At 46.3% G+C, this 57,671-nt stretch carries 21 protein-coding genes (1 of these 21 running past the window's edge); 7 read left to right on the top strand and 14 right to left on the bottom strand.

Annotated features, from left to right (window positions below; translation table 11 throughout):
• Both kdpD and kdpE read left to right on the top strand, forming a co-directional pair.
• Positions 1–2,649: the 3' portion of a two-component system sensor histidine kinase KdpD gene (kdpD, locus tag ACGF7G_RS08305; protein WP_387464694.1), read on the top strand. 78 nt of this gene lie to the left of the window's left edge; the window shows 2,649 of its 2,727 coding nt (coding positions 79–2,727); its start codon lies off the left edge, out of view; it ends in the stop codon at positions 2,647–2,649.
• Positions 2,619–3,311 (top strand): two-component system response regulator KdpE, encoded by a 693-nt coding sequence (gene kdpE, locus ACGF7G_RS08300; protein ID WP_133815146.1) that lies wholly within the window; start codon positions 2,619–2,621, stop codon positions 3,309–3,311. Before kdpD ends, kdpE begins: the two co-directional genes overlap by 31 nt.
• Positions 3,312–3,371: 60 nt before the next feature.
• Here kdpE and ACGF7G_RS08295 read toward each other — a convergent pair whose 3' ends face one another.
• The 9 genes from ACGF7G_RS08295 to ACGF7G_RS08255 form a co-directional block, all read right to left on the bottom strand.
• Positions 3,372–4,193, bottom strand: coding sequence for a Cof-type HAD-IIB family hydrolase (locus ACGF7G_RS08295; protein WP_387464692.1), 822 nt, complete (start codon positions 4,191–4,193; stop codon positions 3,372–3,374).
• A gap of 35 nt (positions 4,194–4,228) precedes the next feature.
• Positions 4,229–4,903, bottom strand: a complete 675-nt coding sequence (locus tag ACGF7G_RS08290) for a formyltransferase family protein (RefSeq protein ID WP_133815148.1) — start codon at positions 4,901–4,903, stop codon at positions 4,229–4,231.
• The gene (locus ACGF7G_RS08285) at positions 4,900–6,756 is read right to left on the bottom strand and encodes an aminotransferase class I/II-fold pyridoxal phosphate-dependent enzyme (protein WP_387464690.1); all 1,857 of its coding nucleotides are present in this window, start codon (positions 6,754–6,756) and stop codon (positions 4,900–4,902) included. Before ACGF7G_RS08285 ends, ACGF7G_RS08290 begins: the two co-directional genes overlap by 4 nt.
• Positions 6,757–6,863: 107 nt before the next feature.
• Positions 6,864–8,060: a hypothetical protein gene (locus ACGF7G_RS08280; protein WP_387464689.1), complete on the bottom strand. Its 1,197-nt coding sequence runs from the start codon at positions 8,058–8,060 to the stop codon at positions 6,864–6,866.
• Positions 8,053–8,448, bottom strand: a complete 396-nt coding sequence (locus ACGF7G_RS08275; protein ID WP_133815151.1) for a ParB N-terminal domain-containing protein — start codon at positions 8,446–8,448, stop codon at positions 8,053–8,055. Before ACGF7G_RS08275 ends, ACGF7G_RS08280 begins: the two co-directional genes overlap by 8 nt.
• The gene (locus ACGF7G_RS08270) at positions 8,414–9,646 is read right to left on the bottom strand and encodes an MFS transporter (RefSeq protein ID WP_133815152.1); all 1,233 of its coding nucleotides are present in this window, start codon (positions 9,644–9,646) and stop codon (positions 8,414–8,416) included. Before ACGF7G_RS08270 ends, ACGF7G_RS08275 begins: the two co-directional genes overlap by 35 nt.
• Before the next feature lie 845 nt (positions 9,647–10,491).
• Positions 10,492–12,132: a phosphoglucomutase (alpha-D-glucose-1,6-bisphosphate-dependent) gene (gene pgm / locus ACGF7G_RS08265; RefSeq protein WP_387464685.1), complete on the bottom strand. Its 1,641-nt coding sequence runs from the start codon at positions 12,130–12,132 to the stop codon at positions 10,492–10,494.
• Positions 12,133–12,188: 56 nt separating this feature from the next.
• Positions 12,189–12,713, bottom strand: coding sequence for a replication initiation negative regulator SeqA (gene seqA / locus ACGF7G_RS08260; RefSeq protein WP_133815154.1), 525 nt, complete (start codon positions 12,711–12,713; stop codon positions 12,189–12,191).
• A gap of 652 nt (positions 12,714–13,365) precedes the next feature.
• Positions 13,366–13,518, bottom strand: coding sequence for a hypothetical protein (locus ACGF7G_RS08255; protein ID WP_387464726.1), 153 nt, complete (start codon positions 13,516–13,518; stop codon positions 13,366–13,368).
• Between ACGF7G_RS08255 and ACGF7G_RS08250 the strand changes: the two genes are divergently transcribed.
• Positions 13,476–13,967, top strand: coding sequence for a GNAT family N-acetyltransferase (locus ACGF7G_RS08250; protein ID WP_387464725.1), 492 nt, complete (start codon positions 13,476–13,478; stop codon positions 13,965–13,967). The genes ACGF7G_RS08255 and ACGF7G_RS08250 overlap by 43 nt on opposite strands.
• 295 nt (positions 13,968–14,262) lie before the next feature.
• On the opposite strand, the gene ACGF7G_RS08245 is transcribed toward ACGF7G_RS08250, so the two are convergent.
• The gene (locus ACGF7G_RS08245) at positions 14,263–15,516 is read right to left on the bottom strand and encodes a dicarboxylate/amino acid:cation symporter (protein ID WP_387464683.1); all 1,254 of its coding nucleotides are present in this window, start codon (positions 15,514–15,516) and stop codon (positions 14,263–14,265) included.
• A 453-nt stretch (positions 15,517–15,969) separates the two neighbouring features.
• Here ACGF7G_RS08245 and ybfF point away from each other — a divergent pair, with 453 nt between their 5' ends.
• Complete coding sequence (gene ybfF, locus ACGF7G_RS08240) at positions 15,970–16,755, top strand: esterase (protein ID WP_387464681.1); 786 nt, start codon at positions 15,970–15,972, stop codon at positions 16,753–16,755.
• A gap of 88 nt (positions 16,756–16,843) precedes the next feature.
• Here ybfF and rtxA (ACGF7G_RS08235) read toward each other — a convergent pair whose 3' ends face one another.
• Both rtxA (ACGF7G_RS08235) and ACGF7G_RS08230 read right to left on the bottom strand, forming a co-directional pair.
• Positions 16,844–27,106: an MARTX multifunctional-autoprocessing repeats-in-toxin holotoxin RtxA gene (gene rtxA, locus ACGF7G_RS08235; RefSeq protein WP_387464679.1), complete on the bottom strand. Its 10,263-nt coding sequence runs from the start codon at positions 27,104–27,106 to the stop codon at positions 16,844–16,846.
• Between the two features lie 679 nt (positions 27,107–27,785).
• The gene (locus tag ACGF7G_RS08230) at positions 27,786–27,983 is read right to left on the bottom strand and encodes a hypothetical protein (protein WP_387464677.1); all 198 of its coding nucleotides are present in this window, start codon (positions 27,981–27,983) and stop codon (positions 27,786–27,788) included.
• A 191-nt stretch (positions 27,984–28,174) separates the two neighbouring features.
• On the opposite strand from ACGF7G_RS08230, the gene ACGF7G_RS08225 reads away from it, so the two are divergent.
• Both ACGF7G_RS08225 and ACGF7G_RS08220 read left to right on the top strand, forming a co-directional pair.
• Entirely contained in the window at positions 28,175–28,585 is a 411-nt protein-coding gene (locus ACGF7G_RS08225; RefSeq protein ID WP_387464676.1) for an ESPR-type extended signal peptide-containing protein, read from the top strand.
• Complete coding sequence (locus tag ACGF7G_RS08220) at positions 28,545–28,682, top strand: DUF2569 family protein (protein ID WP_387464675.1); 138 nt, start codon at positions 28,545–28,547, stop codon at positions 28,680–28,682. Before ACGF7G_RS08225 ends, ACGF7G_RS08220 begins: the two co-directional genes overlap by 41 nt.
• Positions 28,683–29,274: 592 nt before the next feature.
• On the opposite strand, the gene rtxA (ACGF7G_RS08215) is transcribed toward ACGF7G_RS08220, so the two are convergent.
• Positions 29,275–39,528, bottom strand: coding sequence for an MARTX multifunctional-autoprocessing repeats-in-toxin holotoxin RtxA (gene rtxA / locus ACGF7G_RS08215; protein ID WP_387464673.1), 10,254 nt, complete (start codon positions 39,526–39,528; stop codon positions 29,275–29,277).
• Positions 39,529–40,873: 1,345 nt separating this feature from the next.
• On the opposite strand from rtxA (ACGF7G_RS08215), the gene ACGF7G_RS08210 reads away from it, so the two are divergent.
• Positions 40,874–41,095, top strand: coding sequence for a DUF5397 family protein (locus ACGF7G_RS08210; RefSeq protein WP_387464672.1), 222 nt, complete (start codon positions 40,874–40,876; stop codon positions 41,093–41,095).
• A gap of 23 nt (positions 41,096–41,118) precedes the next feature.
• On the opposite strand, the gene ACGF7G_RS08205 is transcribed toward ACGF7G_RS08210, so the two are convergent.
• On the bottom strand, positions 41,119–57,671 hold a 16,553-nt coding region (locus ACGF7G_RS08205; protein ID WP_387464671.1), incomplete at its 5' end, for an amino acid adenylation domain-containing protein.

The raw sequence follows: 57,671 nt of genomic DNA, 5'->3' as shown, positions 1-57,671 counted from the left end.
AAAATATTTTTCGGTGCCTGCGCTGGCGTGGGAAAAACCTATGCCATGTTGCAGGAAGCACAAAGATTGCGTGCCCAAGGGCTGGATGTGATTATCGGTGTAGTAGAAACCCATGAGCGGCAGGGAACAGCCGCTCTGGTTGATGGCCTGCCACAACTGCCACTTAAACCGATCCACTACCGCAAGCGCAGAACCACCGTCTTTGATCTCGATGCCGCCATTGCCCGCCACCCGGCGATGATTCTGATGGATGAACTGGCATTCAGCAATCCTCACGGCAGCCGTCATCCCAAGCGCTGGCAGGATGTTGAAGAATTACTGGAAGCAGGAATCGATGTCCTGACGACCATTAATGTTCAGCATCTGGAAAGTCTCAATGATGTGGTTGGTGATATTACCGGTATCCAGGTCAGGGAGACCATCCCTGACCATATCTTTGATCAGGCGACTGAAATTGTCCTGGTTGATCTGCCGCCGGATGATCTGCGCCAACGGCTCAATGAAGGGAAGGTCTATATTTCCAGCCAGGCGGAACGCGCCATTGAACATTTCTTCCGCAAAGGCAATCTGATCGCCCTGCGGGAACTGGCTTTGCGCCGTACCGCTGATCGCGTTGATGATCAAATGCGCGCGTTCCGCGACACCCAAGGGCATGAACCGGTCTGGCACACCCGTGATAACCTTCTGCTGTGCATCGGTAACAGCTCAGGCAATGAAAAACTGGTTCGTACCGCAGCCCGCCTTGCCGCCCGGTTAGGTTGCATCTGGCATGCAATCTACGTTGAAACCCCGAAACTACACCAATTGCCGGAAGGTAAACGGCGCACGATTTTAACCGCGCTCAGATTAGCCCATGAATTGGGAGCGGAAACAGCAACACTTTCCGATCCAAACAAAGAAAAAGCGGTATTACGTTATGCCAGAGAACATAACCTCGGCAAAATTTTGATAGGCCGTCGCTGTGAATCCAAGCATAAGCTGCTTAACTGGAAATGGCGCCTTGGTTTTGCTGATCGGTTAGGAAAACTGGGGCCGGATTTGGATTTAGTGATTGTCGCGCTGGAAGATCGCAGCCAATGGGATAAAGAACAGGACAGCCGTTCTGTCAGTGAAAAATGGCGGATACAGATTCAAGGTTGCCTGATCGCAATCGCCCTCTGCACGCTGATCACCCTGTTCTCCCGGACATTCTTACTGACTCTCGATAAAGCTAACCTGGTTACGCTTTATCTGCTTGGCGTCGTCATCATTGCGCTGTTTTATGGACGCCGGCCATCAATATTTGCGGCTTTTATCAATGTCATCAGTTTCGATATCTTCTTTGTACAGCCCCACTGGTCGCTTGCCGTCACGGATATGCAGTATCTGCTGACTTTCACGGTCATGTTGATCGTCGGGGTCGTAGTCGGAAACCTGACAGCGGGAATGAGATATCAGGCACGAATTGCCCGTTACCGCGAACAACGCACCCGCCATCTCTATGAAATGACCCGTGAACTCAGCCGGGCATTGAATGAAGAAGATATTGCCCGTACCAGCTACCATTTCCTTGCCAATGGTTTTCAGGCGAAAACCGGCCTGTTTTTACCGAGCGATAATGGCAATTTACATCAACTTACAACCAACAATGGCGGTCATATGCTGATTGACGATGCCATTGCCAAATGGAGTTTTGATAAAAATCTGCCGGCAGGCGCAGGAACCGATACCTTGCCCAGCGTACCTTACCAATTACTGCCTATCGCAACACCTTCACAAACATTTGCTGTGCTGGCGATTGAGCCATCCTATTTGCGCCAGCTGCTTATCCCGGAGCAACAGCGATTATTGCAAACATTTACCGGCCTGATTGCCAATGCGTTGGAAAGATTGCACCTATCCCGCCGGGCAGAATCGGCGAAACTGGACGCCGAGCGGGAACAGTTACGTAACTCACTGTTGGCGGCACTCTCTCACGATTTACGCACCCCTCTGACGGTTCTTTTCGGGCAAGCAGAAATCCTGATGCTGGATTTATCTGCCGAAGGTTCCCCGCATACCAAGCAGGTGAATCAAATCCGTCAGCAAATTCTCAGCACTTCCCGTCTGGTCAATAACTTGTTGGATATGGCGCGTATCCAATCGGGGGGAATTCAGCTCAATCTGGAATGGCAATCACTGGAAGAGATCGTCGGCAGTACCTTGCGTTCACTGGAATATGCGCTTAATCGCCATCTGGTCACCGTTGCTCTGCCATCTGATCTACTATTACATTGTGATGCCAGCCTGCTGGAACGAGTATTTATCAATTTATTGGAAAACGCGATTAAATACACCGATGAACAAACACCCTTGGGCATTAAGGCGACAACAGAAAAAAATCAGGTTCATATTGAAGTCTGGGATGCAGGTAAAGGTATTCCACCGGAGCAGGAACAGTTAATTTTCGATAAATTTTCCCGCGCCCGCAAAGAATCCGCCATTCCGGGAGTGGGCCTTGGGCTGGCAATCTGTCGCGCCATTATTGAAATTCACAATGGAAAAATTTGGGCGGCCAATAACGAAAAAGGTGGAGCAAGTTTTCACTTTGTTCTACCGTTAGAAAAACCGCCTGAAATTGAAGAAATAACTGAGGAGGTATCACTATTACCAGCAATAACACCATTTTAATTATCGAAGATGAAAAAGAGATCCGACGCTTTGTCCGGCTGGCGCTGGAAGGGGAAGGTTGTCGCGTATTTGAAAGTGAGACGCTGAAACGGGGCTTAATTGAAGCGGGAACCCGTAAACCTGACTTGATTATTCTTGATTTGGGGCTGCCCGATGGTGACGGCATTAATTTGATCCGTGATTTGCGCCAATGGAGCACCATCCCCATTATTGTTCTTTCTGCCCGTGACGCAGAAGCGGATAAAGTTGCCGCACTGGATGCCGGCGCTGATGATTATCTGAGTAAACCGTTTGGCATCAGTGAATTGTTAGCAAGAGTACGGGTTGCCCTGCGCCACTTTGCCAGAACCCATCAGGAAGAATCTATCGTCTATTTTTCTGATGTGATTGTCGATCTGGTTAACCGCCGGATAACTAAAAGCGATGAAGAGTTGCACCTGACGCCGATTGAATTTCGTTTATTGGGTGAATTATTGGCAAATAGTGGCAAAGTGCTAACACAACGCCAGTTACTCAATCAGGTTTGGGGGCCTAATTATGTTGAACATAACCATTACTTGCGGATTTATATGGGGCATCTGCGACAAAAATTGGAAACTGACCCCACCAGGCCAAAACATTTACTCACTGAAACCGGCATTGGCTATCGGTTTATGCCTTAATACCTGAGACACGAATCGAATCTCTTCATGTCTCAGGCAATTAACTGCTCTCAGCAAAGTTTAGGGCAGATTATTCACTTGACATACATGTTCAAATAAATAATAAGCGACAGACTCTTCGCGGCAGGAACCAATAACATCCGCATCAGGCAGCGCTTGTTTAACTCTATCCTGTGCCGTTCCCATTATCACCCCTTTAGCGGCGGTTGAAAGCATTTCCACATCATTCATACCATCGCCAAACGCGATAGTTTGATCAATTGGAATACCAAGAAACCCGGCGAGCTGAATTAAAGCCTGCCCCTTAGAAACACCGCTGTCCATCACTTCCAAACACCAGGGGAATGAGAAAGCAATACTGACATTATCAGAAAACAGCGCAATTAAATGGCGTTCCAATTTAACCAACGCGTCGTGATCTCGGCGCTTATGAATGAAAAAAACTTTTTCAACAGCATCACAAGGCATTTCATCTGCCGGCCTGATCGTGGGATTAAAATGATCATTCTGATTAAAATCACTGAAACTATGATGTAATTCACTGGTTACCCATTGAGAACCACAATACATATTAATCACTAAATCCTGATCTGCCTGCGTTTGCTCAATTAATCTTTTTACTACATCCCCCGGCAGATATTGCCTGATATCCAACTTGTTACAGGCACTTGTTAATCTGGCGCCATTAGACGTAATCAGATGTACAGGTATATCAAAATCACCAATAATGGCGTTAACATCAGCATGATGCCTGCCGGTAGCAAATACGATCTGCTTTCCGGTATTTGACAAATCAGTCAGCACTTGACGGGTAAATTGACCTACCGTATCCCCCCGAAGTAACAGAGTTCCATCAAGATCGGTAGCAATAAGATTATACATGAGCACTTCCCCGGTACATTAAAAGCAATAATTATCTACGCTTTATTCAGCAATTCAAGCGATGCTTTCTTGGTAAATGTCATCCTTTCTGCCAGATTATGATTATCTTTCTCATAATAAATACTGGCTTCTGAATCCATTTGAGGTCTTGGACTTATTTTTTCCACCATTGGCATGGTATCAAGGAACAATTGTCTGGCATAGTTAACAGCCCGGGTATAAGTATCAATAACCTCTTCAAATTCAGGATAAATAGAAAACAAAACCTGATTCACAATTGGACCTGCATCAATACCTTCATTAATTTCATGGATCGTCACACCATGTGATGATTCACCATTTTTCAAAGCCCAGTTTACTGGCCTGACGCCGCGATATTTAGGCAAATAGGACAAATGGATATTCAATATTCTTTTACAAGAATTAATGAATTTTAACGGCAATATCCGCTTATGAAATACGACAAAGCACAAATCGCAATTGAAATTACCACTTTCATAACCGGGTAAATTCTCAACTTTATTATCTTCAATAATAGAAATATTATTTTCATGACAGAAATCTATTAATGTCTGCTCAGTACTGACAGGTTCGAATTTATCTGCCACAACATGCAATATTTGATAATCTTTATGATTCAAGAAATATTGACAAATGAAAATTGCCAATTCTCCTTTACCGCAAATCACAACTGTTTTTGGATGACTCATTCGCAGACCTCGTTAACTTCCTTAATCGTGCTAATATCACTAATATTAATCAGCCCCTGCATCACCATGCGCAATGAGCGTATTAAAATTTCATTATCGCTTTGTGTCCGGCACGATACTCGGCAATATAGATCAGAATCGGCATTTCCTTTCCCGGAGCACTCTTTTATATACACGCCATGAATATCTAAAAGTAACCGTGATATCATTTTTGCATCGGAAACATGAAATTTACAGTAAACAAAATTAGAATCCGTCTCATAGGCAGTAATACCTTCGATTGAATTCAATGCTTGCTGTAATTTTAACGTATCAATCATCACCTGTTCACAGCTTAATTTATAGTTCTCTCTATATTGCGGCAACCGCAATAAAAACTCTTCTGCAAAACCATTAATATTCCAAATAGGCAATACTGATCTCACTTTAGCCAGTAATGCTTGATTCTCGGTTGCCATATATCCTATCCGAATACCACCAATGCCAAAGGTTTTACTCATGCTGCGAATAACAGATAAATTTTTATAGTGATCTAAATGCATTAACATTGTATCGTCACGCATTTTAGAAAAATCCAAGAAAGATTCATCAACAATCAGGTCTATATTTAATGTCAATAATTCGCCTGCCAGATATAACAAACTATTAATTGGCGTTAGTTTACCTGTCGGGTTATTCGGTGACTCAATCACCACCACACTTGGCTTTTCCTCTTTCGCCAACATTAATAATTCATCAACATCTATCTCAAAATCCCTGCTCTCTTTACTATAACTAAATATTGTTCTATCTTTACCAAAGCAATTAGCATATTCATTAAATGATGGCACAGTAACTAATACTTTACCGGTATAAATCTCAGGCAGCCGTTTTATTATTTCAGCAGCACCATTTGAAATACATAATTTCGTTTTTTCTACACCAAGAAATTCAGATAAAGCATATTCAACTAAACGATTTCCACCGGGGTAATTAAGTAATATCTTATCAAAATTATTCTTCATTTCATCTTTCAATTTTTTAGGTGGAAAGTTGAAATTATAAATTAATGCAAAATCAATAATAGGATAACGCCAATATCCACCATGCCTATTCTGCACAAGATCCAGTTTATTATTACTTGAAATGAAGTCACAAATAGCAAGATCATAAGTATTATCAACTTCATACCATTGAGAATGATCAACAATACTTGCTTTAAATTCAGCTACATTATCCAATAAGGATTTTTTAAATATATCTTCATAATATAGCCCGGTTAATCCATTATTAACGTAATTTTCTAACTCTTTATTCACATATTCCGCAAAATTAGCACTGCAAATATGATAAATATTGACTGTCTTATATTGCCCATCTTCAACCTGATAATCAATATCCTTGGTAGAATTTAATGCAATAATATTATCTTTATCCATTTTTGCATAAGTCCCTTCCATATTCCCACTAAGAGGAGAAACCAAGACATTGAGATCGCCTGCTCTTAGCATCACCGTCTCCAGGCATTTCTTGGTGAAGAATATATCGCCTTCCAGGATCAGCGTATCTTGTTTAATCCAATTTCTGGCAAGATATAAAGAATAGAGATTGTTAGTTGATTCCCATTTTTCACTATTAACAAATTCAATATCCAGGTTATATGTCTTTTGTTCAATATGAGACATCAAAACATCATTTTTATAACCCACCACAATAATCACTTTCTTAATACCGATAGATTCGATATTTTTCAGCGCATTATCGATAAATGATATTTGATTCGTTTCTACCAAGGGTTTTGGTTTATTTGATGTTCTGGTAGATAACCGGCTGCCTCTTCCTGCACAAAGCAGTATTACTGTTTTTTCATTCATAGTTTTGATAATTTATTTTAAATAGATGTTAGTAAGCCATCGGTATTCTTAAATAAGAATTAACCTAAAATATAGCCCATTAATAATATAAAATTGATATTTATCTATCAATTAAATACAGCGTCATATATAACATGCTGATATACCCAAACCCCGTCAATTCTTCCGTGGAAATTTGTCTCGCCACCAATTTCACCACCGGTCTTTACACCAGACCCCAGACCAAATGTATGAAAATTATTGAGTGTTTCATCCGACGTTGATATAGGATTTAATTTTTCATTAGTCAGCAAACCATATTTATCACTTTTAAGCTCAATAGGAATATTATTTTTATCAATGATTTCAACAAGTTTAGTGTGATAGCCTGTACAGTGAATTAACAAATCATCACAATTAATACGTTGAATAACCTCATCACCAGATATTTCTGAGATATTTAATATAGAAATATTTTTATGTTTTCTTGCTTTAATTTCTTGCGCAAAGACAAAAGAATCATATCTCAAACCTGAATATCGATTAACCCGGCCACTTAAAGGGCAGATATCTTTCTGGATGAAATCATAGCCGTAAGACTCTGCACTTGCAGGTGAATCAAAAAACAGCTTGAAATCTTTATTAACCAGAACATTTATCTTGCCGGTAAACTTTAATTGTTCTGTCAGCCGAATCAAACAGGAAACAGAACTGTGTGATGAGCCTAATATTGAGATACTTTTTATATTACCTTTATTGATAACCTCATCATAAACACCTTTAATGAAATCACCTGAGGTAATATTATTACTATTATGTAATAATCTGGACTCATTTGGGATCCCGCCTATATTAAATAGGACTTTTCGTGTTGATACAATATAGTCTTCATTATTTTTATGATAAGTTATATCATAGTCACCATTTTCATTCTGTTTAATCTTTTTTACTTCCGCACCGGTCAATACGCCAAACCGATCACCATATTTATTTTCCTGAATAAAGCCTGCAATTCTCTCCAAATATTGACCAACAAACCTCAATTCAACCGGTTTATCTTTATTGGCGCTAAAATATTCCCACTCTGAGGTTGATCTTATATATTGACTCAATGCATCATCACAACCATCAAATTTCTCTAAAAATACACTACCTAAAGAGTTCGCAGTAATTTTATATTTCTTTAATGCACCAGAACCGGCCATCTCGGTTTTTTCTAAAATCAGACAATGTTTTACGGCTTCGTCTTTTAATAAATCTGGAATTAAAGAGATATTTGCAGGACCTGCACCACACATGACAATATCATAACACTGCTTATTCATTGACAAACCCTAACATTTTTAATGCAATTTGCGTTTCAATAACATCCCCAGAGAACTCATGACGGGTCTGTTTATAACCCAGAGGTTGCCCATCCAGACCCGCCTGAATAACATCACTATGACTAATTGTTTTATTCTCATTACGTGAATAAACCAACAGCTCCTTCTGATAATCAAATGCCAGACAAGGGATACAACTTAACTTAAGTGTTTTGGCTAATTCAAGTCTATGATGACCATCAATCACCACATTCGTTGCTTCATCAATCCAGATGGGTTGAGTCCAAAAACCTTCAAGTTTAACTTTCTCTATTAATTGTTCAACACGCACAGGACAATGTAATTCAGTTGGTCTAAGATTCGAGACTTCTTCTAATATTAATTTCATGTTTATCCCTTAGTTTAAACATATGGCAAAAAATTACCAACACCAACACACTTAATATTGCTAATAATTGAAATAACACGCCGCCATCAAAGAATTGAATAACAGTACCACCCACTAATGGAGAAATACAAAAACCGATACTATAAAGTGATGCTGCGCCAAAATATGCCCCACGTAAATCATTTGGTGCCAAACGATCGATAAAAACATTCACACATGGGAACAAAATAGTTTGACTGATACTCATGGTAAAAGCAGCCAGATACCACAATAAATAGACATCATAATACTTGAATGAAATAAAGAACATTAATTCAGATAAAATGAGTAATACAGTGCCTATTTTTATTTTCGTTTCCAATGCCATTTGCTGCGTTAACATGGAAAACGGTAACTGCATAACCACAATGGTTAGCGCATGTAGCATAATAAGCGAAGCAATAAACTCAGCGTATCCATTAAACCCTAATGAAGTAATTAATTGTGGTAGCGTTGAATCAAAATGTCCAAAAATAAACATCATGAGAATATTATTGATAACCAATATTAAAAACACCCGATCATTCAATAAAACTTTCATTGTACCTTTAAAATCATCATTATTCGTTAAGTTTATTTTTATTTTCTTACCGAATAAATAAACCGGGATCATAAAAATCACATAAGATACCGACACAATCAGAAAAGAGATAGAATTAATATCCAGGCTTAACTTTACCCCTAAATAAGGCCCGACTACCGCACCCGCATTCAGAAATAAATACCTTAAATACATGGCATTCTCTCTGACCTGTTTTTCTTCGATAATATCGCCGATAACTGCTTTTATTGGATTATTAACCAGCGCCCAAGAGATATTCGCCAATAACGTGCCAATAATAAAACCGGACTGATGCTCTGATAACCATAATATCAAATATGCCAATGAAGAAATAAGACAACCAATGATAATTATCCTGGCCCGACCAACTTTATCAGAGAAGTAACCGGCATAAAAACTTAATATTGATGAAATCGCAATAGATAAAGAGAGAACTAACCCAATCATCGATGCAGTAAAATGAAACTTTGTATATAATATGATGGAAATAAAAGGCCATACCATCATTGATGTTGACCTTGTTACAAAAGTCCCCAGAAATAGGCCCCATATACATGCCGGTATGGATGTATAACTCTTAAGAGAAAAATTTTTCATTGTTATGTTCTTATATTATTTATATCTTTTAAACCAAGTATTTAAAATATTTATGAAAGTCCATAAAACCCACTTGCCTCGACAAAACCAAATGTAGAAGCAAGCATTAGGATGATCTGCAAAATAAATAAAATTCAACGATGTATAATTTATCTTTAATATATTATCAAAACAGATATTAATTGCAAACAAAATATGACACTTTTGTTACACGTTAAACGCAAAGCAAATACTGGTGATGTTAATGAGCAACATAATGACATAAGTACTTTGCACTTTAACAGGCGAAAACACGGATAAAAAGGGCCCTTAATCTCAGATAAAAACCTTTCAGTTCAATCTTTATCTATTCAAATATTGATCAATCAACGGAAAAACTCAGCTTAATTTAACCAAAAAATAAGCTGTAATATTATATTCAAAGTGAAATAGATAAATAAAACTGTATTTTAGTGTAATAGCTACACTTTGGTGGGGATAATTATTATTTATAGATTTATATAAAGCTATCTGAGATAAAACTGGAAACCGTTCCACAGGCCCAAAATATTCACTCACTGAAACTGAGATTAGTAATGAGTTTATTCTTTAGTTTCTTTAATGAGAGTAATGATATATTCAAACAGAGAGAATAGTCTTATCATCTCAACTCATTTGATATTAACAATAGAATTTATTTTCTATGGAAACCTGCGGTTATCTTATTTGGTGAAAAGATGTCACTGATGGCGGCAGGTGGCGTCGTACTGATTACAGCCGGTGCATTAATGGTCGCTCTGGGCTGAAAAACAAAAATCCGCAATAACCTGTGACAGCTATTGCGGATTATTCAATCCAATCAAATATCAAACAGCGGCAAAAACCTGGTTAACAATATCCTGCGCTTCTCGTTCAATCTTCTCCCGATGTTCAGGGCCAAGGAAACTTTCACAGTAAATCTTATAGGCTTCCTCCGTTCCTGATGGACGGGCGGCAAACCAGCCATTTTCTGTCATCACTTTCAAGCCGCCAATTGATGCGCCGTTACCGGAAGCTTCTGTCAGACGGGCAGTAATGGGATCACCGGCCAATTTATCCGCTGTCACCATTTCCGGTGACAGTTTGGCTAACAACGCCTTCTGCTGATGATTTGCGGGTGCCTGAATGCGGCTGTAACTCGGTGTACCAAAACGGGCGGCTAACTTATTGTAACGCTGCTGTGGATTTTCCCCTGTCACGGCGGTCATTTCTGCCGCCAGCAAACAGAGGATAATCCCATCTTTATCCGTGGACCACGGCGTACCATCGAAACGCAGGAAAGAAGCCCCTGCACTCTCCTCACCGCCAAAGCCCAATTTACCTTGATGCAAACCGTCAACAAACCACTTAAAACCGACCGGCACTTCCACCAATTCACGGCCAAGATCGGCAACCACCCGATCAATCATGGCACTGGAAACCAGCGTTTTACCTACCGCGACGCTTTCTGACCATTGCGGACGATGACGGAACAGGTAATCTATCGCGGTCGCCAGATAGTGGTTTGGATTCATCAAACCAGCTGGCGTGACAATACCGTGGCGGTCATAATCAGGATCGTTGGCAAAAGCCAGATCAAACTTATCACGCATTGCCAGCAAGCCTGCCATTGCCCAAAGGGATGAGCAATCCATGCGGATGACACCATCATGATCCAGATGCATAAACCGGAACGTCTGATCCACCTGATCATTAACCAACGTCAGATCCAGGCTGTAGAGCTCACCGATACGCTGCCAGAACGCAATGCCGGAACCACCCAACGGATCAATACCGATTTTCAGCCCGGCTTTCTGGATAGCGGCCATATCAACCACATCACCCAGCGCAACGACATACGGCTCGACTAAATCTTGCTGGTGCAAATATTCACTGCTCAACGCCTGAGCAAACGGCAGACGCTTAACGCTTTTTAGACCTTCTTCGAGCAACTCGTTAGCACGACGTTCGATAATCGCGGTCAGATCCGTATCGGCGGGGCCGCCATCCGGTGGATTATATTTAATACCGCCATCTTCCGGTGGATTATGGGATGGTGTAATCACGATCCCATCCGCCAGCGCCTTCCCCTGGCGGTTATAGCAGAGGATGGCATGAGAAATCGCCGGGGTTGGCGTAAACCCATTATTTTCCTGCACAATCACATGCACATTATTGGCGGTCAACACTTCCAGCACAGAAATAAAAGCCGCTTCTGACAACGCATGGGTATCTTTACCCACATAGCAAGGGCCGTTTATTCCCTGCTGCTTACGGGCTTCCACAACTGCCTGAGCAATTGCCAGAATATGCGCTTCATTAAAGCTACTGCGCTGAGAGCTGCCACGATGGCCAGATGTACCGAATTTAACCTTATGCACCGGGTTTTCCGGTTGAGGATGTAAGGTGTAATACTGTGAAGTCAGTTGCGCTACATTTATCAGATCACTTTGGCGGGCAAGTTGCCCTGCGCGCGGATGATTTGCCACTTTATCTCTCCTGGATGGCTGCACCACCTTGACTATTGCAGCGCAGCTTTAGTCAGTTAAATCGTTCCACACACCTTTTCAATAAGATTGGCTGAAAATTGCATATCCTGCATAATTTGTTCAACCATATTACGCTTACGGTCAGTATTGGTGTTAGTAATGACCCAAAAAGGTGTGCCCGGAATATGACGAGGTTTGGTTTGTTTGCCACTGGCAAGCAGCGTCTGTTGATCACCGGCAAAATAAACACGGGTACGACCATGCATAGCATCGGTTGTCTGAGAAAAACCTTCACTGTTCAAGCTGTATAATGTGGATAAGATCAACATAAAGCGATCAACTGATTTTTTCTTCTCAGAATAGTCATCTGAAAGTAACAATTCACGTATGACACGAACAGAATCACGCGGGCGGGATACTGATGTTTTCTCCACAGCGCTAACAGGCTGGACGTTTTGTACTGGCTGATCGGCGTTAAATTTCAGCATCCGCCGTAAAATATCAGATGCACTTTCACCGATATGTTGTGTGTGGCTGGCAATATAGCGGTAAAGGTCTTCATCAACTTCTATCGTTTTCATTTCTATCCAGTACTGTTCTAAATAAAAAATTTAGCCGGATTATAAAGTATAAAAGGAGAAAACAAAATAGGTAAAATTTCAATAACTTAAAAGTGTTTCAGCGTAAAAAACGATATGACGAAGCAGGCTATTTTCATCTAAAACAAATCAATCAGTTACATAAAAAGTATGGATATAAATCTCGTCGCAGTGCTAAAAGGGGCTTAAAATTACAAGCTCGATTGATACAAGCTGAACGAATTATTATTCAGGCTGAGATGACAGTAATATTAATTCCAATCTATTTACAAGAAATTTATCTAAATACGAAATTAGCCCAATGGGTTAACTAACTGTTTTCAAATAACGGTAGTGGCATGCACGGTTGATACATAAGCTGCGGCCCAGCCGCCTATCATTCTTATTAAAGATGCGTATGATAGACAGGTCCAGTTATTTTCGCCAGCGGCTCGATCGACTCCAAATGGCACTTTTGTCAGCTATGTGGTCATATCGACAACTCACCAAGTCTGCCAAGGTGGCATGACTCAAACAAAACGGCCACCGGAAAACCCGGCGCAGTTCAGTTGGGCGGAGACAATCATTTTGACCAGTTGGCCGGGATGATTGTTGCTATGCCGGTAAATCTGCTTGACGCTATCTAGTTCAGTACTCAGTTATCGAAACGGAGGTGTAATGCAACATCAATATCCACATCAAATAGAAACGGATCGTCTCTTACTACGACCCACGAGGGCTTCCGATACGGATCGGGCATTTGAAATCCAGTCAGATTGGCAGGTAACACGAATGCTGCGTATGGCATCGTTTCCCCCCGCTCAAAAGGAAATTGCCGCATGGTTTGCCGACCATCGACGTGAATGGGTTGCGAGTGAGGCATATCGCTTCGCGGTCGAACTTCAAGGACAATTCATTGGATTGGTAGATATTGATGAAATTCGTCAGAATACTGGTGAACTAGGATACTGGTTCGAGCAGGCTGCTTGGGGGCGTGGCTTTGCATTTGAGGCTGCACAGGCCGTAGTGCGCTTTGCATTTAATAATGTTGGTCTGTCTCAACTCCGGTCAGGGCACGCCATCGACAACACTGGCTCACAAAGAGTGCTCCTCAAGCTCGGCTTTCATCAGCTCGATGTCGTTCCACGGGCTTCCCGCTCGCGTGGTGAGGAAATCATGCAACGACAATATATGTTATCGAACTTCAATAAGGAGGCATCTCAAAAAACGGAATTGGTAAAGAAATCACTGATCTAAGCCAATGGTCATCGGATATCAAGAATGCGATTAACCTCTTTTTTTGGGGATTTAAATATACTTTGGGTGACAATCTCATCACCAAGTGACATTGTTTCTCCTCCTGCTTTAACAAGGACCAATAATTTAATTTTGATTAATATATAAAAGAAAGCATAGAACAGATTAAGTGTCTTGCAAGGCAGGAGAAATAAATTTGTTTTTGACTATTTTGACTGGATGTAAAGATTCCGGCCCAATGGCCGGAATTATTTTATTGACGGATCATCAAACAGGCATAAATCTAAAGACTCGCTTATTTAGCATTTAACACTTCGTTTAATTTGGCTTCATCAAGCTGACGACAACGTTTTGCGACTACAATCGTTGCAACCCCATTGCCAATCAGGTTGGTTAACGCTCTTGCTTCTGACATGAAACGGTCTATTCCCAGAATTAATGCCAGACCCGCCAGTGGTAAATGCCCAACAGCAGAAATTGTTGCCGCTAATACAATAAATCCGCTACCTGTTACGCCAGCAGCCCCTTTAGAAGATAAAAGTAACACCACTAATAGCGTTATTTGATGCACAATATCCATCTGTGTATTGGTTGCCTGCGCAATAAATACCGCGGCCATTGTCAGGTAAATAGAAGTGCCATCCAGATTAAATGAATATCCTGTCGGGATCACTAAACCAACAACCGATTTCTGACATCCCACCTTCTCCATTTTATCTAACATCCGCGGTAACGCAGATTCAGAAGAGGATGTTCCCAATACGATTAATAATTCTTCTTTAATGTAATTAATAAACCGGAATATACTAAATCCGGTCACTTTCGCGATTGTTCCTAAAACAAATACCACAAAAAGAATACACGTGATATAGAAGCAAACGATTAACTGCCCTAATTGTATTAATGAACCAATACCATATTTGCCGATGGTAAATGCCATTGCACCAAAAGCCCCCAAAGGCGCTAATCGCATTATCATATTGATAATACCGAAAATCACCTGAGAAAAACCATCAATAATATTAAAGATTGGTTTCCCTTTTTCTCCCAAATGATGAAGCGCAAAGCCAAATAACACTGCAAATAATAAAACCTGCAAAATATTACCACTGGCGAATGCTCCGATGACACTGCCCGGAATAACGTCAAGTAAGAATGCGATTATACCCTGTTCAGCCGCTTTCTCCGCATATATAGAGACAGCTTTAACATCTAACGTAGCGGGATCAATATTCATCCCTGCGCCAGGTTGGACAACATTGACAACGATTAACCCAATAATTAAAGCAATTGTGCTGACTATTTCAAAATAGACCAGAGCAATAGCGCCTGTTTTACCCACGGCTTTCATACTTTCCATACCAGCGATACCGGTCACAACCGTACAGAAAATAACAGGAGCAATGACCATCTTGATTAATTTTACAAATCCATCACCCAATGGCTTCATTTCTGCGCCCAGCTCAGGGTAGAAATGCCCCAGCAGTATGCCGATAGTTATTGCGAGCAAAACTTGAAAATAAAGACTTTTTAGTAAATTTTTTTTCACTTCCTAATTCCCTAATCCATAGTATAAAATCAAATTCTATTTATTCTTATTAGAACGGTGTGATTGTTGTTAAATTTATTCTATATCTTTTATTTACATAAAATATAAAGTAAATTTTCATTATTTTTTCACAAAAATTTAAAGTTAACACACAATTTTTTAAGATATAGATCACATAAACACACAATAAACACACAATAAACAACCACATTAAGATGGCTGAACCAACGATTATCTCACAAGTTATTTAAAACCTCCTATTTAAAAATATCAGTAATTTTAAGCGTTCTTGTTTTTTAAGCTATTAAGTATTGGCATGAAAATTAACAAATTTTTGACACGCCGAACGTTTTGAGAACAATTTAATTACAAGAAATTATTAACTATAATTGCATAGCCTGGTTGCTCTGTTACAATTTGAACAACAATATCCGAAGGAAAACTATTCCCATCATGAAATTAAACAACCCGTTAAATCATCATATACAGACACCGGAAAATCCTGTCTCTTCCACTCCTGTTGTATTAATCCACGGGTTATTTGGTGATCTGAATAATCTTGGGGTCCTAACCCGTGATTTACAGCAATATTATCCCGTTATTCAGGTTGATGTACGTAATCATGGTCTATCTCCATGGGCAGATAACATGGATTACCACGATATGGCACAGGATATTATTTCTCTGCTGGATCATCTGCAAATTCAGTCCGCCATTATTATTGGTCATTCAATGGGCGGCAAGATCGCGATGACAATGACCGCCCTAGCGCCAGAACGGATAGAAAAAATCGTTCTTATTGATATAGCGCCAATCGCCTATCAGGTTCGCCGCCATGACCAGATTTTTACCGCATTGAATAAAGTGACGAAAGCCGGCGTTAATACCCGTCAGGAAGCCATCGAAATTATGCGGGAAGATATTCAGGAAGAGGGTGTTATTCAGTTTTTACTGAAATCATTCCGTCAGGGGGAATGGAAATTCAATTTGCCGGTATTAATCAATCAATATGAGAAGATTATCGGCTGGCAGGAAATACCGGCATGGCCTCATCCTGCTCTGTTTATTCGCGGCGGTCTTTCTTCTTATATTCAAGAAGAGTACCGGGATGATATCGCCAGACAATTTCCACAGGCTAAAGCCTGGGTTGTCGCCGATTGCGGTCACTGGGTTCACGCAGAAAAACCAGACGCCGTTTTAAGGGCAATTCACCATTTTCTCAATATTGATACGGAATAATGCAGGCAGTTAATTCGCGATAAATATTGGCTCACTTTCTGTGAGCCAATATTATTTTATAATTTTTACTTTTATTATAAAGCGTTAATTAAGCAAATTTCCCTTTGCCAATCATTGTATCTGTCCACGCCGTAGTAATCGCGATTTTCGCCTTACTGTCCAAACTCTCAATAAAACCATTATCGCCTGCTCTGGGAGCAAAACTGCTCATGGCCTGAATCAATGAGTCAACCGCATTGTCTGACAGTGCAGTAAATTCACGCTCCCCTGATTCATTATTATTACCCATCTGCGTCACCAATTTGGCGCGATTACCATCAAAGTAATCATTAAAGGTGACTGAGCCTACCGATTCAAAGATGCCCTGAGCGGTATCGTCCTGAATAGGGCGATTCACCGATAGCACCAAATCATATCCGCTGCGCTGAAACCATAAGTTTTGCCAGTCAATGCCATTAAAGAGGATCATATCTTCTGCATTGATATCATTAACCTGATTATCAATCACTTCTGTGCTAACCACAAAGCTGTCTACGCGGGCACCGCCCTGGAAGGTGTTTTGATACCCCGCCAACATCAGCACATCCTGCCCATCACCACCATTAAACCGACTGAGCTTCGATATAGCAGTCGCTATCAGGTGATCATCACCTTTTCCACCATTGATCTCTACATGGTAGCCCATCAGTTTAATGACATCATTACCGGTATCGCCATCAATCCGGTTGTGATTACCAAAGACATTGGCAAAATCAGCGCCTTTACCTAAACCAACCTGGCTGTGATTACCGATAGTCACAACATAGTCCTGCCCCTCCCCGGCATTCAGTTGGTTGTGGTTGCCCGAAGTCACCACATAGTCCTGCCCGTGACCAGCATCAACAAAACCATCCTCACCAAAGATAAATGCCTGATCGTTCCCTCCGCCCATAAATACTTGGTTGATGCGTCCGGCCACCACAGCGGTATCATCCCCTTTTCCGCCAAACATCCAGTTTTCACGTCCCATCAGCACGCCCAGGTCATGACCTTCTCCCCCGGTAAAGACATTGGATATGCCCGTGGCATAGAAAACATCACCACCACGGCCACCCCAGAAGTTGTTGTTATCGCCCAGATACGCACCAAGGTCTTTACCGTCGCCTCCCCAGTTTAGGTTGCTGTTGCCCAGCGATATATGAATATCGCCATCTGCTTGCAGATGACCGCTATTTCGCAGGAAATCGAAGGTTTTTTCCTCCATATTCAACAAATCAGCCGTCAGATTCCCTTTCAGGTTGGTGACTAACGATTGCATTTCTGTTTGTTTGTCTTGACTGAACATCGTTGCAAACAGATTAGGCAGGTTCAATGCATTGAAACCAAATGCCCGTTCGGGTTTGATATTGTCCGTCGTAGGAAGACCGATTTGAACCTGTGCAACCTTGGCTATGGAAACCTTGCTCTCTTCATCAACCGCTTTTGCTTTTAGACCATGACTTTCAGCAAAGGATTTAACACCATCCGCCCCCATATCCATGCCAGATCGCAAACCCGCCAGCAATTTATCCGGATCAATGAAGGCTTTTAGCTGCTCACCACTGAATTCCCCGACGATTTCAATCATCTCTTGCAAAATGGCAACACCATCCACCGCTTCACCGGTACGGGAAACAAGATGACCTTCCGCCGTGTAATCCACACTAAAGATATCCGCTAAGGTGGTGTCTGCTCCGACACTCGCCAACCGACCAAGCAACCGGTTCTTAAGTTGACGCGGTAAATCATGCGGATTATAGGTGAAAGTGGTCTGCACCAAGCCGGTTGCAGTGAACTGTTGGGTCATCAGACCAAATAATGAACCCAGATGGGTATCCAGAATCGACTGGATATTGTCACCGAACACCAGATTCCAACTACCGGTTGTCACCTGAATATCCGCCCCCTGACCACCCACGGCAAAGTTGAAAGTTAGCTCCTTATTGGCCCGACGGAATTGTTCCGCCCGGCTGATGTTGCCGGTGTCAGCCTTGTTGCTATTACGACTTAACCATTCATTATATTTCTTATTCAGTATTAATTCGATATCGTTTTTCAGCGCGCGGCTACTGCGTTCACTCTGAGCATTGAAATTAGTCAGGGTGTGATAATCCACGCTACTGGTTTGATCGAGGCCAGACATATCCTGAACAAATTTCTTCGCTCCGGCGATTGTCCACTGCTGTTCTTGCGCAGCTAACCACGCTTGTTCTTCCCCGTAATGGGCAATCTCTTGCAGGACACCCGCAACACGTGCGGCACCATCAAATGGGTTGATCAGCGGTGGCGTCGGGATTGATTTATCCATCATGACGATCAGATCGTTACTGCGGCCCATGTTGAAGCTCACATTACGGTTACCGACGAACATTTGCGCCCCTTCAAGCGCCTGATAACCACCGATATCAACACTGTGCCCACTATCGCCATCACCGATATGAACCATGACGTTGTTATCCCCAAAGGCCAGTGATTTAAAACCCCCGGTTCCTACTTTGATGCCAACGTTCGATGTTCCCCAGTTGATCGCGGTAAATTCCCCTTCACCGACATTGACCTGAACATTACCGGAATAATCCCATTGAGAGTGATTAGAGTCATTTTCTGAATGAACACCAATCCGGGTTTTATGCTTCTCTGGTGCAGTGAAACTATTCACATTATCCGCAATCGCACCTTTGGCTAACTCATCGGTATTGGCTATACCCACTTGAGAGAGGTTGATATCACTTGCAGTAACACCGTGGATCACTCTTTCTATGCTGGATGCCAATTCACCCCGTTTATTCCATTTGAATACGATTTTGCTATCAGCCAAATGATGACCCCACTGGCTATGGTGGTCACGAGGACTGTGGTCACGGGTAAATTTACGCCCCGTAGCATCAACAGCCACTTCGCTACGGCGGGCTGAAACGTCACTGCGAATACCTTGTTTCTCCAAGGCAACGACAAAACGACCCGCAAAACCATCCCGCCGGTTATCACTGATCAGAGAACAGCCGACGATACTGATGTGGTCAGGTGTGCCCGCCTGACTGAAATCCCGGCTGAACTGTTTGAGTTTTTCCGCCAGTTCATCAGCACTATAACCACTGAGGCGAGTATTATTGTGCTCTGATTCTTCACGACCATGCCCGACAATCTGCCAGCGTAATTTGCCCGATAATTTAGTCGGATCACCGTAGACAACCCGGTATTTACCGTCGGAATCGAGCTGAACAATCACACTCGAATCCGGATGTTTCCCCGCCAGATTAGCCGCTGCTTTAGCTGCTACCGGATCATTTTCTGTTTGAATAATCACCTGACCATCAAAACGAGTCTTACGGCCATCGGTCTGTGCTGTGACAGCAACGCGATCCCAGGTTGCGACCTGTTTATTTTTAATAACGTCGTTTGATGATAGTTTCTCCAACACACGGGCCGGTCTGTCGCCCTCAACCGGCACTTTAAGCATCAGCTTACTGGCTGTTGGATAAGTAAACACTTTGTCGATATTCAACTGCACAACGTTGACCACCTGCTTGAAGTTATTACTCTCAACTTCAACCAGCACTTTCTTACCTTGCTTAGTCGTCACTTCCAGCGTGACATGATTTGCACGGTAATCAACCACACGCCCGGTAGCGCCTGAACCCAATGTAAAAATCTTACCCTGCTCTTTTAATGCCCGCAGTACGTAACGCTGTTCACCCTCACGCGACGTTTTCCAGACACCGTCATATTTGGTGATGACGCCCTCTTGAAACTTGTTGAATTGAACAGAGAAACTTTGACCAGGAGCTTCACTCGCCTGGAATTGATATTTCGTGAGATAACTTTTATGGAAAGAGTCCATAAAACGGCGAAAATCATCATAGTCGGCAAATGATTTGGTGCCAAAGTTAGGATCATAGAATGACCAAACGGTTTGCGCATCTTGTTTGTGGACAACAACCGACATTGCGTGATTTGCAGACATAAATGTCATGTAAACCGATCTATTCACATTACGCAGTGTACTCATGACAGACTCGTAGCCTTCAGCTTCATAATTCAATGCATTATCGATATTCGGTCCAGTCAGCCCATTGGCTTTTAATTTTCCACCATAAGCGGCGTTGGCTTTTCTGCGCGCAGCAATTGTGGAGTCATCCATCGACTGGCTGTACTGCATCGATAATAGATCTTCAATCGCCGAACCAATATTTTGCCGGCGATATTGGTTCAGTAATGAGGACTCAATGGTGTTGATGTCCGTTTTCTTATTGACCGATTTGTCGTTGTAAGCTTTAACAGCATCCTTTAGCCACAGCATATAAGCTTTACCCCCTCCTGCACCATGTATCCGCTCTTCGATCAGATAACGGGCAGACAGGGCAAAGCATAATCCCTTCAGGAACTCTTTCGACTTGACCTTATCTCCATTAGTCAGGAGCACACTGCCAATTTCCGGAATGATTTTCTTAAGGTTTTCCAGCAGATTGTCATCCTGACTAAAATGGAATGAATAAGCTTTCTGCTCTTTTCCATGTGCTTTCACATCAAAGATTTTGTCGGCAATTTTTTGCAACAAGTCTCCTTTGGTGAGTTCAGGCTTTTGAGAAGACGAAGTTTGCCCGTTAAACAGTTTGTAACCGGGTACAAACTGTTCAGTACGCAACCTTTCCTGCTCGTCTGCCGCATATTGGAACCCGGTATTGGTCGGTAAACGGTTAACAGCTTGTTTAACCCTTTCCAAAGCCTGCTGTTCTTCTTCACCCAGATTGTCACTAAACCGGCCATCTGCACGAACAGCAGATTCAGGATTAATATGGCTGCCGATTTCTGCCGTAGCGGTTGATTGATAAGCTTTGCCAGATAAACCACTACCGTAAGCTCCCACACGCTCTGGTTTGGCATCATCACTCTGCTTCGCGCTTTTCGCATCGGCTTGTGCCTGCGCGGCTTTATTTTCCGCTTCAGCAATATCGCGTTTACCCCGATCTTTAGCGCCCTGGCCGGTCTTATTGGCGTCATTTGCCGCTTTTTCTGCCCGCAATTGCTGTGAAAGCGCCTCTTTTTCTCTCAACTCTGCTTTTTTCTGAGTAACTGCAATATCCTGCCTTGCATTGTCACGATCTTGCTCACTTTTCACTACACCGGCTTCTGACTGCTCAATCGCTTTTTTGATGTGTTGTTGGTTAGCGGCAATCACTTGCTGCACATTATCTAATTGTTGCTGTGAGGTAGAATTGGCTTGATTTAATTTATCCTGAACGCTGTTCAGTAATCCACCAGCGAAATGATTACGCCACTTTTCACCTGATTTCCCCTGGTAATTTGGGAAACTGTTCAGCACATCCAATCGTTGAGTCATGGAAATCAATTCATCAGTCACCGATTGATATTCTTCTTGCAACGCCTCACGCTGTGCCTGACCATTGGTTTTTAGCACGTCCTGATTTGTTGATTCCAGTTGAGATTGGAATTTTGTCATTGCAGCAAGCTGCTTCTCTCTTTCCTGTTCCAACAACCGGCGATCTTTGTCCACATTTTCCTTATCACTTAAGGCATTCTGTACCGCTTTATCCTGTTTCACATGTTCGGTAACCCGATGGAACTGTTTTGGCGTCTTAGACTGGGCGACAACGTTATCCAAAACATAGCCCATCCCATCACTCAGACCGGTACCTTCAAATTCAACCCAGTTACGGCCCTCTTTGGCGATTAACTCCAACGTCTTATTTTGCCATTTGACGGTATCGCCAGAAGATGAAAAGACAAGTTTGCCATTCCAGAAAACGTTGATGCCATTGTCGGCAAAATTTAAATTAGGACGATTAGCAAAATCAAAGCTCAGTGAAATCACTTCCCCTTCATGCAAATCTTGCAGGTTCTGGTAAATAGTGGTGTTGCCTTTAACATCCAGTTCACTGACCCGATCGCCATGTCCGGCGTTATCCAGGTCATAAGCACTCGCAGAGCCGTATGCCTCAATCTGATTGGTTGACAGCCAACCTTGCTCATTTTGTTCAAAATCACCATTAATAATCAGATTTTCATTCTGATCTGATGCCGATCCGACTTTTTGACTTAAAGAACGTTCAATTAAGCTGACATCCGGCATCTCTATCTCTGTCACAGAACCACTAAGACGGTTATCCAGGTCTGAACTGACCTGCTCAACTTCATCTACCTTAAAACCGTCAATAGCGGAAATTTCAGCTAAGTTAATCGCCCCCCGGCCTTTATGTGTGCCGGAAGTGTTTGCTTCATCACCACGAACTAAATAGTTGATCGCCTGACTGCCGCTGACACCCAATACTGTCTGTTTAATGTTGTTAAAAAAGGAAGAGAGTGGGTTGCTCTCAGTGTTACTGACAGCAAGGCTGTAAAAATCGCCATTACCAAGCTTAACCACTACATTATTTCGTGCGTAAGCGGCACTGATTGCCAAGCCATCACCAATATGAATATTGGCATTACTTTTACCTTTCATCACCGCAACATTGAGACCATCCCCGACTTGGATATTGATATTATTGTTGCCCCACGCCGCATTAACCGAAACCCCCTGCCCCACTTTGGTATTGATATTCAGGTCGCCATGGGTTGCAGTGACGTTTAAACCATTGCCGATCGTGGTCGTGATATTCGTTTGGCCTTTTGCCGCCGTAACCTGCCTGCCGTCCCCCACTTTCGTGACGATGTTTTTATCACTCCACAACGCATAAAAGCTGTCACCCTGACCAATTTGGCTCACTACGCTGGCATCACCCCTGGCAAGCACAACATGACGACCATCACCGGCCTTAGTAATCACATTGGCTTTACCCCAAGCTCCGGTGTAATCATCACCATGCCCGACATGGGTCATGATGTTGGTATCACCCTGAACCACCGTGATTTCCTGCCCATTACCGATTTTAGTGATGATATTGTTATCACCTTTAGCGAAGTTGTAACGGTCACCATCACCAGCCTGGGTCAGGATATTGGCTTTACCCCAGACAGCATTGACACCTTCACCCTCACCTACTTTGGCAATGATATTGGTGTTACCTTTGACAAGCCCTACTGTCATCCCCTTACCTACATGGGTCATCACATTACCCACATTAGAGATGAGCAGGCCAATCGTCGTACCTTCACCCATTTTAGTCAGAACATTGCCTCTGCCCAGCAGCACACCCGCCGTTGCCCCATTGCCCACATGCGTGGTGATGTTAGCTCTGCCAGAGGCAATAACCCCCATAAAATCATCACCCACTTTGGTAACAATATTCGTTTCACCTTGTGCCAAGACACCGGTTAAACCTCCACCCACATGCGTCATCATATTGGCTTTACCAAACATCGCAGCCAGCGAAGTGCCGTCCCCAACTTTGGTCATAACGTTCAGTTCACCAGCAAACAAGCCAATACTGGTGCCGTCACCGACATGCGTATAGATATTGGCCTTGCCCATCATTAAACCGGCAGTCAGATCATCACCGACTTTTGTCAGGACATTAGCGCTGCCAAGCATGGCAGCAAAGGTATTGCCATCACCAACATGGGTAAAGATATTGGTCTTGCCAATCATGGCCGACAGCGTCATGCCATTACCCACTTTGGTGGCAATGTTGCCTTTTGCCAGCATCAGGGTAACGCTGGTGCCATCACCAACATGAGTAAACACATTGCCACCCGCCGCCATCAGTGCCAGCGCATTGCCCGCGCCCACTTTAGTAAAGATGTTACCTAAACCACCCATCAACGCCCACACATCACCTTTGCCAACATGAGTAAAGAGGTTACCCGTACCTATCATGGCAGCAATCACCTCACCATTACCGGCTTTAGTGAAGATATTGCCTGCGGCGCCCATTACCCCCAGCGTCCTGCCGCTACCAACATGAGTCAGCACGTTACCTGTACCCAACATAGTGCCAATCGTGTCGCCATTGCCGACTTTAGTCAGGATATTGGCGCCACCAAGCATGACGCCGGTGGTATTACCATCACCAATGTGCGTGAAGACATTCGCACCACCGCCCATCACCGCCAGCGCATTGCCCTTGCCTTGTTTGGTAAAAACATTGACGCCGCCCAGCGCAATGACCGTGGTATCGGATGTTTCAATATCATCACTGATATGAGTAATAATGTTGGCACCACCAAACATTGCAGAAACCAATCCACCGGTGCCAAGCTTGGTCAACACATTAGCGCCCCCCAAAAGTATCGAAGAGATATCCCCGTTACCCTTTTGAGTCATGACGTTAAAACCACCCGCAGCTAACCAATTAGCGCCGCCATTGCCTATCTGAGTATGCGTATTGTAGCCAGCCAACATCACCACCCGGCTATCGCCCTGGCCTTTGTGGATCGAGATATTACTAACTGACAGAAGATGAGCCAGATATCGGCCATCACCTATCCGCACAAGCAGGTTAGCCGCACCACCGGCATAAACGTTCATTTTTCCACGCAGCCCCTGGTGAACCAGTACGTTGGCTACACCAGCGCCGTGGAATCTCAAATCCCCCTCGTCACCACTTTTTACAATAATGTTAGCCGCACCTGCGCCTTCAAAATTAACATTGCCACGGGTAACATCGGATTTAATAACGTTTCCGCCGCCTATGCCGCTAAAATTAATATCACCCGAACTCTCACTGATATTTTGTTGAACAACCCCTTCGGTACGACTGATTTCCTCAGAAATTGTGTACATTGCTTCAAACTTATATCGAAGTTTGCTCAACGTACAACCACCAGCTTCTACTGAGCGATAACCATTTACCGGGGAGAAATCTTCATTCGCCACATCACCAGTATGATCACCAGCTTTGCGCCACGCTTTGGTCAGGTATTTCAGTGAGCCGGTTTCAGGATCATCGGCCAATTCAACTAGCACAACGTGGGTATAGGACTCGATATATTTGGCATAGACATAAGTATTGGGTTGGCGATTCCATTTGACGGCGGAAACATCCACTTTCTCACGATTAGAAAAGACAGAGTGCCCCCCCATTTTTGCATTAGCGAGGGTAATTTGTTTTGCATTAACATCAGCCCCGACGATATAAGTTACCCACTCATTTTCCAGCAAGCTTTCTTCGGTGCCATGAACAGTCATAGGCCTCGGGTGTTCAACCATTAAATTAAAAAGACGGTAGGCACCATTAACATTGACATCAACAAACCCATTGAGAGATTGGATATTATCCGAGGCAATAACTGCAAGATGATTGCCTATTTTATACCAGGAGGTAGCGTAATAACTGAGCTTACCAGTAACAGGATCGTTTTGAAGTTGAATTTTGTTGACATGCGTGTACCGGGTATCAGTCATCGCAAAGAGATAAGTATTTGGCTCTGTGGTTGATTTAATCCCGGTGACCAGTTGAGGTTCCCGGAGAAAATAGCCGCCCATCGTCGCTGTCGTTAATACGATTTCTTCCGCTTTAGCATATTCCAATGTGCCGTTAATTGGCTCACCATGATAAGCTTTTTTCAGGTTTGCATCTGTGCGGGTAAGTTCATTGTAAGCACCCGCACCGGAAAAATAGATATCACCACGTGACACATCAGAGTAAATTTTATTGTAGCCACCAACGCCTTCAAAAGTGATATTCCCGCAGGTTTGCCCATATTCATCTTCATGCTGGCGTAGACGTTCAATACGGTTTACAGCCCCTGCGCCGCGTAAAATAACATCCCCGTCTTTACCTTTACGAACAATGTAATTATCCGCACCGGCACCATTAAAAGTAATATTACCGCGTTCTACCCGCGAGTTGATGTAATTTGCCGTACCTGTGCCACTAAACGCCACATTCCCCTGAGAGCCTTGATACTGCTTAAGCCAGGTGCGATCGATTTTGTTACTCGCACCCGCGCCAGCAAAGTACAAATTACCCTGGTCGGTTTCATGCCATAATTTGTTGTAACCACCGGCACCTTTGAAATTTATGTCACCCTTTAAACCTTTACGGTTCAAACTGTTATAAGCTGCAATACCCGTAAAACCGAGGTGACCACTGTTACCGGAATGCGCCATGGAAACACCTCCCGCAGCGCCGGAAAATGAAACATCACCACTCTCACTTTTATTAATCTCTGCGTAACCTGCGCCGCCTTTTATCGACAGATCGCCACTGGTATCCTCTATTCCTAAATATGCAGCCCCGCCGACGACTGTATCATCCCCCTCACCGGTATAGATTTTCGCTGCAATCGAACCAAGGGTAATGTGATCATCCCCGCCACGGGCATAAATGCGACCACCAATTCCAATCGCATCGATATTATTGTTATCGTTATCAGCAATATAATTCCCGGTAAAAAAGTATTGTGCGCTACTGTTTGATGATTTACCCATAAGCAATCCTTTAGATTAACTTTGTTTCAGTCAAATGAATAAGAGAGATAAAATGCTTTAATTTTAATTAGTATTAGAAATAGCTTATTTAGATTTTTCAGACATGTTTTTACCTAAAAAACAATTTATTAATAAGAAAAATAAAACAATAAAAAATCAAACTCAGAGAGATACTGACTTTAATTATAAGATTTCTTAATGAATAAGTTGGATAATAGTGTCGAATCATATATTGCAAAAATTCAAAAGCAATATTCATACAGAAAAAGTCTGTTTACTCCCCTAAGATTACCCAATACCCACACCCAGACACGATTAATAAGTTAATAAAATAACAATTCAGTCACAATATAATTTATATGGTAGCTAGCCACCATAATTACTATGATACAAGTGCAACATCGTTAATCTGGAAGTAAACATGTTCGTATTCCCTTAAATAAAATGACCTACAAGGTTAAACTCCATCCCAAATCATTAACGATATATTCTCAAATAATGATAAAAATTTAGTTTATTGCCATAATGAACTTATTTATTATCAAGCAAATTAATTATGTCATAAGAATAAAAAGGTTCGGGGCATCCACTCCCTCAACAACTTCTCCTGCTCATGAATAATGATGAGTATGACCCCCTTCCAACTCACCATCATTTAGCCCGTCCGATTTATCCTGATCTAAAATATTAATGAGAAAACAACCCATATTATCGTGTCATAACCAAAATCATCCTCTTGTGATGCCAAGCAGTCATGCCGTAGACATCTCAGACCAACACCTGATCCATCAACAGGCACGTCAGCAAGCGCTGCAGGTTCAATTGACGCCACCGCCTGCGGATGTCCGTCCGTCTGTGCCCGAAAAAGCGGTGTCATCCACATTCCCATGTGGAAACACCGTGTTTTCCCATCACCCGCGTCATCCTGGTACCCCCCTTCCGGTCGAGCTGGGAAAACACCTGGCAGGTGGAGTGCTGGGCTTCAACGTGTCCTGGCAGTGTTAGTTCAAACTCACCGTGCTACCGGTGCGTCGCAGAGGTCAAATGTGTTAGCGGAGAAAAACAACCATGAATAGGCATTTATATCGTATTATTTTTAACCTGTCCCGGAATATGCTGATGGTCGTGCCAGAGATTGCGGGTACCGGGCCAAGTAATACAGCACGTCGCCGGGGTCGGCCATCCGCACAACGTCTTGTTTGCCGCCTCACGACGCTACAGCTGGGTTTATTGTTAACCTTCGGCAGTGTTTCATTGACGGCACAGGTGAACATCGTGGCGGATGGGCAGGTGCCGGGCCATCAGCAACCGACGATTATCCACAGCGCCAACGGCACGCCGCAGGTCAATATCCAAACACCGGGTGCCGACGGGGTTTCGCACAATATTTTACATTGTTCTTTTAGTTTCCACTTTATTATTTATAATCACCGACTTAATGTTGGGTTATTACGTATATGGGATAAAGCTGGATTATAATAATATTTCTCTACTTTTTAGAAATGTGTTTTGTGCATGCATATGGATACCTTACTTTATTGTATCTATTCGGGTTAAAAGGACATTTATAAGATAATTATTTGAAATAGGTTGTTTTTTAAATAATTTACAACCAATATTCATTCAAAAAATAAATTATCTTTGTAGAGAATAACGGATTGGCGAATTCAGGGCGAGATCTTATTTTGCGAAAAATATAATCCTGTCCTGAGTTTTTTATTTTCATAAATCAGCCTCTTATATAAAATCTTTAATCTCTCTGTATATTAACCTAAAGGTTTATCGGTTTTCTTTAATGGCAACAGGGTCCTTTAACGTACCTTATTATATTTTTTAAAGAAGGGTATTTTCTTTTAGACATTCAACCAGTTATTAATGGATTAAAATTCAGTATAAAAGTAGGCGGTAGTGGTGGGGCAATATTTGGATTTTTTATTTATTTAGTCTAATACAAGAATTTCGCAAAAAATAGTTAATTTCAATATTCTACTTTCAGAAGTGGGAGTTATACTGAAAAAGTCGCAGAAACAGATATGTATTTTTTCAGAGATTATGGTGGTTCTGCAAATATTTACAAAATATGACTTTATAAAAGAGCGAAAAAAATGGCTCACCCATTTCTGTGAGCCACTTTTATTTTTATTACCACTTTGATTGCAAAGCGTTAATTAAGCAAATTTCCCTTTTCCAATCGTGGTATCTGTCCACGCCGTGGTAATCGCGATTTTTGCCTTACTGTCCAAACTCTCAATAAAACCATTATCCCCCGCTGTCGGGGCAAAACTGCTCATGGCCTGAATCAATGAGTCAACCGCATTGTCTGACAGTGCAGTAAATTCACGTTCTCCTGATGCATCCTTATCATCCATTTGAGCCACTAATTTGGCACGATGACCATTAAAGTAATCCGTAAAGATGACTGAACCCACCGATTCAAATATATCCTGAGCAGTTTTGTTCCGGGTATGGCGGTTCACTGACAGCACCAAATCGTATCCGCTACGCTGGAACCACAAGTTTTGCCAGTCAATATTGTTAAAGACAATCATATCTTCCGTTTGAATATCTTCAACAGTGCTATCAATCACTTCTGTGCTGACCACAAAGCTGTCTGCACCCGTGCCACCTTCGAAGCTGTTCTGATAACCGCCTAATACCAGCAGATCTTGGCCCTCGCCGCCGTCAAGCTGACTGAACTTCGAAAGAGCCGCCGCTATCAGGTAATCATCACCTTCTTCGCCATTAATCACCGCATGGTAGCCCATCAGTTTAATCGTATCGTTGCCGGCATTACCGTCGATTCGATTATCATTACCAAACACTCTGGCAAAGTCATTGCCTGTACCCAGCTCAACCCGGTTGTTATTACCGATGGTCACCGCATAGTCTTGACCTTCACCGGTATCCACTTGATTATAGTTACCCGTAGTGACGACGTAATCCTGCCCTTTACCAGCGTCAATAAAGCCCCCCTCACCAAAGACAAACGTCTGGTCATTGCCTTCACCCATGAATACATGGTTAATACGTCCAGCCACTACTGCGATATCATTGCCGTTACCGCCAAACATCTCATTTTCACGCCCCAGCAGGACCCCAATGTCATGACCTTCACCACCGGTAAAGATATTAGATGTCCCGATTGAGTAGTAAACATCATCACCGCGACCACCCCAAAAGTTGTTGTTGTCGCCCAGATAAGCACCAAGATCTTTGCCGTCACCACCCCAGTTGAAGTTATAGTTGCCTAGCGAGACATGGATGTCGCCATCTCCTTGCAGATGGCCGCTGTTAAGCAGGAAATCAAACATTTTTTCCTCCATGTTCAGCAAATCAGTCATCAGATTTTCTTTCAAATTGGTGATTAAGGATTTCATTTCCGTTTGCTTGTCTTCGTTGAACATCGTTGCAAACAAGTTAGGTAAATTCAGTGAATTAAAGCCAAATGCCCGCTCCAGTTTATGATTGTCCTGAGCCCTCTCTCCATCAACACTGACCAGGGATCTTTGTCCCTGGTTTTTATCAGGGGCTTTTTCTTTCAGGCCATGATTTTCCACAAATGACTTGATACCCTCCTCTCCCATATCAATACCCGCTTTCAAACCATCAAGCAATTTCTCCGGGTTGGTGAAGGCTTGCAGTTGATCACCGCTAAATTCCCCAATCACTTCCAGTATCTCTTGCAGAATTGCCGCGCCATCAACAGGTTCGTGCGTGCGGGAAACAATGTGGCCCTTTGTGGTGTAATCCACACCAAAGATATCCGCTAAGGTGGTATCCGCATTGATACTCGCCAGTCGGCCAAGCAACTTGTTCTTAAGCTGACGCGGCAAGTCCTGCGGGTTGTAGGTAAAGGTAGTTTTCGCCATGCCGGTGGCTGAATATTGCTGGGTCATCAAACCAAATAGCGATCCCAGATTGGTATCCAGAATTGACTGGATATGATCACCGAACATAAAGTTCCCGTTACCGGTTGTCACCTGAATATCCGCACCCTGACCGCCTGCGGCAAAGTTAAAAACCAGTTTGTGATTGGCCTGCCGGAATTTATCCGCACGGCTCATCCTGCCCATATCAATCACATTGCCGTTTAGCCATTGGCTGTATTTCTTATTCAACGTCGCTTCAACATCACGCTTCAAACCACGGCTACTACGTTCATGCTGGGAATCCAGGTCAACCAGCGTCTTATAGTTCACATCACTGGTTTGATCCAAGCCAGTGATATCCTGCACAAACTTCCCCACGCCCGCGATTGTCCACTGCTGATCTTGTGCCGTCAGCCAATCCTGCCCTTCGCCGGAGCGGGCAATATTTTGCAATACGCCGACAATATGTGCGGCACCATTAAACGGATTAATCAGCGGCGGTGTCGGGACTGATTTATCCATCATCACGATCAGATCATTACTGCGGCCCTTGTTGAAGCTCACATTGCGATTACCGATAAACATTTGCGCACCTTCAAGCGCCTGATAACCGCCGACATCGAAGCTATGTTGACTGTCACCATCACCAATGTGAACCATCACATTATTGTCACCAAAGGCCAGTGATTTAACACCACCCGTCCCGACTTTGATGCCCACATTCGACGTTCCCCAGTTGAACGCGCTAAACTCCCCCTCACCGATATTCACCTGAATATTGCCGGAATAATTGAACGGGTTATTCAGTTTATCGTTTACGTTAATCTCAACCGTTTTTTTACGCTTCTTTGGTGCAGTGAAAACACGGTAATTATCCACAATCGCCCCTCTGGTAACCGCATCAGCTCCTGTGTATCCCACTTTGGCGAGGTTGATATCATTTTCAGTAATACCGCGGATCACCCTCTCTGTACTGGTCGTCAGTTCACCCTGTTTATTCCATTTGAAGACAATTTTGTTATCAGGCAGGTTGTTGACCCATTGGTTATTCCCGTCACGGGTAAATTTACGGCCTGTTGCATCAACCGCCACTTCGCTGCGACGGGCAGAAACATTACTGCGAATACCCTGCTTATCCAACGCGGTGATAAAACGGTGAGCAAATCCATCCCGGCTGTCATCACTTATCAGAGAACAGCCCACGATGCTGATGTGGCTGGGTTTACCCGCCCGTTTAAGATCTAGACTGAACTGTTTTAATTTTACCGCCAGTTCATCGGCATTGTAGCCACTCAGACGAGTGTTACTTTGTTTTGATTCACCACGGCCATGACCGACAATCTGCCAGCGTAATTGACCTGATAATTTGGCCGGATCACCATAAACAACACGGTATTTACCATCGGAATCAAGTTGAACCACTACGCTGGAATCCGGGTGTTTACCCGCCAGATTAGCCGCCGCTTTAGCGACGATCGGCTCATCTTCCATCTGAATAATGATCTGACTATTAAAACGGGTTTCGCGATCATCGGTTTGTGGTGTGACCGTAACGCGTTCCCAATCCCCTGAATTTTTGTTTTTAATTGTGTCAATTGATGACAATTTCTCCAGCTCAGGGGACATCGTATTACCATCAACCGGCATTCTCAGTATCAGCTTGTTTGCTGCCGGGTAAGTTAGCACTTTATCGATATTCGACTGCACAAAGCTGGCAGCCTGCTTAAAATTGTGACTTCCAACTTCAACCAGCAGTGTCTTACTCTGCTTACCTTTCTTCACTGTCACTTCCAGGGTGATATCATTTTCACGGTAATCAACCACACGCCCGGTAGCGCCTGAACCCAGGGTAAACGTCTTTCCCTGCTCTTTTAGCGCACGCAATACATAGTTTTGTTCACCATCACGCGATGTTTTCCAAATACCGTCATATTTCGCAATGGTTCCCTCGGTAAATTTATTGAACTGAACATAGAAGCTTTGACCCAGCTTTTCACTCGCCTGAAATTTATAACCCGTTATAAACCCTTTATGAAAAGAGTCCATAAAACGGCGGAAATCATCATAGTCAGCAAACGATTTGGCCCCATAGTTAGGATCATAAAATGACCAAACCGTTCGATTGTCTTTTTTATGTACTACCACGGACATTGCATGATCTTCCGACATAAATGTCATATAAGTCGATTTTTTCACATCACGCAGCTTATCCATGACAGATTCATAGCCTTCTGCGGAGTAATTCAATGCATTATTAATGTTCGGCCCGGCCAATCCATTTGCTTTCAGCTTGCCGCCATAGGTTGCATTGGCTTTTGTATAGGTTTCAGGGGTAGAGCTGTCCATAAATTGGCTGTATTGCATCGACAGTAAATCTTCAATCGCCGGGCCGATATTTTGGCGACGATATTGGGTCAGCAGGGAGGATTCAATGGCATTGATACTGGTTTTCTTATTGACTGATTTGTCGTTGTAGGCTTTAACCGCATCCTTTAACCACATCATATAAGCTTTACCGCCCCCTGAGCCATGCACCCGTTCTTCCATTAAGTAGCGGGCAGATAAGGCAAAACATAATCCTTTCATGAGTCTCTTGGACCTAACCGTGTCCCCTTTAGTCAGGAGCACGCTGCCAATTTCAGGAATGATTTTGCTGATTTTTTCCAGCAAATGACTATCCTGGCTAAAATAGAATGAATAGGCCTCCAGCTCTTTTCCATGCGCGGTAAAGTCAAAGATTTTATTATCAATTTTTTGCAGCACATCCCCTTTTATTTGCTCATGATTTTGGGAGTCAGCGGTTTGTTCACCCAACATCATGCCGCCATCAGATTTTGGTGGTGGATTTTTATCCACCGGGAATTGATCCTTGACCAAATACCGGAAACCAGCATTGATCTGCAATTGACCGACAAGATCTTTTGCATCTTGCAACACAGCCAGATCTTCTGCTATCAATCCTGCGCTGAATCGCCCATCAGCATGTACGACAAATTCAGGATTAACATGGCTGATGGTTGCAGGCATATCCGTTGGTTTATAAGCCCTTCCAGACAAACCACTGCCAAGTGCGCCCGTACGCTGCGGTTTAGCGTTGTCACTTTGCTTCGCGCCTTTCGCATCTGTTTGAGCCTGAACCACTTTATCCTCAGCCGTGGCAATATCGCGGTTGCCCCTATTTTCCGCCTGCTGCCAGGCGACGTTGGCGTCATCTTCCGCTTTTTCTGCCCGCTGTTGTTGTAAACGCGCCTCTTCCTCTCTCAATTCCGCTTTTTTCTGCGCGTCTGTAATATCTTGTTTCGCGCCAGCACGGTGCTGCTCACTTTTCGCTACGCCAGCCTCTGATTGCGCAATCGCTTTTCTTACTTTTTGCTGATTACCGGTAACATGTTGCTGCGCACTGACTAACTTTTCCTGTGCAATGGATTTAGTGTGATCCCATTTACGCTGAACACTATCCAGGAATCCGACAGCAAATTGATTGCGCCACTGCTCACCAGATTTACCGTGGTAATTTGTATAACCATTAAGTTTATCCAGACCTTGACTCATGGAGATCAATTCATCGGTTACTGCCTGTGATTCTTCTTTTATTGCATCACGCTGCACTTGCCCATTGGCGTTTAACGCTGCCTGATCGGTTGATTCCAATTGAGACTGTATTCCTGCAATCGCTGCCAACTGCTTATTTTTCTCTTGTTCCAGATGCTGCCGATCCGCTTCTGCGCTCGCTTTATCACCCAACGCATGTTGTGCTGCTTTGTCCTGTCTGGCGTATTCACGAACAGTATCGAATTTTCCTTGCCCGTTAGATTTCGCCACAATGTTATCCAGAACATAGCCTTGCCCATCACTCTTGCCTGTACCTTTAAATTCAATTCGGTTATTACCCGCTTTGGCGGTTAAATTCAGATTTTTGTTTTGCCATCCAGTCTTATTATTGGAAGATGAGAATATAAGTTTGCCATTCCACAACACTTCCATACCATCATCAATATAAGGAATTGAGCGTCTTGCAAAATCAAAACTCAATGAAATATTTTCACCTTCGAATAAATTTTGCAGATCCTGATAAATAGCGGTGTTTTCATCCACATCAAGTTCACTTACCCATAAGCCATGACCGGTGTTATCAAGACCGTAAGTCACCGCCGAATGATCAGCTTCAATACTATGAGTTGCCTGCCAGCCATGATTATTCTGCTCAAAATCACCATTGATGATCAGGTTGGTTTGCTGGTTTGAATCAAAATTATCGTTAATATTGAAAGCGCTCTGAAGATGATCGAGATCAGGCGTTTCTACTTCTGTCACAAAACCACTAAGACGACGGCTTAAATCTGAATTTATCGGCGCAATTTCACCTATCTTAAAGCCGTCAATCGCAGAGACTTCGGTTAAATTAAGCGCACCTCTGACGGTATGTGTTTTAGACGTGTTTGCCTCATCTCCCTGAACCAGATAATTAATCGCCTGGCTGCCACCCACACCTAATACCGTCTGTTTGATTTGTTCAAAGAAGGAAGAGAATTTGTTACTTTGGCTGTTACTTTCCGTAACCGCAAGGCTGTAGAAATCACCATTACCAATCTTAATGACCACGTTATTGCACGCATAAGCAGCATTGATGCCCAGACCATCACCAACGTGAATATTGGCGTTATGTTCACCTTTCATAACCGCAACATTCAGGCCATTGCCAATTTTGGTATTAACATTGCGCTCACCCCACGCCACGTTAACTGAAACACCATCACCCACTTTGGTATTCACGTTAAAGTCGCCATACGTCGCAATCACATTTAAACCATTCCCCACCGTGGTTGTGATATTGGCTTTGCCTTTCGCTGCGGTAACCTGTGTACCATCACCCACTTTGGTGACAATATTGCCTTTACTCCATAAAGCATTAAAGCTGTCACCCTGACCCACCTGAGTCACAATATTGGCCTTACCCCTGGCAAGCACCACATTGCGCCCATCACCAACCCGGGTAATCACATTGTCTTTACCCCAGGCTCCCGTGTAGTCATCACCGTTACCGATATGGGTAATAATATTGGCTTCACCCTGAACGACCGTCACTTCTTGTCCATCACCCACTTTGGTTATGATGTTTACTTTACCTTTAGCGAAGTTATAACGATCGCCATTGCCCACATGAGTCAAGATATTAGCTTCCCCCCAAACCGCATTAATAGCGGCACCATTCCCCACTTTGGTCATGATATTAGCTTGACCTTTGGCGAAACCCACTGTCAGCCCATCACCAATATGCGTCATGACATTCCCCACATCGGACACCAGCAGGCCAATCGTTGTGCCCTTTCCCATTTTCGTCAGAATATTGCCTTCGCCAAGCAGTACAGCTGCGGTTGTCGAGTCGCCGACATGCGTGATGACGTTGGCTTTCGCCCTGGCGACTACCCCCATAAAGTCATCACCCACTTTGGTAACAATATTCGCTTCACCTTGTGCCAAAACACCCGTTAAACCTTTACCTGCATGGGTCATGATATTGCCCTGACCAAACATTGCCGCCAGTGTTGTACCATCACCCACTTTGGTCATGACATTCAGTTCACCGGCAAATAAACCAATACTGGTACCCTCACCGATATGCGAATAGATATTGGCTTTACCGATCATCAAAGCGGTTGTCCGATCATCACCGGCTTTTGTCAGCACATTGGCGCCACCAATCATGGCAGCAAAAGTCTCGCCATCCCCCACATGGGTAAAGATATTGGCCTGACCAATCATTGCTGACAGAGCCATGCCGTTACCCACTTTGGTGGCGATATTGCCTTTTGCCAGCATCAGAGCAACGCTGGTACCGTCGCCAATATGGGTAAACACATTGCCAGCCGCTGCCATCAGCGCCAGCGCATTGCCATCCCCCACTTTAGTGAAAATATTACCCAGACCGCCCATCAATGCCCAGGCGTCACCGTTGCCAATATGAGTAAAAATGTTACCTGCACCGAGCATAGCCGCAATCGCAGTTCCATCCCCAACTTGAGTGAAGATGTTACCGACAGCGCCCATGACGCCCAATGTCTGACCATCACCGACATGAGTCAGTACGTTACCTATCCCAAGCATAGTGCCGGTAGTATCGCCGTTCCCGACTTTGGTCAGGATATTAGCGCCACCCAGCATGACACCGGTTGTGTTACCCCCACCGATGTGAGTCAGTACATTGGCACCGCCACCCATTATTGCTAGTGCATCGCCCAGCCCTTTTTTGGTGAGAATATTGGCACCACCCAGCACAATTGCTGTGGTATTTGACGTTTCCATCTCATCACTGAGATGCGTGATAATATTGGCTCCGCCGAACATACCCGAAAACAGATCACCGACACCAAGCTTAGTCAGCACATTAGCGCCGCCAAAAAGTACTGAGAACACATCCCCACGACCTTTTTGCGTCATGACATTAAAACCGCCGGCCCCTGACCAACTCGCTCTGCCATCACCTATTTGGCTATGGGTGTTGTAACCACCCGACATGACAACCCGGCTGTTGCCATTGCCTTTATGGATCGAGATATTGCCAACCGCCAGCAGATGAGCCAAATACCGTCCATCCCCAACCCGCACAACAACATTTGCCGCACCGCCAGCATTAACCTTCATCTCTCCACGTTGGCTTTGGTGAACCAAGACGTTTGCCAGACCTGCACCACGGAATGTCAGATTGCCCTCTTCCCCCTTTTTTACCATCACGTTGGCGGCACCGGCACCTTCAAAATTGACATTGCCACGGGTGACACTGGATGTAATAACGTTTCCACCGCCAAGGCCGCTAAACTGGATATCACCGGAGCTGTCACCGTTATTGACAGATGAGTCTACAAGTTCTTGCTGATGGTACTCTTCGATATGTGCTAACCGCTCAGAAGCACGACGTATCGTTGTATTCAGGCTATATTGCAGCTGACTTAGCATGTAGCCACCGGCACTCATAGAGCGATAACCGTTTGCGGGTGAAATCTCTTCATCAGCCAGATTGCCAGTATGATCGCCCGTTTTATACCACGCGCTGGCAAAGTATTTGAGCTCCTGTGTGACAGGATCGTTTTCCAACTTAACCAACACCACTTTGGTGTATGGCCCCATATGCTTGCCATAGACATAAGTATTTGGCTGACGGTGCGATTTCACTGCGGAAACATCAACTTTCTGACCGTTGGAAAAGATCGAACGTCCTCCCATTTTCGCATCAGAGAGGGTGATATCTTCGGCTTTGACCGTCGTCCCGCCGGCATAAATAACCCACTGGTATTCAGATAAACTCTCCTCAACGGCATGAATAGTGACAGGCTGATGATGCTCAACAATGAGATTGTAAAGACGGTAGGCACCATCAAGGTTGATATTGGTAAATCCGTTATCTGAAGAAATAGCCGTTGCAGCAAGATCTTTTAGGTGATCGCCCTCCTTATACCAGGAAGTGGCGTAATAATTTAGCTTGCCGGTTTCAGGATCATTTTTGAGTCGAATTTTGCTGACTTTCGTATACATTTTATCAGCAAACGCGTAGAGATAAGTGTCAGGCTCGGTAGTCGATTTAATACCCGTTACTCGCTGGGATTCCTTAATCCAGTTTCCCTCCATCGTTGCTGTCGTTAATACGATATCTTCGGCCTTAGCATATTCCAGCGCCTCATCACGGAAGCCGTCATTCGCGCCTAATCTTGATATTTCATTGTAAGCGCCGGCACCGGAAAAATTAATATTACCGTGCGCAATATCAGAATAAATTCGGTTATAGCCGCCTGCACCGTCAAAGGTGATATCACCACAAGTCTGCACATAGATATCTTCTTTTTGACGAGTACGCTTAATTCGGTTAGATGCCCCCGCACCATGCAAAGTAATATTCCCTTTTTTACCTTGACGGATAATATGGTTATCAACCCCTGCGCCATCGAAAACGATATCGCCGTTTTCCACCCGCGAGCTGATACTGTTTGCGGCACCGGCGGCATTTAATGTGACATCGCCCCGGCTGCCGTTGTAACGGTTATACCAGGTACGATCGATTTTGTTACCCGCTCCAGCACCCTCAAAGTACAAATTGCCCTGATCGGTTGCGTGCCACAATTTATTATAACCACCAGCACCTTTGAAGAGTACGTTCCCCGTCAAACCGTTGCGGTTCATTTCGTTATAAATAGCCGCTCCGTCAAAATCCAGATTACCGTGGTTACCTGTATGATCCATCGAAACGCCACCTGCCGTGCCGGAAAACAAAATATTGCCATCACCATTTTTATCAATCCCTGCGTAACCCTCACTGCCCTTTACTGTCAGATTACCAGTGGTATCCACGACCTTTAAATAGGCCGCTCCACCCACCACCGTGTCATCTCCCTCACCGGTATACACCTTGGACGCAATTGCTCCTAGCGTAATATAATCATTCCCTCCGCGGGCATAAATGTAGCCACCAAATCCAATGGCATTAATCTCATTATCATTGTCGTCAGCAGAATAATTCCCAGTAAAGAAGTACTGTGCACTCTTGCTTGATGATTTACCCATAAACAATCCCTTAGTTTAATAGAAGTTAAAAACACATTTGACGAATGATTTCTTTCCCGACACACAAAATGAATAGAAAGAACTATCTGATTACTATTCAGATTAGAAAGGGTTTACACGAACTGCGTAGACATTCTTTTACCCAGAAGATAATTCATTAATTAAAAAATGCACAACAAGACATTAAACCCTGATAAATATTAGGATTTTGTATCAAAAAATACGTTTGAATAAAGTAATTGAATAAAATAAAGCAAGAACATAAAAGCAATATCTTGTGAAAAAACCTATATCTTACTCATAAGATATAACGTTTCACTAATTATGATCAATTAGTTATTTTCACTTTATGAAAGTATTAAAAACATATCTTAACAAACGGCATTAATATTATATTGATAATGACCATAAAAATAGTTTTCATTGAAACAATATATTTAGTGAAAATAATTAAAGATACTATCGCAGCACTCTACCAACGTCATGTTTAATGCCGGAATTAAAACAACTTTATCCGTATTATTCTCCAATAACGTAGTATTAAAGCCATAGAATCCCCATTTACGTTTTCCCGGATAATCAATCATTTTTTCAGGACTTAAATCCTGCCAAATTAACCATTTTTTATAGTATTAATTTTATCGCTTACTTCGTAAAATCCAGGTGAGAAAGCACTTAAGTATCATCTTTTTCGGATTATATTCTTTTGCTTACTGGTTTCTTTTCAACTTTCTATTAACGGTTAATGGGTTTCAATTAAATGCGGTTAACTGTTATTTTAAAAACTTTTACTTATAATTAAATCGCTTATTAAATAAAAGCTTTAATATCTCTGTATTGGCGTTTTTAACATGGTCATAGCAGTCTTAAATAAACGAGGGATAAAATCACTGATAAATGCATTAAATATGACAGTGAATAGGTCGTTTTTAGTCACGCGGTACCTTTTAAAAATCTGGCATTAATGGAGTACCCGTTTTTTACCCTCAGCAGATTAACCACTGAAAAAAGTGCAACTGCTGCATCGGATCAGGATGTAGATATTATGCTCCGTTGCTGGAATGCAAAATCAGCACAAGCTAGTGTTGGTCTTGAGGGATTAACTGTATCTGATTCAACTTTGGCATTAACTGAAAGATTTAGAAGCTAATATTTCGTATTTAAGCATTTCAGTTTAAAACAAAATCCAATACAAGGTAATTATGATGCAAAATATTTGTGCGCCATAGGAACTGTTGATATACAGCACGCTACATCAAGGAGTTAGCATTCTCGAAAGTCGTTCTTGAAACGATATTCTCAAAATACTACACTGCCAATGAATTTCAATAATGAGGAAACAGTCATGATAACGACACCGTTTGTACCCACTGGTACGATAAAAAGCTTTGGTGCGTTTGGACCAAAATATGAAGTAGGGCAACTACTCCGCCCGCTAGAGGATGGTGACTGGATGATTGAAGTGGTATTAGTAGAAACAGGTAACAATTCTCTTCAAAACGACCACAGAAAAAATCCGGCATACGTTATATATGCCGGATTATCATACGAATACAGGATCGTTTAAGCTCCTTTAAGCCACTACTGAACTTACCCGTCACAATCCTCTGCCAACGCCATATTTAAAGCCCGAACTAAAACGACTTTATCCGCATTATTCTCGAACAAACTAAAATGGTTACCCGAAATTGGAATTAACCGCAGCGAAGAATCAGGCAATACCTGCGCCCAACCTAACGACGGATCTCTATTTAAAGACTGTGGTTCGGCATCCATAATTTCAGCATCCACAACAACCGGAGCAGGTGGAGAAGGTTCCGTTGCATAGAACTGATGCAGCGTTATCGCCAATATTTGCGGCTCATAGTCTCTGACTATTTGCGCATAATTTTCTATCTGCTCCCAACGTCTTGCGATTAAATCAGAACACAGATTGGCCGGGTATAACGTCAATTTCTGCGCCGCTTCGATAAACTGCACCAGATTCAACTGATCAATTCGCCGGTACAGTGCCGCAATCTCATCAATATGTTCTTTTCCTGTTTGCCTTGCCAACTCAATAAAGAATTGAAGTTTTGGTGGCGTTATCTGTTGCCTGTAATAGTAAGGAGCAGGCGTGTCTATCAGACCGAGAAAATTGACCATCTCACCGGAATTCAACAGTTGCTGGGCAATGGCATAAGCCAATATGCCACCGGAAGAGTAACCGCATAGCCGATATGGGCCTTCCGGTTGAACCGCTTTCATAAAGCTGATCATTCTTGCCGCCTGCTCTTCCATCGTCAACATCGGCTCTTCACTGATGGATGGCCAGGACAACGCATAAATCGGGTAGCCTGGCTGAATTTGCTGAGACAACCCGAAAACATAGGAATAATCACCCAGCCCGCTGGGCACAAAGAATAACGGCAGGCCGGTTCCACCAGATCGCACCGATATTGCCCTGTTTCGCGGTTGAGACAGCGGCTCTGATGTCATTTTTGCAGCCAATTCAGCCAGCACAGGGAATTGAAACAGATCATTCAATGTGCAAACAAGGCCATGATTAGCCGCAAGATTTATCATCCGCATAGCGAACAGTGAATGACCACCCAAGGCGAAGAAATTGTCATACCGGCTGACCTGCCCAATCCCCAGTAATTCACACCAAATAGCCGCCAATACGGTTTCCGTTTCTCCTTGTGGCGCTTCGTAAACCTGTCGGGCAAAAGCTTCATTGCCTGGAGCAGGTAGCGCCCGACGATCCAACTTACCGTTCGGGGTCAGCGGGAAGACATCCAGACGCACAAACGCCGCCGGCACCATATAATCCGGTAAAATGGCACTCAAGTGAGCACGCAAGCTATTAGCCAGCTCCTTATCCTCTGGTGCCACTACATAAGCGATCAGGCGTTTATCCTGGCCGTCACCGAGTACCAACACAGTGGCCTCTTGCACAGTTGGGTGTTCCATCAATCGGGCCTCAATTTCACCCGGCTCAATACGGAAACCACGGATTTTAACTTGCTGATCGTTACGGCCAATAAATTCTAAATTACCGTCCGGCAAGTAACGGGCCAAATCCCCACTCCGGTACAGGCGGGCATCAGGTGAATCACTAAAGGGATCAACGAGGAAGCGTTCAGCCGTCAGCTCAGGACGATTGAGATAACCACACGCTACACCCGCCCCCCCAATATACAATTCCCCGACCACCCCCAGAGGTACCGGCTGACCATAGACATCCAGCAGATAAACCCGCGTGTTAGCTATCGGTCGGCCAATAGGGATCTGGCTCATCCCCGGTGATAATGACGTGATACGGTAGGTGGTGGTAAAGGTGGTTCCTTCGCTCGGCCCATAACCATTCAAGAACTGTTGAGGCGGGCTATCACGCAGAACCTGCGCAATCACATGCGGATCCAGCACATCTCCACCAACAATCAGGATTTTGAGCTGTGAAAGCGCCGGGGATAACTCTGCCGCCAGCCGGTTAAACAGCCCGACACTCAACCACATAACCGTGATCCGATAAGCCTGTAATGCTCGAACAAACGCCTGCGGCGTCAATACAGTCGCGTGATCAATCACCACCAGCGTACCGCCATTCAGCAACGGCGCCCAAACTTCAAAGGTGCCGGCATCGAACGCCGGGTTAGCCTCAAAAGCCACCCGATCATCCTGCCCAATTTCAGCATCCCCATTATTCATCACCAACCGCACCACAGCCCGATGCGGCACCATCACCCCTTTTGGCGTACCGGTCGAGCCGGAGGTATACATGATATAAGCCAGCGCGGTACTGGAGCGGGGTAAATCAGGATTACAGTGATCTTCTTGCCCAATAGTACCCATCTCATTAGCCAGGCAATACAGGGGAATAGCCAGGTCAATCAGGCTATCGGTGAGCAACAATTTGGCTGAACAATCGTTTATCAGCCAATGCAGCCGTTCATCCGGTATACGGGGATCTATCGGCACATAAACGGCCCCAGCCTTAAGGATAGCCAACTGAGCCACCACCAGTTCTACAGAACGCGCTAACAGCACCGCAACGCGATCGTCCGGCCGGATCCCCTGCCCGATTAACCAGCGAGCCAGCCGGTTAGCACGGGCATTTAATTCGGCGTAGCTGAGAATGCGTTCTTCATATACTAACGCTATCGCGTCAGGGGTTTTCTCTGCCTGCTGCTCAAACAGCCGGTGAATAGATGACTGGTCAGGATAGGGTGCCTGAGTTGCATTCCAGGTTTCCAGCAACAGCCGCTTCTCTGCTTCCGGCAAAATATTCAGCAACCGTACCGGTGTTTCCGGCCGCTGCTCAAGCGCCTCTGCCAAACTTTCCAGCGCCTGTTGCATATAACCACATACCCTCTCCGAATCAATCGGTTGAACGATTTGCGCGGTCAGCCCCAGAGCATTACCAAAATCCTCCACCGACAAGACAAACGGATAGTTAGTACGCTCTTGCCCACCCTGGAATTCAATGCCGCTGATGATTTCATCCGTGATGACCACCGGCGCATTATGCCGGTAGTTCAACAAGGCGCTAAAGAGCGGAATTTCATTTTGTACACCGCTGCAACGTTGAGCCAACGCCAGTGAAGCATGCTCATGTTCCAGTAATCCCGCCAACCGGGTATGGGCTGCCCGTACACTCTCCTGCACCGGAGTCTCATTCATATCCAGTCGTAACGGCAAGGTATTGATAAACAGCCCCATGCCGCTGTCAGCCCCTTCTCCTGCCTGCATCCGCCCAAGCAGCACGGTACCGAATACCACTTTCTCCTGTCCGCTGGTACGTGACAATACTTGTGCCCAGGCCAGATGACACAGCGCCGCCAGACTGACATCCAGACGCCGGGCCTGACTGCGTAGGCGGTCATTCAGCATAGCGGGCAACATTCGGTGCGATTGAGTGACCTGCGAACCATCCTGATGGACTTCTGTCAACCCGAACGGCAGCGTCGGTTCATCCACTTCAGCCAACATCTCGGTAAAGAAGCGGGTATGCTCGGCCTGACTCACCCCCAGTCGAACCTGAGCTACCAGATTACGGAAAGGAACCGGTGCAGGCAGACTGTTCTCCTGCCCGGTAAGGTACGCCTGAACTTCCCGGTTCATCACCTCCATTGCAGTATGGTCACCGATCAAATGGTGCTGTAATTGTAATACGCTCCAGCAACCATCCGTTTCCTGTGCAATAACAAAACGTAATAAGGGCGCCTGCCCCAGATCGAGACGATGCTGACGGGGATCAAAACGTTGAAACAGTTGTTCATAAACTGGTCCATCAGCAGGATCCAATGTCAGTTCAGTCACTGATAACGGTGCCTGACGCCAGACTACCTGAGCCGGCACTGACAATCCTTGCCAAACAAAGGCGGTACGCAGGATATCGTGACGATCAACTACCTGTTGCACCGCCGCCAGATAACGATCCAGCAGCGATCGATCAGCAAAGACCACAGGATAAGCCAACAGATACGGATCGCCCTGGTTCGCCAGTAAATGGTGGAACAGGATCCCGTCCTGCAATGGTGACAGAGCATAGATATCCTGAATATTGGTCATCCCGCCCGGTACGTGTTCAACGATATGGTCAATTTCAGGCTGAGTCAGATCAATCAACGGCAACATCTCAGGTGTCAGTGCCGTAGTCGCCGGGGTGATGGTATTAACCGGCACCACCACTGCCTGTGACTGCCCTGCTGTTTGGGCAAATTCAGACAATACCGGGAATTGGAACAGATCACGCACTGACAGTGTTAATCCCGCGTTACGTAAGCGGTCAATCATCCGCACTGCCAACAATGAATGCCCCCCCAAAGCAAAGAAGCTATCGTGACGACTGATCTGTTCAATACCCAACAACTCGCTCCAGATAGCGGCCAGTGTGGTTTCTGTCTCCCCTTGCGGCGCTTCATAAACCTGCCGGGCAAACGCTTCTTCCCCCGGCCCCGGTAGCGCCCGGCGATCCAGTTTGCCGTTTGGCGTCAACGGGAAGCTATCCAGGCGCACAAACGCCGACGGCACCATATAATCCGGTAAAATGGTGCTCAGGTGCATACGCAGACGGTTAACCAGCTCTTCATCCATTTCTGCCACCACATAAGCCACCAACCGTTTGTCCTGACCATCACCCAACACCAACACAATCGCTTCACTCACCGCAGGATGTTCCACCAGCCGGGCTTCGATTTCCCCCGGCTCAATGCGGAAACCGCGGATTTTAACCTGTTGGTCATTACGGCCCAGGAATTCCAGATTGCCATCCGGCAGATAACGGGCCAAATCTCCGGTTCGATACATACGGGCATCGGGTTCATTGCTAAACGGATCTGGTAGAAAACGTTCCGCGGTCAGTTCAGGGCGATTGAGATAACCACAGGCTACCCCATCTCCGCCCACATAAATCTCTCCGATCACACCTATCGGCACCGGCTGACCACTGGTATCCAGCAGATAAACTCGCGTATTGGCTATTGGCCGACCAATGGGGATCCGGTTCATTCCCGGTGATAATTCTGCGATACGATAGGTCGTGGTAAAGGTGGTTCCTTCACTCGGCCCATAACCATTCAATAACTGTTGAGGCGGACTGTCACGCAAAACCTGCGCAATTACATGCGGATCTAACACATCGCCGCCAACCATCAGGATTTTGAGCTGCGGGAGAACCGGGGATAACTCCGCCGCCATTCGGTTAAATAACCCGACACTCAGCCACAGCACCGTGACACAATGCACTTGTAAAACCTGCACTAACTTGTGTGGCGTCAGTAACGTGTCATGGTCGATAACCACCAGCGCACCGCCGTTAAGCAACGGTGCCCAGATTTCGAACGTGCCGGCATCAAAAGCCGGATTAGCAGTAAAGGCAACCCGATCATCCGGCCCGATTTCGGCGTACCCATTATTAATCACCAAACGAACCACAGCACGATGTGGCACCATCACCCCTTTTGGTGTGCCGGTCGAGCCGGACGTGTACATGATATAGGCCAGCGCAGTACTGGAGCGGGGTAAGTCAATATTGTGGTGATCTTCTTCCCCGATAGCGTCCACTTCATCGGCCAGATAAAACAGGGGAATCGCCAGATCAACCGGGATATCGGTCAGCAACAATTTGGCTGAACAATCGTTTATCAGCCAGTTTTTCCGTTCGTCCGGCACTCGGGGATCGATAGGCACATAAACAGCCCCGGCCTTGAGGATAGCCAACTGAGCCACCACCAGTTCAATGGATCGTTCTAACATCACCGCAACCCGATCATCCGACCGGATCCCCTGCCCGATTAACCGACGGGCCAGCCGGTTGGCACGGGCATTTAATTCGGCGTAGCTGAGAATGCGTTCTTCATATACTAACGCTATCGCGTCAGGGGTTTTCTCTGCCTGTTGCTCAAACAGCCGGTGAATAGATGACTGGTTAGGATACGGCGCTTGGGTTGCATTCCAAGTTTCCAGCAACAACTGGCGCTCCGCCACGGTTAGGATATCAATTTTCCCGACCGCCTGTTTGGGGCTTGCCGCCATCTCCCGCAGTACGGTATGGAGATATTCCACGTGCCGCTCAATCGTGGATTGATCAAACAGGGCGGTGACATAATTCAGATAACCGGCAATCCTACCATCCACCTCAGACAGGCTGAGTTCAAGATCAAACTTAACGATATCAATACGTTGATCGGCAGGTGAAACAGCCAATCCCGGCAATCCCCACTCCATGCTGTCATTGTTCTGCCAGGCAAACATCACCTGAAACAGCGGGGTATGTGCTAGTCTGCGCGGCGGTTGCACGATTTCCACCACCTGTTCAAACGGCAGATCCTGATGCTCCTGCGCCGCCAGCGCGGTTTGCTGTGTACGCGCAAGCAATTCGACCACATTCGGCGTACCGGATAAATCCATACGCAAGGCCAGCGTATTAACAAAGAAACCGATCAGGGATTCCACTTCCTGCCGACTGCGACCTGCACTCGGTGTACCGATAACCAGATCTTCCTGACCTGACAGACGCGATAAGACCGTCGCCCAAGCCGCCAACAGCGTCATAAATAACGTGACACCCTGCTGCTCACTCAGACGTTTAAGGGATTGAGTTAACTCCGGATCTAGACTGACGGGCAAGATATTTCCGGTAAATGACTGCTGAGAAGGACGTGGCCGGTCAGTAGGCAAATCCAGCAGAACCGGCGCGTCAGCCAGCTTCGTGCGCCAATAGTCAGATTGGGACTGTATGCGTTCCGCCGACAACCACTGACGTTGCCAAGCGGCATAATCAGGGTACTGAATCGTCAACGGCGGCAGCGGATCCGGCTGGCCCACAAGAAAAGCGGTGTAAAGGGTGCTCAATTCATGCATCAATACGCTGACAGACCAACCATCGAAAACAATATGATGCTGGGTCAGTAAGAAAATATGATCATCATTAGCCAGCTGCACCAGACTGGAGCGAATTAATGGGCCACAGGCAAGATCAAACGGTGTCTCAGCTTCCTGAGCAGAGAGAGACGCAAGCTGGGCATCCGCATCCGGCGCGCCACGCAGATCATATTTTTTTATCGGCAGGCCTGACTCCGCCGGTAACAATTCCACCTGCGGCTGACCGTCAACAGCAATAAAGACCGAGCGCAACGCTTCATGACGGGCAAACAGCACATCGAGCGCCTGCTGCCAGACGCCAATATCCAATTGACCGCGCAAACGCAGAGCCACCGGAATATGATAGGTATCACTCACTTCGTCAAATTGAGCCAGGAACCACAGGCGCTGTTGAGCGAATGACAACGGCAGTTTACCCTCACGGGATATCGGCATAATGGCCGGTAATCTGCTGCTCTGTTCACCAAACCGGGCACGCATCACCTCAGCAAAAACGATCAAAGAAGGCGATTTAAATAGCGTGGTCAGCGGTAATTCAATTCCTAAAGCCGCTATCCGGTTCATCATCCGCACCACCAACAGCGAATGGCCGCCCAAGGCGAAAAAGTTGTCATAGCGGCTAATCCGTTCAACGCCCAGTAATTCACGCCAGATAGCCGCTAGGGTGGTTTCCATCTCCCCTTGAGGCGCGGCGTAAATCTGCCGGGCAAACGCTTCCTCCCCCGGTGCCGGTAACGCCCGGCGATCCAGTTTACCGTTGGGTGTCAATGGGAAAGTATCCAGACGTACAAAAGCCGCCGGCACCATATAATCCGGCAAGATGGCACTCAGATATTCACGCAAGTCCGCCACCAATCCATCATTTGGCTCGGCCACCACATAGGCAATCAAACGTTTATCCTGCCCAGCATCCCGTGCCAGTACCAGCCCTTCACTTACCGCAGGATGTTCCGTTAGCCGTGCTTCAATTTCTCCCGGCTCAATGCGGAAGCCGCGGATTTTAACCTGCTGATCATTACGGCCAGCGAACACCAAGTTGCCATCCGGCAGATAACGGGCCAAATCCCCGGTTCGATACAGGCGTGCATCGACTGTCTCACTAAACGAATCAATAAGGAAACGTTCCGTCGTCAGTTCCGGGCGGTTAAGATAGCCACGCGCTACCCCCACACCCCCGACATACAACTCACCCACCGCTCCCAACGGTACTGGCTGACCGTGGGTGTCCAGCAAATAAATACGCGTGTTGGCTGTTGGGCGCCCGATAGAAATTACACCACTGATATAGTCTGACGGACAACGCCAGGTAGTCGCACAAACCGTGATTTCCGTTGGGCCATACGCATTGAACAACGTTGCCCGGCCACACAGTGCTTGGAACAACTCTGCACTGGGCACATCACCGCCCAATATCAATGTTGGTCTTATCGTTATCTCCGGTAAATTGGCGCCATCCCGTAACAGAGCCGGCGTCAGGCAAGCGTGCGTCACCGACTGCTCTTCCAGATAATGCCAAAGGTGGAGCGGATCCTGACGAATCGTGTCGGCAGGAATAGCCAGAGTGGCACCACTACACAGCGCCATCATGGTTTCCCAGACGCCGGCATCAAAGCCAAATGAAGCAAACTGCAACACCCGGCTATCAGAATGAATATCAAACTGAGCGATTTTTTCCTGAATCAGGTTAACCAGACCACGGTGTTCAACCATTACCCCTTTCGGCATACCGGTTGAGCCGGAGGTGTAAATTACATACGCCAAATGCCGTGAAGTCAGCGCAGGAATTTGCAAGTTGTTGTCCGGCTGATCAGGACAGGTATTTGGATCAATTACGGTTAATTGTGCAAGCGCTTCTTCACCCAAAGCGAGACATCCAGCCTGATCTGCCAATATCACGGATGAGGCTGAGTCCCTCAACATATAGGTCAAACGCTCGCCAGGGTAAGCGGGATCCAGCGGTACATAGGCGCCACCCGCTTTCAACACAGCTAATAGCCCTACCACCCTTGATGGTGAACGCGTCACACAAATCACTACCCGTTGATCCGGTTTCACGCCCAGTTCAATGAGTTGATGGGCCAGCCGGTTAGCACGGGCATTTAATTCGGCATAGCTGAGGATATGCTCTTCATACATTAATGCTGTCGCATCAGGGGTTTTCTCTGCCTGCTGTTCAAACAGCCGGTGAATGCAACATTGATCAGCATACTCTGTTTCAGTCGCGTTCCAGGTTTCCAGCAATAGCTTGCGCTCCGCCGCGGTCAAAATATCGATTTTCCCAACCGGCTGTTGAGGGTTAATCACTATCGCTTGCAATACCGCGGACAGATACCCCACGTACCGCTCAATGGTAAGTTGATCGAACAGGGCGGTGGCGTAATTCAGATAACCGACAATCCTGCCATCCACTTCGGATAAATTCAGCTCAAGATCGAACTTAACCACATCAAAAGCTTGCTCGATGGGTGAAACGGCCAGTCCCGGCAACTCCCATTCTGGATCCTCATTGTTCTGCCAGGCGAACATCACCTGAAACAGCGGGGTATGCGCGAGTCGGCGTGGCGGTTGCACGATTTCTACTACCTGCTCAAACGGCAGATCCTGATGCTCCTGCGCCGCCAACGCGGTTTGCCGCACACGCGCAAGCAACTCAGTCATATTCGGCTCACCGGATAAGTCCATACGCAAAGCCAGTGTGTTAACAAAGAAGCCAATCAGGGATTCCACCTCCTGACGACCTCGACCTGCACTTGGCGTACCAATAACCAGATCTTCCTGACCTGACAAGCGCGATAAGACCGTCGCCCAAGCGGCCAACAGCGTCATAAATAACGTGACGCCCTGCTGTTCACTCAGGCGCTTGAAGGATTGGGTTAACTCTTTATCCAGACTGATGGGCAAGATATTCCCGGCAAACGACTGCTCAGGCGGACGTGGCCGGTCAGTAGGCAAATCCAATAATACCGGGGCATCAGCCAGTCTGGTGCGCCAATAGTCGGATTGGGACTGTATCCGCTCCGCCAACAGCCACTGACGTTGCCAGGCGGCGTAATCAGGATATTGAATCGTCAACGGCAGCAGCGGATCCGGCTGTTGGTTCAAGCAAGCTGCATAAAGCCTCTCCAGTTCTGATTTCAGTATCCCGAAAGACCAGCCATCGGAAATAATATGATGCTGGGTCAGCAGGAAGACGTAATCATCGTTAGCCAGTTGCACCAGCGCGGCACGAATTAATGGGCCATGTATCAGATCAAACGGCACCTCCGCCTCTTGCGCGCACAGATGCTTAAGTTGCTTATTGCCCTCTGGTTCCTCTCGCAGGTCATATTTTTTCATCGGCAGGCCCCATTCTGACGGTAACAATTCCACCTGCGGCTGACCATCAACCGTAACAAAGACCGAGCGCAATGCTTCATGGCGGGCAAACAGCAGATTAAGTGCGTGCTGCCAGGCCGTAATATCCAGTTGACCACGCAAACGCAGGGCCAGCGGAATATGATAAGTGTCACTCACCCCATCAAGTTGGGCCAGGAACCACAGACGCTGTTGCGCGAATGATAACGGCAATTGGCCCTCACGGGATAACGGAACGATAGCGGGTAATATCCTGTCCGACTCACCAGACTGGGCACACATCTCCTCAGCACAGGCCAGCAAAGAAGGACATTTAAATAGCGTGGACAGCGGTAATTCAATCCCTAAAGCCGCTATCCGGTTCATCATCCGCACCGCCAGCAGCGAATGACCGCCCAGGGCGAAAAAGTTGTCATAGCGGCTAATTTTCTCAACGCCCAGTAATTCACGCCAGATAGCCGCCAGGGTGGTTTCCATCTCCCCTTGTGGCGCGGCATAAATCTGCCGGGCGAACGCCTCTTCACCCGGTACCGGTAATGCCTGACGATCCAGCTTGCCATTCGGGGTCAGCGGCAAAGCATCCAGACGCACAAACGCCGCTGGTACCATATAATCCGGTAAAATCGCACTCAGATGAGTACGCAAGCTATTGACCAATCCCTCATTCGCGTGTGCCACGACATAAGCAATCAACCGTTTGTCATGACCGTCACCCTGCGCCAGTACAACCGCTTCTTGCACCGTCGGATATTCCACCAACCGGGCCTCAATTTCACCCGGCTCAATACGGAAACCGCGGATTTTCACCTGCTGGTCATTACGGCCCAGAAACTCCAGATTGCCGTCCGGCAGATAACGGGCCAAATCCCCACTCCGGTATAGGCGGGCATCTGCTATCTCACTAAAGGGATCCGGCAGAAAACGCTCCGCCGTTAATTCCGGGCGGTTGAGATAGCCTCGCGCTACCCCCACACCGCCGATATACAGCTCACCCACCGCCCCTAATGGCACGGGCTGGCCGTCAGTATTCAGCAGATAAACCTGTGTGTTAGCCGTCGGACGTCCGATCGCAATGACGCCATCCATGTAGTTTGGCGGGCAACGCCAAACAGCAGCACAAACCGTGATTTCAGTCGGACCATACGCGTTGAACACCGTTGCCCGGTGACTCAATGCCCGAAGCAGCGCGGCGCTGGGGGCTTCTCCCCCCAGTATCAATACCGGTTTTATCGTCATCTCCGGTAAACCAACACCATCCCGAAGTAAAGCCGGTGTCAGGCAGGCGTGTGTTATCGCCTGCTCTTCTAAATAATGCCAAAGATGACGCGAGTCCTGACGAACCGAGTTAATAGGGATAACCAAAGCAGCGCCGCCACACAACGCCATCATGATTTCCCAAACACTGGCATCAAAACCAAATGAAGCGAACTGCAATATCCGGCTACCGGAATGAATATCAAACTGAGCGATTTTTTCCTGAATCAGGTTAACCAGCCCACGATGTTCAACCATCACCCCTTTGGGTATGCCGGTCGAGCCAGAGGTGTAAATTACATATGCCAGATGTCGTGGGGTTAATGCAGTCACCTGCGGATTACTGTCCGGCTGGTCAGGCAATACATTCGGATCCATTACGGTCAGCCCGGCCAACGCTGTTTCACCTAACGCCGCACATCCGGCATTATCCGCCAGTAAAATAGCCGCATCAGCATCAATCAATATATGGACCAAACGTTCCCCCGGATAGGCCGGATCCAGCGGCACATAGGTACCACCCGCTTTCAAGACTGCCAGCAGCCCCACGATCCGCGCCGGTGAATTCGCTACACAAATTGCTACTCGCTGATCCGGCACTACTCCTAATGCAATCAATTGATGCGCCAGCCGATTAGCACGAACATTTAATTCAACATAACTGAAGGCTTGCTCTTTATACACTAGCGCTATCGCATCAGGTTTTTTTTCTACCTGTTGCTCAAACCGTTGGTGAATACAATACTGGTCAGGATACGGCGTCTGGGTCGCGTTCCAAGTCTCCAACAACCGCCGCTTTTCTGCTTCCGGCAAGATATTCAGTGTCCGAACCGGTGTCTCCGGCCGCTGCTCAAGCACCTCAGCCAGACTTTCCAGCGCCTGTTGCATATAACCACATATCCTCTCCGGATCAATCGGTTGAGCGATTTGCGCCGTCAGCCCCAGCGCATCACCAAAATCCTCCACCGACAAGACAAACGGATAGTTAGTGCGCTCTTGTCCGCTAAGAAATTCAATACCGCTGATGATTTCATCCGTAGTGACCGACGGCGTATTATGCCGGTAGTTCAACAAGGCGCTAAAGAGGGGCGTTTCCCCGGATACCCCACTGCAACGTTGAGCCAGCGCCAATGACGCATGTTCATGTTCCAGCAATTTCGCTAACCGGGCATGTGCCTGCCGTACACTGTCCTGCACCGCGGTATCATCCATATCCAGCCGCAACGGCAAGGTGTTGATAAACAGCCCCATGCCACTGTCAGCCCCTTCTCCGGCCTGCATCCGCCCAAACAGTACGGTACCGAATACCACTTTCGCCTGTCCGCTAATGCGCGACAACACCAGCGCCCAAGCCAGATGACTCAGAGCCGCCAAACTGACGCCCAGACGCCGGGCCTGACTGCGCAGACGGCTATTCAGCACAGCGGACAACATCCGGTGCGACTCTGTCACCTGCGAGCCATCTCGATGGACTTCTATCAACCCGAACGGCTGCGTCGGTTCGTCCACCTCAGCCAACAGCTCGGTAAAGAAACGGGTATGTTCATCCTGACTCACCCCTAACCGGGCCTGCGCCACCAAGTTGCGGAAAGGCACCGGCGCAGGCAGGCTGTTTTCCTGCCCGGCAAGGTACGCCAGAACTTCGCGGTTCATCACCTCCATGGTGGTATGGTCGCCAATCAAATGATGCTGCAATTGCTGTGCAATCCAGCGGCCATCGCTCTCCTGCGCCACCACAAAGTACAACAACGGCACCTGATGCAAATCAAGACGATAATGACGGGGATTAAAACGGTGAGCCAATTGCTCGCCAACCGGCCCATCAACCGGATCGAATGTCAGTTCAGTGACCAACAATGGTGCCTGACGCCAGACCACCTGTACCGGCGCGGATAATCCTTGCCAGATAAAAGCGGTCCGCAGGATGTCATGGCGGTTAATCACTCGTTGCACCGCCGCCAAATAGCTGTCCAGCAACGCCCGGTCAGCAAAGGCCATCTGACTGGCTAACAGATACGGATCCCCTGCATTTGCCAGCAGATGATGGAACAGGATACCGTCCTGCAACGGTGACAGGGCATAGATATCCTGAATATTTGCTATCCCGCCCGGTACCTGTTCGACGATACGGTCAATCTCTGGCTGAGTCAGATCAATCAACGGCAACATTTCCGGTGTCAGTACGGTGGTCGCCGGGGTAATGACATTCGCCGGCACCACCACCGCCTGAGACTGCCCGGCTGTCTGGGCAAAGTCGGATAACACCGGGGATTGGAACAGGTCACGCACCGCCAGCGTTAATCCCGCATGACGCAGACGGTCAATCATCCGGACCGCCAGCAATGAATGGCCGCCCAGCCCAAAGAAGCTGTCATGCCGGCTGACTTGTTCAATGCCCAGCAACTCCCCCCAGACAGCGGCCAGCAGGGTTTCGGTCTCCCCTTGCGGCGCTTCATAAACCTGCCGGGCTAAAGCCGCCGCCCCCGGTGCCGGCAATGCCCGGCGATCCAGTTTGCCGTTCGGGGTCAACGGGAAGCTATCCAGCCGCACAAACGCCGCCGGCACCATATAATCCGGTAAAATCGCACTCAGGTGAGTACGCAGCCGGTTAACTAACGCTTCATCCGCGGCGGCCACCACATAAGCCACCAGCCGTTTATCCTGATCATCCCCCTGCGCCAGCACCAGCGCTTCACGCACCGCCGGGTGTTCCATCAGCCGGGCTTCGATTTCCCCCGGCTCAATGCGGAAGCCGCGAATTTTTACCTGCTGATCATTACGGCCCAGGAATGCCAGATTGCCATCCGGCAGATAGCGGGCCAAATCCCCGGTGCGGTACATACGGGCATCGGGTTTACCACTAAACGGATCAGGCAGGAAACGTTCCGCTGTCAGCTCAGGACGATTAAGGTAACCCCGGGCCACACCGGCCCCGCCAACATATAATTCACCCACGGTGCCCAACGGTACCGGCTGACCATACTTATCCAGCAGATAAAGAGTTAAATCCGGAATACGCGTACCAATAGGACTCGTTATCTGTTCTACATCATGGTGAGAAAGCGCCCGGTAAGTGACGTGAACTGTGGTCTCGGTGATACCGTACATATTCACCAGCTGAGGCGATGTTTCTGCCCGCCGGGCATACCACGGCTTTAGAATACCGGGATCGAGAGCTTCTCCGCCAAAGATGATATAGCGCAAGCAGTCCGGTAAGGGATTGGCGATATCACTGGCAATAAAGGCTTTGAAAGCACTGGGGGTCTGATTCAACACCGTGATACCGTGCCGACATACAAATTGATGCAGCTCCTGAGGCGAACGGGCAACTGCATGCGGCACCAGCACCAACTTAGCGCCGTAGCGTAAAGCCCCCCACAATTCCCACACGGAGAAGTCAAACGCGATGGAATGAAACAAGCACCAGATATCCTGCCGGTTAAAGTGATACCGGGATTCCGTCGCCTCAAACAAACGCAGGATATGACGATGCTCCACCATCACCCCTTTCGGCATGCCGGTCGAACCGGAGGTGTAAATCACGTACGCCAGATGCCGGGCAGTCAATGCCGGTACCAACGGGTTACTGTCCGGCTGATCAGGCCGGTTATTCGGGTCCAGTACCGTCAGCCCGGCCAGTGCATCCTCTCCCAGCACATCACGTCCGGCCCTATCCGCCAGCAAAATAGCGGGGGCCGCATCGGTCAGAATATGGGCCAGACGCTCACCGGTGTAGACTGGATCCAGCGGCACATATGCGCCCCCGGCTTTCAGCACCGCCAATAATCCCACCACCATTGCCGGTGAGCGTGATACGCAAATCGCCACCCGCTGGTCCGGTGCCACACCCAACGCCATCAGTTGATGGGCCAGCCGGTTAGCGCGGGCATTTAATTCGGCGTAGCTGAGGATATGTTTTTCATACACTAATGCTATCGCATCAGGGGTTTTCTCCACCTGTTGTTCAAACAGCTGGTGAATACAACCCGGCTCAGAATCCGGGGTTTCAATCGCATTCCAGGTTTCCAGCAACAGCCTGCGCTCTGCCACGGTCAGAATATCGATTTTCCTGACCGGCTGTTGCGGGTTAGCCGCCATCTCCCGCAGGACGGTATGGAGATATTCCACCTGCCGCTCAATGGTGGATTGATCAAACAGGGCAGTGGCATAATTCAGATAACCGACAATCCGGCCCGCCACCTCGGATAAATTCAGCTCCAGATCGAACTTAACCACCTCAAAAGCTTGTTCGACAGGTGAAACAGCCAGCCCCGGCAGCCGCCATTCCGTACTCTCATTGTTCTGCCAGGCAAACATCACCTGAAACAGCGGAGTATGCGCCAATTGACGCGGCGGTTGCACGATTTCCACCACCTGTTCAAACGGCAGATCCTGATGCTCTTGCGCTGCCAGCGCGGTTTGCCGCACACGCGCAAGCAATTCAGTCACAGTCGGCGCACCAGATAAATCCATCCGCAACGCCAGCGTGTTGACAAAGAAGCCAATCAGGGATTCCACTTCCTGACGACCACGACCGGCACTCGGTGTACCGATAACCAGATCTTCCTGACCTGACAGGCGCGATAAGACCGTCGCCCAAGCCGCCAGCAGGGTCATAAATAACGTGACGCCCTGCTGCTCACTCAGACGCTTGAGGGATTGGGTTAACTCCGCATCCAGACTGACAGGCAAGAGCGTCCCGGTAAATGACTGTTGAGGCGGACGGGGCCGGTCAGTGGGCAAATCCAGCAATACCGGCGCGTCAGCCAGCCGCGTGCGCCAATAGTCGGATTGGGACTGTATGCGTTCCGCCGACAGCCACTGACGCTGCCAGGCGGCATAATCAGGATATTGAATCGCTAACGGTGGCAACGGATCCGACTGTTGGTTCAAGCAAGCTGAATAGAGCGTCTCCAGTTCTGATTTCAGTATCCCGAAAGACCAGCCATCGGAAACAATATGATGCTGGGTCAGCAGAAAGACGTGCTCATCATCAGCCAGTTGTACCAGCGCGGCACGAATTAACGGGCCACAGGCCAGATCAAACGGGGCCTCAACTTCCTGAGCAGAGAGCGCCGCAAGCTGGGCATCCACATCAGGCACCTCACGCAGATCATATTTTTTCATCGGCAAGCCCCATTCCGCCGGTAATAATTCCACCTGCGGCT

The sequence above is a fragment of the Photorhabdus sp. RM323S genome (assembly GCF_042879375.1).
Lineage (GTDB): Bacteria > Pseudomonadota > Gammaproteobacteria > Enterobacterales > Enterobacteriaceae > Photorhabdus > Photorhabdus tasmaniensis.
Note: the sequence above shows the minus strand (reverse complement) of the source record. Positions and strands in the feature narration are given on the sequence as shown.

Coding starts and splice junctions, on each gene's coding strand:
- ACGF7G_RS08275 (WP_133815151.1), bottom strand. CDS start 8,448: ATGAAATTAATATTAGAAGAAGTCTCGAATCTTAGACCAACTGAATTA.
- ACGF7G_RS08210 (WP_387464672.1), top strand. CDS start 40,874: ATGATAACGACACCGTTTGTACCCACTGGTACGATAAAAAGCTTTGGT.
- ACGF7G_RS08230 (WP_387464677.1), bottom strand. CDS start 27,983: ATGACACCGCTTTTTCGGGCACAGACGGACGGACATCCGCAGGCGGTG.
- ACGF7G_RS08280 (WP_387464689.1), bottom strand. CDS start 8,060: ATGAATAAGCAGTGTTATGATATTGTCATGTGTGGTGCAGGTCCTGCA.
- seqA (WP_133815154.1), bottom strand. CDS start 12,713: ATGAAAACGATAGAAGTTGATGAAGACCTTTACCGCTATATTGCCAGC.
- ACGF7G_RS08285 (WP_387464690.1), bottom strand. CDS start 6,756: ATGAATGAAAAAACAGTAATACTGCTTTGTGCAGGAAGAGGCAGCCGG.
- ACGF7G_RS08290 (WP_133815148.1), bottom strand. CDS start 4,903: ATGAGTCATCCAAAAACAGTTGTGATTTGCGGTAAAGGAGAATTGGCA.
- ACGF7G_RS08270 (WP_133815152.1), bottom strand. CDS start 9,646: ATGAAAAATTTTTCTCTTAAGAGTTATACATCCATACCGGCATGTATA.
- rtxA (WP_387464679.1), bottom strand. CDS start 27,106: ATGGGTAAATCATCAAACAGTAGCGCACAATACTTTTTTACCGGGAAT.
- ACGF7G_RS08225 (WP_387464676.1), top strand. CDS start 28,175: ATGAATAGGCATTTATATCGTATTATTTTTAACCTGTCCCGGAATATG.
- ybfF (WP_387464681.1), top strand. CDS start 15,970: ATGAAATTAAACAACCCGTTAAATCATCATATACAGACACCGGAAAAT.
- rtxA (WP_387464673.1), bottom strand. CDS start 39,528: ATGGGTAAATCATCAAGCAAGAGTGCACAGTACTTCTTTACTGGGAAT.
- ACGF7G_RS08295 (WP_387464692.1), bottom strand. CDS start 4,193: ATGTATAATCTTATTGCTACCGATCTTGATGGAACTCTGTTACTTCGG.
- ACGF7G_RS08220 (WP_387464675.1), top strand. CDS start 28,545: ATGTTGGGTTATTACGTATATGGGATAAAGCTGGATTATAATAATATT.
- ACGF7G_RS08255 (WP_387464726.1), bottom strand. CDS start 13,518: ATGCCATACGCAGCATTCGTGTTACCTGCCAATCTGACTGGATTTCAA.